Source organism: Nostoc sp. KVJ20 (genome assembly GCF_001712795.1).
Taxonomy (GTDB): Bacteria; Cyanobacteriota; Cyanobacteriia; order Cyanobacteriales; family Nostocaceae; genus Nostoc.
Genome location: NZ_KV757564.1, coordinates 1 through 54,307 on the forward strand (window position 1 = coordinate 1; position 54,307 = coordinate 54,307).

Consider the following 54,307-nt stretch of genomic DNA (forward strand, 5'->3'; position numbering starts at 1 on the left):
ATTGGGGAATGGGGAATGGGGAATGGGGAATGGGGATTGGGATCGCTGCTGCTTTCCTTGACCTTTTTTATATGATACGCTACCGTATCGTATAGATGAAATGCCTAATTTTAGCTTTGCGATCGCTCTGATACTAATTATCGAAAAGAAAGTTGGATTTCATCTGGGCTTCTTAATTACAAATTAATATTATTGATGGCTACCAACATTAAACGTTCTAGTTTTGACCAATTTGGTTATGTCCACGGGCCATTGAAGTGGGCGATCGCTTTTACGGCTTCCCTTGGTGCGATCTTAGAAGTAATTGATACCAGTATTGTTAACGTTGCCCTGACAGATATACAGGCTAGTTTGGGTGCAACTGTCAGTGAGGTTGGCTGGGTGGTAACTGGATATGCGATCGCAAATGTCGTCTTAATTCCCTTATCTGCATGGCTGGGAGATTACTTTGGACGCAAAACCTACTTTATCTTCTCGTTGATTGGCTTCACCCTGGCCTCGGTTTTATGCGGGTTGGCATTTAATCTCCCGATGCTAGTTTTTTCTCGAATTCTTCAAGGTTTATGTGGTGGCGGGTTGCTAGCTAAAGCCCAAGCGATTTTGTTCGAGACTTTTCCACCTGCTGAACAAGGTTTAGCACAGGCAGTTTTTGGGGTAGGTGTAATTGCTGGCCCAGCCATCGGCCCGACTTTAGGGGGATTTTTGGTAGATGGTTTGGGCTGGCGGTGGATTTTCTTTGTTAATATTCCCTTCGGGATCGTTGCAGTGGCGATGTCATTGGTATTTTTGCCCAAAGATAAAGACAAAAGCGAGACACAAAGCCAAGCCGTCGATTGGTTCGGGATTGGGTTTTTGGTGATTGCTATTGGTTGTATGCAAACTTTGTTAGAGGAAGGAGAGAAAGAGGACTGGTTTTCCTCCGGTTTTATCACCATATTAGCGATCGCCAGTATTATCGGATTGGGACTATTTATTTGGTACGAGTTGAAAATAGACCATCCTGCCGTTGACTTGAGAGTTTTACGTCACCGTTCTTTAGCTGCTGGAAGTGTGTTATCTGCCGTGGTAGGAATGGGGCTTTATGGCACACTCTTTGCTGTGCCGATATTTGCTCAGAGTGTGCTGCACTTTACAGCAACGCAGACAGGACTATTGTTAGCACCTGGGGCTTTAGCATCTGCGATCGTCATGGTTGTATTGGGCAAGCTGTCCACCAAAATCGATGCCCGATTTTTAATTGCAATGGGTGCTGTGGGATCATCTGGAGTCATGTTTCAACTAGCAGCAATTACCCCACAAACTGGCATCGATGATTTATTTTGGCCATTGGTATGGCGTGGTGCTTTTACTGTGTTGATGTTTCTCCCTTTGAGTTTGGCAGTTTTAGGCCCGCTACCCAAACAGGATATTTCTGCCGGCTCTGGTTTCTACAATCTCACCCGACAACTGGGTGGTAGCATTGGCATTGCTCTACTCACCACTTTGCTTGACCGACGAGAAGCTTTTCATCGAGCCATCCTATTAGCAAAACTTAGTCCTTATGATCCAGAAACCAGTATGCGCCTCGATGCACTTAATGGGGCACTGCAAGGTCAAGGTATGGATGCGACAACGGCTCAACAACAAGCACTAGCTTTATTAAGTCAAACAGTAAATACCCAAGCTGCGGTTTTGTCTTACGCAGATTGCTTTCGGGTGGTAGGGGTAGGCTTCCTTTGCTCATTACCTCTGTTGCTATTTCTGGGTAAAGGCGGTGCAGGAGTGAAAGCGCCAGTTGGTCACTAGGAGTCAGGTGAATAGCGATCGCATCCCTATTCTAAATTCTCTGATTGCAAAGCTACGTAAAAACACGGTTTCAGAATTATTCTCTGCCGAAAGGCACAGCAGAAAGTTAATACACACGGATTTGTCTGCATAAAAAAGTAAAAGTCCCACTCAGTTTTGAACGGGACTATGTGAAGTCTTATTACTAAAATTAGAAATTTTGATCTAGAAAAAGTTCATGATTGTGATGATGCCAACGCTTGTTAACATCATCAAAGCGCCCATAATTATAGATTGTCCTAATGGATTGCTGAATTTTGCATTGTTCATTTAAGTAAAATCCCTTTTATTAATAGTCCCTTAACCATATCAAAATCAGTATATATATCTATAAAACCATTGTAAAACTTAAATTACCGTAAAATTTCTTAGTAAATACTTATTTTTGGACTTAAGTATCAATTTTTACTTTTAATGATTTGTTCTTCTGGTCTGCCGACTTCCCATTCTCCAGTTCCAAAACGTAGTAATTTCCGAACAGAATAAATACCTGAACTCCGAGCGGAATACGTGCCTTGATGGGATAAAATAAATCTTAATCAAGGTAAAAATATTTTGAATAGAAGATTATCATGACAGCATCCACGGAATCTAGAAACCAAGCGATCGCTTTTGACCTAGAAAAATTAAATGAGCAATTTGAAACTGCCACTCCCAAAGAGATACTGGCATGGTCTATAGAAAATATCCCAACGGGACTGGTGCAAACAAGCGCCTTTAACGTGGATGACATGATAATTACCCATATTCTTTACAGTGAACTGAAGCATCCCGTTCCTGTGATCTTCCTCGACACCTTGCACCACTTCCCTGAAAGCCTAGAATTAGTAGCCAAAGCTATACAAATCTACAACCTGGATTTGCAAACTTTCAAAACTCCAGATGTAGACACCCGCGAAGCCTTTGAAGCCAAATACGGCGACAAACTCTGGGACAAGGATATTGCCAAATTCCACCACATTACAAAAATTGAACCACTGCTACGGGGTCTAGACGAACTCAATAGCGTCGCTTGGATTACCGGACGCCGCCGTGACCAAGCAGTAACCCGTGCGAATATGCCCATATTTGAATTCGACGGTAAAGGTAGGCTGAAAGTAAATCCCATAGCTACCTGGACACGCAAAGAAAGCTGGCTTTACGTGGCTGAACACGGAGTTGTCTACAACCCCCTCCACGACCAAGGTTATCCCAGCATTGGCGACCAACCCATCACCACCAAAGTAGCCGAAGGCGAAGACGAACGCGCCGGACGCTGGCGGGGAAGCGATAAAACAGAATGTGGAATTCATATTTAGTCATTGGTCATTTGTCATTAGTATTTAGACAAAGGACTAAGGACTTATACCAATTTGAAAAAAGAATGCGACAAATAGACCATTTGTAGAGACGCGATTCATCGCGTCTTTATCCAAGCATGTGTTGCAATCATTAATTGAATTGGTATTATTTATAGCGGTTCTCAATTGCATGGAATACAAACCGAACCCCCAGCCCCTTCCCTTCTAGCGTTGGGGAGTAAAGTAAATTCAAAGCCTCTCTCCTTTTAGGAGAGAGGTTTGGAGAGAGGTCAAAATGTATTGCATACAAACGAGAACCGCTATAGTCATTTGTTATTAGTATTAGACAAAGGACAAATGACTAAGAACAAAGGACAAATATGATTAAAATCCTCCATCTCTCCGATATCCACATGGGAAGCGGCTTCTCCCACGGACGAATTAATCCGACAACTGGATTAAACACACGATTGGAAGATTTTGTCAATACTCTCTCTATATGTATTGACCGAGCGCTGACAGATGCGGTCGATATGGTGATATTTGGTGGCGATGCTTTCCCGGATGCGACACCACCACCTTATGTACAACATGCTTTTGCCAACCAGTTTCGCCGTCTTATGGATGCCAATATTCCCACAGTCCTATTGGTAGGCAACCATGACCAACATTCCCAAGGACAGGGAGGGGCGAGTTTAAATATTTATCGCACTTTGGGAGTGCCAGGGTTTGTTGTTGGTGATACATTAACTACTCACTGTATTGAAACCCGTAATGGCAAAGTGCAAGTAATTACTCTGCCTTGGCTGACTCGTTCCACACTGATGACTCGCCAAGAGACTGAAGGTTTATCTTTAGCGGAAGTAAACCAACTATTAACGGAACGTCTGCGAGTTGTTTTAGAAGGGGAAGTTCGCCGTCTTGACCCCGATGTGCCTACTATTCTTTTGGCTCACTTGATGGCTGACAATGCAACCTTGGGCGCAGAACGATTTTTGGCAGTTGGTAAAGGCTTTACTCTACCCCTATCTTTGCTGACACGACCTTGTTTTGATTATGTAGCGTTAGGACACGTCCACCGCCATCAAAATCTGAATAAATCCAACAATCCGCCGGTGATTTATCCAGGGAGTATTGAACGGGTAGATTTTAGCGAAGAAAAAGAAGACAAAGGCTATGTGATGCTGGAACTGGAGCGGGGCAGCGCTGAATGGGAATTTTGTCCCTTAACAGTTCGGACTTTCCAAACCATTGAGGTGGATATCTCGAAAGCAGATGATCCGCAAGCGGTGTTAATGAAAGCGATCGCCAAGTATGATATTCAAGATGCTGTAGTGCGGCTAATTTACAAACTCCGCTCTGAACAGATGGATTTAATTGACAGTTCCTCTCTACATACTGCTTTAAGTCCCGCTCACACCTACACCATTCAAGCAGAATTAGTCAGTCAATTAGCCAGACCCCGAATTCCTGAATTGAGTGCGAGTAGCAGCATCGACCCAATGGAAGCGTTAAAAACTTACTTGAACAACCGCGAAGACCTCAAAGATATTGCAACATCAATGATGGATGCAGCGCAGAAGTTACTAGCAGATGAAGTGGAAGTTTGGCTGGAAGCAGCAAATAATTCGTAATTCGTAATTCGCAATTCGCAATTAACAATTCTTATGGAATTGCCACGGTAAGCGAGTTTATTTTCGTCAAATTAGTGACAGGAAATCCACCGCGTTATGCTTTATCAAAGGTTTTTTTGATACTAAACCCTGGAAATGAATTGTACCACGTGCTACGTATATTGAAGGGTCTGACTCAGTTGGTGAGTACTTAAATCTTATCGCCTGATTATTTGTTCTACCAGGAGAGTCAATATCTGACAACCAGCCGCTACATCAGTTAGCATTAATTGATGAGAAAATGTCTGAGATTTGAATAGTAGTGATTACAGGAGTAAGTATAAAATGAAGATTAGGGGAATAAAACGCGGTCAAACTATTGAATTATTAGAGCAAATTCACAGTATTCCTGATGGAGCAGAAATAATCGTTAATCTAGAGCTTATTTCTACTGAACCTGTCGTAGCAAAACTAGACTTGACAGATGAAGAAAGGCTTGCAAAATTGAATAAATTATTTGGAGTTTGACAAGACTAACCATAGTTGATAGATATATTTGCTGAACTTGACCAGCAACGTCATCCTTACCAAGGAAGGGTGATAGACTCAATAGATAAAAATAGATAAATAGAAGAAAGGCTAAAACTTTAGATGAGTTAGTGGAACGCATTAAAGAAGCAATTGAACTTTGTTTAGAATTTGAGGAAGAACAGCAGGATTCACTCGACTTTGTTGGTATTCAACGAGTTGCAGTTGAGATATGAGTCAATTCCCAAGTGTCACAGGAAGGGAAGTTATTGCAATGAGTGCGATCGCAAAATATGATACTCAAGATGTTGTAGTGCAGCTACTTTGTTTTAAAAAAAGCTTTATTGGCTAAAAAAATTCGAGTTTATATTATTATTTTGTATTATTTATTACATCTTTTTGGCAAATTTCATGTATGTGTGCAATCAGAGTGTCTCCCTTTCCAGCAGAAAAAACCCGTTTCTTGAAATTCCTTGCTAAATCAGACTTTTGATGACAAATTGCTCACCTAGTAAAAAAAAATTAATCCAGATGATGAATATTATTCTATATACCCTATAATTCTTTTAATTACGGTATACATCTAGAAATACCGTAGATTTAGGGGTAAATTCTGATGAGCAAGTCGCAACAACCAACACAATTAAGTAAATTCCTAAGTGAAGGGATACAGGCTTATGCCATAAAAGCCTTGCGGACTATAAAATTCTGCTATCAACACACAATTAGAAGTTGGTTGAATAGACACACTGTGCAAAGCTTTGTAAGTCTATTTCTAATAGGTACTTTTTTGAGTATGGCTGTTGCCTCCTGTTCTGGAAGTAGTTCAGCTAGCAAAAATGATGTTAATATCAAACTTGCTTCTTTCTCCGTTACCAAAGCTGCACATGACCAGATAATTCCCAAATTTGTCGAAAGCTGGAAGAAAGAACACAACCAAAACGTCACGATTGAGGCGACTTATGGAGGTTCTGGCGCTCAAGCGGCTACAGTCATTGACGGTTCGCAAGAAGCAGATATAGTACATTTGGCACTTCCCCTAGATGTGATCAAAATTCAGCAAGCAGGTTTGATTAAGTCAGGTTGGGAAACCAGATATCCGAGAAATGGTATTGTCAGTAAATCTGTAGCTGCGATCGTTACTCGTGAAGGTAATCCCAAAAACATTCAGACTTGGGCAGACTTGGCAAAAGATGGCGTGAAAATAATTGCAGCTAACCCAAAAACTTCTGGTATTGCTATCTGGGAATTCTTAGCTTTTTGGAGTTCTGTGAGTTTAACAGGTGGTGACGAAACCGCAGCATTAGATTATGTCACCAAAGTTTATAAGAACATCCCGGTATTGACGAAAGATGCCCGTGAAGCTAGTGATTCATTCTTCCAAAAAGGTGAGGGAGATGTCTTAATTAACTACGAAAATGAGGTAATTTTGGCGCAAATAGGTGGATTGAAACTGCCTTATGTTGTGCCTCAAGTTAATATTTCCATCGATAATCCTGTGGCTCTAGTTGATAAAAACGTTGATAAACACGGTACAAGAGAAGTTGCACAAGCATTTGTCAATTTTCTTTACTCAACAGAAGCTCAACGGGAATTTGCCAAATTACAGTATCGTCCTGTTAACCCCACTGTCACTCAAGAAGTAGCGTCAAAACAGCCGCCAATTAAAACTTTATTTACCTCTCAAGATTTAGGTGGTTGGGAGCTTATCCAGAAAAAGTTTTTTGAAAATGGGGCAATTTTTGACAAAGTTCAAGCTGCTAGCAAAGCATAAACTTTACTTTTTTAAGCAGCATTATTTGTATAGTCACTTTATCTCAATTGATAATTTATGAGCTTTCATCGCAGATTTAAAGATAGCTTTTTCTTCACATCTTTAATGGTTCTTGCCAGTAGCATCACTGCTTGTAACGGTGGACAAGAATTGAAAAGTCAAGTGAGTATTGATGGTGCAGCCGTGGGTTTTCCTATTTCTTTAGCAGTTGCAGAAGAATACCAGAAGGTGAAATCTGACGCAAAAGTTAGTGTTGCTTCCAGTGGTACTGGTGGCGGTTTCAGTAAATTTTGTAATGGCGATATTGATGTTGTTGGTGCTTCTCGTACCATCAGAAATGAAGAAATTAAAAAATGTAAAAGTAAGAACATTGAGTTTGTGGAGTTACCGATAGGTTTAGACGGCGTAGCTGTAATTGCAAATCGTAAAAACGATTTTGCTAAATGTCTAACTATTAAGGAAATGAACACAATTTGGAGTGCTAAATCAGACGGCAAAATCTTGACTTGGGATCAAGTTAATCCTAAATTTCCTAAGCTACCACTGAAGCTTTATGCTCCGGCTTCTGATACGGGAACTTTTGATTATTTAACTCAAGCCGTTACTGGTAAAGCCAAGAATGGCCGCACCGACTACACTCCTAGCCATAATCAAAACCTGCTAGTGCAAGGTGTTTCTGGAGATGAATCAGCATTGGCTTATGTAGGGATATCTTACTACATTCAAAACCAGGAAAAGCTCAATTTAGTTGCTATCGAAAATCTCAAAGGAGAATGCAAAAAACCAGTTCCGTTGGATAATGTCCTCAAAAATACCTACACACCTTTATCTCGTCCCCTGTTTATATATGTCAGTAAGATATCTTTAGATAACAAACCAGCAGTCAAAGAATTTGTAGATTTTTATCTAGAAAATTCTTGGAAGTGGGTAGATGGTGCTGGATATGTAGCACTACCTGATGAAGCTTACGTCAAGGTAAAACAAAAATTTGCTGCTGGTGAAACTGGGACAAAATTTCAAAAAGCCAAACCAGGTGAACCAATTACAAATTTTCTTTAGACAAATACCCAGTCAAAAAATTTTAGATTTTAGATTTTGGATTTTGGATTGATGCCGCAGATAAATTTGGGGGAATCTGGAGGGTTGTAGCATCAAATAATTATTGACCATTTGTAACTTGATTTGTAGTCACAACTTCACTGTTTATGCAAAATTCAACTTCTCAAGACGATCCTTATTTACTACCCAGACAATCACTAGACAAAGATATATCTGAAGATATATCAGAAAGGATTGTGGGAACGATTTTATTTGCTTGTGCTTTAGTTTCTGTTTTGACTACCTTTGGTATTGTCATAATTATTTTTCAGGAGACATTTGGTTTTTTCCAAGAAGTTTCCTTTGCTCAATTCTTTCTTGATACTAAATGGACACCTCTATTTGCAGAGAGGCATTTTGGCATTTGGCCTTTAATTAATGGCACTTTCTTGACTACAGCTATTGCTATGTCAGTGGCGATTCCTTTGGGTTTATGTTCTGCCATTTATTTGAGTGAATATGCTCAACCCAAAGTAGCAGCAGTTTTACGCCCAGCCGTGGAACTTTTAGCAGGAATTCCAACTGTAGTATATGGTTACTTTGCACTATTGTTTCTGACACCATTGCTGCGGCATATTATCCCTTTAGAAATATTCAATTCCTTAAGTGCGGGGGTAATGATGGGAATTATGATTACTCCCACCGTTGGTTCTATTAGCTTAGATGCTATTAAATCAGTTCCGCGTTCTTTGCGCGAAGGAGCTTATGCTTTAGGTATCACTAAACTAGAAACTATTTTTAAAGTAGTTTTACCAGCCGCACTTTCGGGAATTATCGCTTCGATTATTTTAGGTATTTCTCGCGCTGTGGGTGAAACAATGACTGTCCTCATCGCCGCCGGACTACAGCCAAAGCTGACTATTAGCTTTGCAGAATCAATCGCAACGATGACTGCTTATATGGCACAAATTTCTGGTGGAGATAGTCCGCGTGGAAGTCTCAATTTCAAGACTTTATATGCTGTAGGTGCGGTTTTGTTTTTGATTACCCTATCTTTGAATATTGTTAGTTACTGGATTGCTAATCGTTATAAGGAAAAATACGAGTAATAAAATATGGCTACTAGTTATCAAGAAAATGATTCCTTTGCATCTGGGGCAGAATTTACTGATAATGTTGACAAAAGGGAGAGTTTAGGAAAAGTATTTGAAGTAATTTTTTTATTCGGTTTGATGATTGGGATATTTGTCCTAGCTTTGCTCCTTTTCGATATTTTGGGAGACGGATTAGGTAGATTTTTGTCCCCAGGATTTCTCACAGATACCCCTTCTCGTTTTCCTGACCAAGGTGGTATTCGTCCTGCTATTGTTAGCAGCATTTTGTTGGGACTTGTTGTGATTTTTGTAACTGTCCCAATTGGTGTAGGGGCAGCTTTATATCTCGAAGAGTATGCACCCAAAGCTTGGTGGACAGCGATTATTGAGATTAATATCAGTAATCTGGCGGGTGTACCTTCTATCGTCTATGGGTTGCTGGGTTTAGGAGTTTTTAATTATTTGCTTGGGTTTGGCCCTGCTTTGATTTCTGGTGCATTGACTTTATCTTTGCTGTCTTTACCAGTCATTATTGTCACCTCTAGAGAAGCAATTCGCGCTGTCCCGGATTCTTTGAGAAATGCTTCTTACGGCTTAGGTGTCACCAAATGGAAAACTATTAGCAGTCATGTCATACCTTATGCTGTTCCTGGTATTTTGACAGGGGTGATTATCTCTGTATCTCGTGCTATTGGTGATGCAGCATCTCTAATTGTTGTCGGTGCTGTGGGTTTTCTCACCTTTGACCCTGGTTTGTTCCAGAGATTTATGGCATTACCCATTCAAATTTACAGTTATATCACTCGTCCTGAACCGGGTTTTGCTAGTGCAGCAGCAGCAACAATTATTGCGTTGTTACTCTTGATTTTAGCTTTAAATGGTGTAGCAATTTATATCCGACAACGCTTCTCAATCCGTTAGATAATTAAATATCTAATTTAATACATTCACAGATATTAGGAGATACGAAAAATGACTTATAGCAATAGTAGAAGTCAATCAGATAGTGCCACAATAGACAAAGATAATTCTGTATTTAATGTTGAAGGTGTGAAAGTCTATTATGGAGGATTTCTAGCACTTATAGATGTCTACCTAAAAATTCCTGATAAACAAATTATTGCTTTTATTGGCCCTTCAGGATGTGGTAAAAGTACCTTATTGCGTTGCTTCAACCGGATGAATGATTTAATCCCTGGTGCTAAGGTTGAAGGTAGACTGAATTATCGCGATCGCAACATTTATGATCCTAAGATAAATTCGGTCAAATTACGCCGCCAAATCGGAATGGTTTTTCAAAGACCGAATCCTTTCCCCAAGTCAATATACGAAAATATTGCCTTTGCACCGCTTGCTAACGGTTACAAAGGTAACGTTGATGAATTGGTGGAAGATTCCCTCAGACGCGCTGCTATTTGGGATGAAGTCAAAGACAAACTCAAAGAGAAGGGAACTGCATTATCTGGCGGACAACAGCAACGACTTTGCATTGCGCGTGCGATCGCTATGAAGCCAGATGTATTATTGATGGATGAACCATGTTCTGCTCTCGACCCGATTTCTAGCCGCCAAGTAGAAGAACTCTGCTTAGAACTTAAGGAGCAATACACCATCATCATGGTGACACACAATATGCAGCAAGCTTCTAGAGTCGCAGATTTCACGGCTTTCTTCAATACAGAAATTGATGAGCATGGTAAACGTCGCGGAAAATTAGTTGAGTTTAATCCGACAGCGCAGATGTTCAGTTCACCTCAAACCAAAGAAGCTGAAGATTATATCAGTGGACGCTTCGGTTAAAGAGATATCACAGGAGAAAGGGAAAAGCCAAGTTCAGTTAGTTAGTTAGTGACTATTATTTCTTTGGCTTTTAATCTTTTTCCTTTGATTTGAATTTAGTCAACTCAATCTCCCCTTAAAAAATCCTTCTACCTTCTCTATAAATCAATACGCTTGGGTTAAGGTTACTGGTGTAGATAATTTGTCTTTGAAGACGCGATGAATCGCCGTCTCTACAAGTGTTTTGTTGCTCATTCTGAACTGTATTGCTCTATAAATAAATTCGCTCCTCTCAACCTTTTGGGTGAGTGGAAACCTTCACTTGGAAAAATGTCATAGTTGTCAAGCGATCGCCTCACTATCTTTACCCAATTTAATGAGATAATTTCTTAATTAGGGGATAAATTTAGACTTGAGCAGAATATGACTATCACCATTTCCCAACAAGCTTACAACGAATTGTGGAACGAGATGCGGACTAATGGAACTAGTCACTATCCTGACCCCAAGGACAAGTTTGATGTGATACACAAGTTCCCGCAGCCATTGGGAAGGGGTTACTGGCGAGAAATTCAACTCAGGGAAGGTTTTAATTTGACCATTGCTGACTATAGAGTGTGCGATCGCCTGATGATAGAATTCTCCGATCTGGATACAACCGGCATAGAGTATCACTTTCATCTGTCTGGACAAACTCAGTGTCGGCAAACTTTTCTGGAAGGTGGAAGATATGGTGTCTACGGTAGAGGTATAGAAAAAGAATCACTAGGTGATATTTCCACCAAACAGCCTTTCTTGGAAGTGATTATCGAAATGTTGCCTGAAACACTGCACTCTATGGCTGGTTATCCAGATGGGGAAATACCAAGAGAATTACAGCATTTGGTCGGAACATCTGCACAACCATGCTACTGTCGTGATGGTATTGCAACACCAGCTATGCAAACTGTCGCCAAGCAAATTATCCACTGTCCTTATCGGGGAATCGCCAAGCGGGTTTATCTGGAAGGTAAAGCTTTAGAGTTGATGGGAATGTTGTTAGCTGTGGAAATGGAAATTCAAGAGAGTAATAGCAATCCTCATCCATTAACAGGCGATTTAGTAGACAGAATTTATTATGCTAGGGATATTTTGCAGCAAAGATTAGAGAATCCACCTAGTCTCAGAGAGTTGGCAAGGCTGGTAGGGTTAAATGAATGTACTCTCAAACAGGGTTTTCGTGAGGTGTTTGGTACAACAGTATTTGGTTTTCTCCACGGTTATTGCATGGAACAAGCATGGCAAATGCTGCAAACTGGGACATGGAAAGTTGGAGAAGTTGCCAATATGGTCGGTTACAATGATTTGACTGCCTTTGGGAGAGCCTTTCGGAAAAAGTTTGGCATCCGTCCACGGGATTGTATGAAAAAATTTTCCGTTTGAGCCTTCATGGTTTTCCCAGAGAATTTACGAGTGATCTGCAATCGCTTCTAACCAAACTAGTAAATCTGCCATACTAGTAAAATCAAGCAACGCTTCACCGAGATTTTCCAGTTGTTCTAGAGACAAAGATTCCACACGCTGACTTACCTTTTGAGGTAATTTGCCCACCCTACGGGTTAATAGACGCAAAATCAGTGTGCGGGCTTCTACTGAGCGTCCTTCTTCTCGTCCTTCTTCTTTAATTTCTCTATAAACCCGTGTTTCTTGGAGTGTAATTCCTAACATTTCCTCTACCTCCCGTTGACTCTTACCTTCAAGCGACTCTCCTAGAGTATCGCTTCTAAACTAACAGAGCAAATCTGGGAGAGCCTTTCGGAAAAAGTTTAGCATCCGTCCACAGGATTGTTTAAAAACAATTTCCGTTTGAGCCGAATAAAAATTCCGTTTAAGCAGAATTATCACTATCTTCACCTTGATAGTTTTCCCTAAGCTAATCAGGAAAAGTTTTTATTAAGCTTTAAGGTGTGGGAGTGATGGTGAATTTTTTACAACTGCGGCTGTCGCTATTGCTGACAGGTGTATTTTTTCTTCTAGGAATGCAAGCAACATGGGCAAAAGATGCTAATTCTTTTGGCAACTCTCAAATTTTGGTACAGTCACCAACACCTACATCAGAAATTATCGCGATCGCGGGAGTAAAAGCAACTCCCACCCAAAATGGTGTGGAGGTAATTTTAGAGACACCCCTTGGAGAACAACTACAAATTACAAATCGCAGTACTGGTAATAATTTCATTGCAGACATTCCTAATGCTCAATTGCGTTTACCTAACGGCAATGCTTTCAACTTCCGTTCAGAAAAACCAAATGCGGGAATTATTGAAATAACAGTTATCAATATTGACACTAATACTGTGCGGGTGACAGTAGTAGGTGAAACAAGTTTACCAACAGTTGAATTATTTGATGACAATACAGGGCTGGTTTTTGGGATAAATTCTAGTGCAACCGCGATGCAGCCACCACAGCAGTCGGAAACGCCTCCAGTAGAAGAAATACCAGAAACTCAGACACCGCAAAAAGAACCAGCAGCGCAGCAAGATGATGCAATTGAGTTGGTAGTGACAGGAGAACAAGATGGATATCGTGTACCAGATGCTAACACTGGAAGTAGGCTGGATATTCCACTACTAGAAACACCTGCATCAATTGGCGTAATTACAGAGGAATTCATTGAGGATAAAGCACCCCGACGAGTAGAAGACTTAGCCCCTTACATTAGTGGAGTCACGGCCGGAAACGTTGGACAGGGTGGACTGTTCACTGACTTTCAAATTCGTGGATTTAGTACAGGGAGCCAAGTTTATGTCAATGGGTTACGAGATAATTACCGCTCTTTAATCAGAGACTTTGCTAATATTGAACGTCTAGAAATTTTGAAAGGTTTCTCTTCGTTACTTTATGGCACAGGTTCACCTGGTGGAGTAGTTAACTATATTACAAAGAAGCCCCAAGCTACGCCCAGTTATAAATTTTCAGCCGATATAGGCAGCTTTAATTTTTATCGCAGTGAGGTGGATTTAACAGGGCCGTTAACTGACGACAAAAATGTACTTTATCGCTTGATTCTGGCCTTTCAAGATTCAGATTATTTTGTAGACAATGTTGAAGATAATCGCATTTTTGTGGCTCCCTCAGTAACGTTATCAACGGGCGAAGGCGGTTCTTTAACAATTGAAGGGGAGTATTACCGACAAGATAAAGACTTTAATACTGGAGCAAAATTTTTTAATGGTGAGTTTTTCTATGACCGCAGTTATACAGATCCCCGCAATAGCCAAATCTACAATCACTATCGGATTGCAGCCTACTTAGATCAGCCAATTAGTAAGGATTGGTCGCTTAACCTCAGTGGTCAGTACTTTAATACACAAAGAGAAGCTAATCCGATCTTTGTCGCACTTGGTTTTGAGGGTGATACTCTAACACGTTTCTACCGAACAATTTTTGATGACTATAATCAATACAATCTTCGAGGTGAAATCAGAGGTAACTTCAATATTGGAGAGACAGAACATAAGTTATTAGCAGGCGTTGAATACAATAAATACAGTTCAAGGTTCAATGGTGTTAATGCTGGTTTTTTTGGTAGTATTGACGTTGCTAACCCTACTTTTGATGTTCCTATCCCCACCGGACTTACTAATAGCACAGTTGATTTTAGTGACAGCAATTGGGGCGTTTACATTCAAGATTTCATAAAACTTGGGCAATTTCGTTTACTGGCAGGTTTGCGCTACGGCGGATTTGAGTATATAAGTGGTGGCGTACCTGCACAAGATGACAATTACATTTCTCCAAGCATCGGGTTAGTTTATAGTCTGACAGATTCAGCTTCAATTTATGCTAGCTTTAGTCAATCGACAGAGCCACAATTTGGTTTACTTTCAGACGGTGGTTTTCCTGAGGCTAGAAAAGCTACTCAATATGAAGTTGGTACTAAAGTAAATCTGTTAAATGATAGAGTGAGTATCACGGCTGCACTGTTTCAGTTGGAACAAACAAACATTGCAGAAACAGATCCCAGCAACCCTGATTTCAGCATCCTTGTAGGCGATATTCGTAGCCGTGGATTTGAATTGGACGTTACAGGAAAAGTAACCGAGAATTTTAGCTTGATTGCAGCTTACACCTACCTAGATTCAGAAGTTACCAAAAGTGTTGTCCCTGGACAAGAAGGTAACCGCCCGATTAATACTCCAGAACACAGCGTGGGGCTTTATGGTAAGTACGACTTTACTGGAGGTTCGCTCAGAGGGTTGAGTTTAGGTACTGGTTTAGTTTATGTGGGTGAAAGAGAAGGAGATAACGAAAATAGTTTTGAGCTTCCTGGCTACGTGCGAGTAGATTTAGGTGCTGCTTACAAAGTTAATAACCTGACTTTTCGGTTAGGTATTGAAAACCTCTTTGATATTCGTTATGCTTCCGGTTCAAACAATTCAGCAAACATTTCTCAAGGTTCACCTTTTGCCGTGACTGGTTCAGTTTCAGTGCAGTTTTAATTTAGGTTTTATCTAAGAGATAATTTTGCGGACATCTTGAGAAGTTGACTGAAGCATGAAAAGAGTGACAATACGCTATTGGATACGTTGTTTAGTATTAATGCTTTTGATTATTGGGCTGATTACAGCTTGTAGTCATCACACAGTTAAAAACACAGTTTCTCCTACTAATTTGGCAAGTAAAGATTGCCGCGTTGTTCAACACACAATGGGAGAAACCTGTGTTCCTATAAACCCACAGCGTATTGTCACTTTTTCTTTACCGACTTTAGGTAATGCAATTGCCTTGGGAGTTAAGCCCCTGGGAAGTACCTATGTTGATATGCTGGATGAACATACATATCTAGAAGGTAAAGTTGAAGGTATCAATTCATTAGGAATTTCTTCACCTAATTTAGAAAAGATTTTACTGATTAAGCCCGATATTATTATAGGTTGGAATGCGGAAAAACAATTTTATCCTCTCCTTTCGCAAATTGCTCCTACTGTACTATTTAATTGGCAAAATAAAACTTGGCGAGAGTTATTTGATTTTGTGACTCAGGTTTTAGGAAAACAAGAGGCTGCACAGCAAGCTTGGGAACATTATCATCAACGAGTTGAAAAACTCAAAGCAGCTTTGGGCGATCGCTATAAAAACAAAGAAATTTCTCTCGTATTTTTAGCTCCTGGTGTGATATTTAGTGAAACTAAAAACTCCTTTCCTGATTTTATTCTTCAAGATGTCGGGCTACAACGTCCCCAAGCCCAAAATGCGATCGCACCTTCTGCACAGCTTTACATTTCTATAGAAGAATTAGAGAAAGCTGATGGTGATGTGATGTTTGTGGGAACTTTGACTGATGATAGCCAAAATTTTCTTGAGGAACTCAAAGAAAAACCACTCTGGAAACATCTTCGAGCAGTTCAACAAAATCATGTTTACCCTATCAATTACTTGACTTGGAGAGGAGGAAATTTACTTGCGGCTGATGCTGTAATTGATGACCTTTTTAAATACCTCGTCAACAAACCCTAAACCAATGTCTAGAGACATTCGATATTGACTTCAAAGAGATCGAAATTTACGCTATTAGTGCGAGAGAAGATGTTTATAAAAAATAATTTGTAATCAGTAATTTAATAACTGGGAATTACCAAAGTAATTTTGGAAAATATACTGAGGTTTAACGGGGTTTATTAAAGTAGTATTTCAGTACAGTGTTTGTACTATGTATTATGTTTAGACCTCTATCATTTGCTTTAGTCGCAGCTACCATTGTAGTTACACACAATAATCCCAGCAATACTTTAGCTGGAACTTGTGCTTCTAAGTGTGGTTCTCGCCCAATTCAGTTTACACCGGGGCAACACATCCGAGTTGAAGTTGTAAATAGCACACCCAACCTGATTAAAATCCAAAAGCCCTCCGGGACTGGTGCAATTTCTTTGAGTCCAGGACAGAAATTAAATTTAGAACAAATAGAGGGTACAGAACCAAATACATCTCTGATATTTTGGAGCGAAACGGGTTTATCACTACAAGCAATTGTCTCGAAACCTAACTTTGGTACATTGCGGCTAGAACTCCGTCCGACTTGGCGCTCTCCAGGCGATCGCTCGTTGTATATTATGGATGATGGTAAGATAAACGTGTTTTAGATAGCAAATTAATGTTATTAGTTATGAGTTAAGAAACAACTTTAAATTCAACACTCCTAACTAATAACTCCTGACTTGTATTGTGCTAGACCGACCTGTATCTGAATTCTCAAAACCTACCAGGCGCTTACCTGATCAGCGCTGGCAAGTTTATCCGCAAAAACCAGAATTTGCCCAAAAGCTGGCGGTTTTGACAAATATTTCACCAATTGTCAGCCAGTTGTTGATTAATCGGGGTATGGAAACACCAGAACAGGTACAAGCATTTTTAAATCCAGAATCTTTAGTTTTGCCTTCGCCGTTAGAAGATTTCCCAGATTTGGCGATTAGTTTGGAGTTGTTGCAAAATGCGATCGCTTCTCAAACAAAAATTGCGATTTGTGGTGACTACGATGCTGATGGAATGACCAGCACTGCTCTACTTTTGCGTAGTCTCCGCACTTTAGGCGCACAGGTAGATTATGCTATTCCCAGCCGGATGCATGAAGGCTACGGTATTAATAAACGCATAGTTGAAGAATTCCACAGCGAAGGTGTGGGGCTAATTCTGACTGTAGATAATGGCATCTCTGCGTTTGAACCAGTTGCTAGAGCTAGAGAACTTGGTGTTGCAGTAATTATCACCGATCATCATGATATCCCCCAAAAATTACCGCCAGCTAACGCTATCCTCAACCCTAAACTAATAGCTGAATCCTCACCTTATCGGGGTGTTGCTGGTGTTGGTGTTGCTTACATTTTGGCAGTGTCTTTAGCACAACAGCTAGGGGCGACTAAGGGCTTGATCCAACCGATGTTAGCACTGTTTACACTGGGAACGATCGCAGATTTAGCTCCCTTAACTGGTGTGAATCGCCGTTGGGTGAAACGCGGTTTACAGCATTTACCCAAATCCAACTTAGCTGGGATACAGGCGTTGATTCAGGTAGGTGGAGTGCAGGCGAGGGATGAGGGAGCAGGGGGAGCAGGGGAGCAGGGGAGCAGGGGAGCAGAGGAGAAAATCTCCAATCTAAAATCCAAAATCCAAAATCCAAAATCGCTCAAGCCTGAAGATATCGGGTTTCGCCTGGGGCCACGAATTAATGCTATTGGTCGAATTGGTAATCCCCAGACTGTGATTGAATTGCTGACTACAGATGACATGGGGGTGGCGCTGGAAAGAGCAATGCAGTGCGAACAAATAAATGCTTCTCGCCAGGAAATGTGTCAGCAAATTGAACAAGAAGCGATCGCTTATGTAGAAGCAGAATATGTTACATCTCTACAGCAAAACCGTGTATTAGTTGTTGTTCAACCCAATTGGCATCATGGTGTTATTGGTATCGTCGCCTCCCGCTTAGTGGAACGCTATGGTGTTCCTGTGTTTATCGGTACTTATGAGGATGAGGGACATATACGCGGTTCAGCACGCTCAATTCCAGAGTTTCATGTATTTGAAGCTTTGGAATATTGTCACGATTTACTAGGGAAATTTGGTGGACATAAAGCAGCCGGGGGATTCTCTCTACCAGCAGAGAATTTAGAGATGGTGCGATCGCGTTTAATTGAGTTTGCTAACCAGTGTCTTGAACCCCAACATCTCAAGCCTCTGCTAAAAATTGATGCCGAAGTCAACCTCAACCATCTCAATCAGCAGCTTTATCAACAGCTTAATGCTCTACATCCCTGCGGTATGGACAACCCCGATCCAGTTTTCTGGACACCTAATGTCCAGGTGGTTGAGCAGAAAATCGTTGGTAAGGGTCATATCAAACTGACAATTGCCCAAACTATCGATAATCAAGAGTACAGAATTAAAGCGATCGCTTGGCGTTGGGGCGACTACTTCCGTTTACCATCGCGAGTGGATATCGCTTACAAACTGCGAGAAAATTACTTTAACGGCAACACCACCATCGAGCTAGAGCTAATCGGTGTCAGACTGCCAATTCAGATTCAACAATTTTTTGTTTCGCCACCAACCACATCAAGCACAACCTTTGAGTACAATCAACGACAGTATACTTGTGGTTTCTATAAAAACGGTATTGAAGCAGAATTAAGAATTAAAAATTCTGAAGGTAAAGTTTTAGCCATGCAGCCAGGACATATAATAGGCTTGCTAGGAACTAATCGGCAAAACGCCAAAGAAGTTGATATTTCTCAACCACAGTATGACAATATTATCCAAGCTGCCCTTCAGGCGTTATCAGTATTGAGTGCTGGTTCATGAGTTATCAGTTTTAAATTCCAAAATTTTCTTCTACTCAGCACTCAGCACTCACTACTCAGCACTCTTATAGGTTGCCGTTGCGAAATGCCAGCACAAAGATTACTGCTGGGCCAGCAATCACAATTAGCGCTACGGATAGCAATTGGAAAATAACTTCCCAATTGATACTGGTAAAAGCGTTAAACAAGTCAGACACAGCGTCAAACATTTTTCCTTTTCTCCTCTCAATTGCTTTAAAAAATTCAATAACTTAATTAGAAAACCCGAAATCGATCATATCTGGCTATGGCCTGTTAGATTTAATTTACTTAACAAAATTATAAGAAAAGACATAAAAACGTAAAATAGGGGGATTGGGGACTGGGGACTGGGGGACTAGTTCGGTTAAGGCAAGAGACGCGATGAATCGCCGTCTCTACAATAATCAGTCTTTCGTTTTGATGGCGATTTATCTATCGTGTTTTTGTGATCTCGAATTTTCATCAAAAAACCTTAACCGAACCGTATTGGTTCCCAATCCCCAATCCCCAGTCCCCAATCCCTAATCCCTAATCCCTAATCAAAAATGTCAACTTGGCAATGTGTAAAGCAATGTGGGGCCTGCTGTAATCTTGACCCAGCAGAGCGTCCAGATTTGGAAGAATATCTCTCACCACCAGAACTAGAACTTTACCTCAGCATGGTAGGCGAAGGGGGATGGTGCGTTAATTTCGACCATACCACGCGAGAATGTCGCATCTACTCAAATCGTCCTCGCTTCTGCCGCGTTGAAACAGAAGTGTTTCAAGATATGTATGGAGTTGAACCAGAAGAAGTTAACGATTTTGCCATTGACTGCTGTCGCCAGCAAATAGAAGGGGTTTATGGCGATCGCAGTTTAGAAATACTACGTTTCGACAAAGCTGTTGGCCTTTGACACTTCCACCCTCCTTTTTTTTGTATGTAGTTGCAATTTATTACAACAATCTGAGAATATGATAGAAATATGAAAGCAACCTAGAAACAAAACTACTGCCTGTGAAACTTGACTCTGCATCTTTGGAGATTTCTGGCATATCTCAGACTGAGATCGAGCTAGAACTGAAAGACAGCAATGATTTGAACTTAACTCCTGCGATCGTTCAGCCTGTAGTTGCCAATAGTCCTCAAAAGCAGCAATCAGTACTAGTAGTTTTTGTTACAACTTTTGTAACCATTTTTCTAGCAGAAATTGGAGATAAAACTCAGCTATCCACTCTATTAATGAGTGCAGAATCTCATTCGCCGTGGGTGGTATTTATCGGATCTGCGGCGGCGCTGATAACCACCAGCTTATTAGGTGTGCTTTTAGGTGGTTGGATAGCCAGCCGACTCAGCCCAAAAACTGTAGAAAAATCAGCAGGCGTGATGTTATTGATGATTTCGCTAATGCTGTTTTGGGATGTATTGGTTGGTCATTAGTCATTTGTCATTGGGTATTACAAAACTCTTCCCCATTCCCCATTCCCCATTCCCCATTCCCCATTCCCCATTCCCCATTCCCCCTAAATAATATGGATTGGCATCTTTTAGGACTTAGCTTTATTACAGTTTTTTTATCAGAATTGGGTGACAAAAGTCAGCTAGCGGCGATCGCACTTTCAGGACGTTCTAATTCTCCCCGTGCAGTATTTTTTGGTGCAGCAGGCGCATTGCTGTTGACAAGTCTGTTGGGATCTTTGGCTGGAGGTGCAGTAGCCGAATTATTACCTACACGCGTCCTAAAAGCGATCGCAGCTGTAGGATTTGCCATTCTCGCTGCACGTCTGCTGTTATTTAACAATGAACCAGAACCATCAGCAGATTTTGAACAAACACCTTAAAAAGAATCCAGAATCCAAAATCCAGGAATCAGAATTCCCCCTTGTGGGGGATTGAAAGCCGACAAGGTTTGAAACCACTCGAATTCCTACTGAATTCTGAATTCTGAGTTCTGAATTCTTCTTTACAAACGTTCCCAAGCGGTTCCTTTGTAGCCGTATTGAAAAATTTCTGGATGCAAAATTTCTGCCAAAATTTCTAGAGAATCTACCAGTCGCGGCCCTGGACGATTGAAGTAAGAATTGCCGTCAGTAATATAGACCCTACCAGCTTTGATAGCGTGTAATTTTTCCCACTCGGAACCTTGAGTTAACAAATTGGCTTCTTGGCGAGTGCGATTTAAATCAAACCCACAAGGCATAAAAATAATTACATCTGGATTAGTTGTTAATAGTGTTTCCCACGGCAAAATAGGAGAAGGCTGACCTGTAGCACAAAATAGTGACTGTCCTCCTGCTAAGTTAACTAATTCAGGAATCCAATTAGCGGCAGCCATCAAAGGATCAGTCCACTCGACACAGGCGACAGTAGGCAGTTCATCTAAAGAAAGTCCTTGGAGTCTTTGCTGACAAATTTTAACGCGAGCTTCTAAATTTTCTAAAACTTTTACCGAGTCTACGTCAAAGGTGTTGCCGACTCGCTCAATGTCAGTCCAAATATCTTTGAGAATATTGGGTTGTAAAGAAATAATCTGAGGTTTACTGTCAATGAGTGTGGCAACTGCTTTTTCCACTTCGTGTAAACTGACAGCACAAACATCACACTGGTCTTGAGTAAGAATGTGGGTAGGCTGCAATTTCTCTAAAACATCTGTTTTGATTTCATAAATACTGAGAGCCGATTCCAATAAATTGTTCACGTCATTGTGAATTTGGCTGCTGGAGGCATTGGAATTTAAGCGTGCTTGGGTACAAATGGGACGATTGAGGATTTCTGGAGGGTAATCGCATTCGTGCGATCGCCCCACAATAGCATTAACCAAACCTAGTGCCGCTAAAATCTCCGTTCCACCGGGAATCAGGGAAACAATTCTCACATTACTATCCGTCATCGCTCCACCTCCACAAAAGCTGCCATTGCCTCAATTCTTGCAAAATTTAAGTCTTTAGGCATCTTTCTCTAGGAGAATCAAGGGTGCTTTGATAGTAAGCACTAAGCAAGAAATTGAACTGGGGATTGGGACTAGGGATAGGAAAGAGTTTTTCTAAAATCCAATCCCTATAACCCAATACAGTTCAGATCAGCCCAAAACCCTCATCTAGAGACGCGATTTATCGCGTCTTCAAAGACCAATTATCTACACCAATAACCCTTAAACCAAGCGTATTGGCCTATAACCCAGTCCTAAATTCACAACCTCCCACTAATTATACCGAATGATAGTAGAATTACTTAATGCCGTAATCCTTAAAAATGTTAATTACCACCTAGCAAAAGCCACTGATATGAAGTAATAGAAGTGACTAGCAAAATCTAGTTTGTAACTCATTATCCACAATCATAAAATTTGATTAGAAAAATTATACTTTCCGGTTATGAAAAACCATATCAAGTAATTGTAGTTATACAAAGAAAGTTCTAGTTTCCCGTAGAACTGCAAGGCAAAATTATTTCTTCTTGAGGGCAACTAATGCAGGTGGTGTCAGCTAGAAATATTACAGAGCACAACCAGGCCCAAGAGGCTTTCCAAATCAGAGAAAATAGTCGGCGAAAACAAAGCCAGTCTCTGGTGGAACTGGCAAGAAGCAAGACATTTCAGCAAGGTAATCTCAATGCGGTTTTGAGGGAAATCACCGAAACTGCTGCTCGGACACTCTTGGTGGAGCGAGTTGGGGTATGGTTATATAATGAGGAACGTTCAAAAATTGAATGCATTAATTTGTATGATGTAAGGACTAAAGAGCATACCTTTGGTAACTGGCTTTTAAAAACAAATTGTCCTACTTATTTCCAGGCTTTAGAAGAGGAACGTACCATTGCCGCACATGATGCCAGAAACGATACAAGAACCCAAGAATTATCCGAGTCTTATCTTTCCGTTTTGGGCATCACATCCTTACTGGATGCACCGATTTGGCTAGAGGGTCGTTTGGTAGGCGTAGTGTGTCACGAACACATAGGCGAAAGTCGCCAATGGACTTTGGAGGAAGAGACTTTTGCTGGCTCGATTGCAGATTTCGTGACGATGGCTATAGAAGCGAGTGAGCGAAACTTCGTGCAGGAAGCACTACGACAGAGTGAGGCGCAATTTCGGGCGATTTTTGAGCGTTCCTCTATTGGCATTGGACTTATAGATATGAAAGCGCAGATAGTCGATACTAATCTGGCGCTGTGCGAGATTTTAGGATACAGCCGAGAAGATTTATACGGCAAGCGGTTTACAGATTACATTTCCACAGAAAGGGGGGATTTAAAACTTTACAAGCAACTGATGTCAGGAATTCGCACAGACTTAAAGACAACTTCGAGACATAACTTACAACCCTCCAAACATCAGGAACAACTTGTTGAAAGACATCGGATTGAGTTGGAAAGACGCTGCCGACATCAAAATGGTAGCTTAGTTTGGACTCATATCTCAGTTTCTGTTATACCAGGCAGCAATGGTGAACCTGAGTTTTTTTTAGCTATGATTGAGGACATTACTGAACGTAAGCAAACAGAGATAAAACTGCGTGCCTCCCAAGAAGCAGCAGAAGCCGCCAGTAGGGCAAAAAGTGAATTTTTAGCAACCATGAGCCATGAGTTGCGGACGCCTCTAAACGCGATTATGGGTTTGTCACAGTTACTCCAACAAGAAATAGTTGGCTCTCTCAATGAAAAGCAGAACGAATATGTAAACTGTATATATAGTAGTGGTGAACATCTGCTGGCACTAATTAACGATATTCTTGACTTATCTAAGGTAGAAGCAGGCAAAGAGGAACTGTTGCTGTCACCTTTGCCAGTGTCAGATTTGTGTAATTATGCCATCTGGACAGTGCGCGATCGCGCCTTAGAAAAAGGATTGCAACTCACCTGTAAAATTGATCTAGAAGAGGATATTTGTATTGCTGATGAGCGGCGCATCAAGCAAATGCTACTCAACCTGCTCACCAATGCCATTAAATTCACCCCAGCCGGTCAGGTATCACTGGTAGTCAAAAAAGTACCGCAAGGTATAACATTTACAGTTTCAGATACTGGAATTGGTATAGACTCAAATAATTTTCAATTTCTATTTGAACCGTTTAAACAGCTTGACAGTCAGCTAAATCGGCAATACGAAGGCACTGGACTGGGTTTAGCTTTAACGCGCAAATTAGCGCGTTTGCATGGCGGAGATGTCACCGTAAAATCGACTTTGGGAAAAGGTAGTCAGTTCACTCTGTTTCTACCAAATCCAGTGCATCCGAGAGATCACGGAGATGAAGGAGATGAGGGGGCAAATTTTACCTTGTCCTCCTTGTCTTCCTCTTCCTCAATCATCCCCACAAATAAAACCATTTTGCTTGTGGAAGAAGAAGAAAATACTGCCACAACACTGCAAGATTATCTCCACACAATTGGCTACCAAGTCAAGTGGATAGATAATGGGAACGACTTTTTGAAACAGGTGCAAAATCTTCAACCAGATTTAGTTTTTTTTGATTTCCAGTTAGTAGAGGATGTTCGCATATTGAATTTTCTGAATATCCTTAGACAAGAGCCTTATTGGGAAGATTTACCGATTGTAATGATGACTGTTAGCGAACCTTTAGAAGAGGAAATTAGCAAGCTACCAGGAAATGCAAATGATTACCTTGTTAAGCCCATTCGGATAGTCCAACTAGAGTCAATACTGATTAGATATTTGAGCTAATTAGTCATAAAAAAATGTATTTTTATGACCAATTAATGAGAAAACATATAATATACTTTTACTCTGACTATGAAAATTTTTATCATTGTCACGTGGAGAATAATAGCTGATTAACATCAAGTATTTATGAGTCGATTAGAGCTAATTATTCTGATGAAAAAGTCGATTTTTTTAGCAAATATTCTACATACTACTTTCATCATTTCATTTTTGAAATCTCTCAGAGTAATACAAGCATCAATTATATATTCAGTAATTAATAGCACCTTAGTCTACGTGTCTGTGATTAGTGTTGGCACAGCCTCTCGCAGAGAAGCGGCATGAAGTCCGGGGATGAAGTTTCCCAGCGCTTTCAATAAAATTTATTTTACTCTTTGCATAAATCAATAGAAATGGGGTGAAAAGTGATCAAGGCTCTCGTGGAAGATAAGCACTCCACAAAACAAAAAATTTAGAAACCCCATCATGATTATGGGGTAAGGGGTAATTAAGTATGATTAATCACATATCAATTTCTGTTCAAAATCCCCTGCACGTTGCCCAAGTTCTGGCTGAAGTCTTAAATGGGCAGGCTTTTCCCTTTTTCCCGCACCCAGGTAGCTATATGGTTTTTCCCGTTGACGAACATGGAACAGGAATTGAAGTTTATCCATTAGAAACTCAGCTAATACCTGGTGAAGGAGATAAGCAGTGTACATTTGCAGAAAATGTTACTCCTTCGGGTTTCACAGCTACTCATGCAGCAGTCTTGGTTTCTTCTAGTCAGGAAAAAATTGAGTTGATTGGCGAACGGGAAGGTTGGAAAGTATTACGTTGTAACCGCGACTCTTTTTTTGATGTTATTGAGTTCTGGTTAGAAAACAAAGTCATGATAGAACTAATCACACCGGAAATGTCGGCTCAATATTTGGCGGTAACACAGCCGGAAAATTTGAAGAAAGTTTTTAGTTGATAACTCTGCTGCTCCTAATTTAACAACATCATTCAGGAGGAAAGAGGCAGGAGTAAGCCACCTTCAAAAGCGTCAGACTTAGGCTGTAGACAACGCCCGATCCTCCGTTTGGGCATCGCACGGAAATCTCACTCAAGCGAGAACCGCTATATAACTAAATTAAAAAATTAATAAAGAGAAATCCTAGTATTGTGTATTTTTGATCAGTGCTAGGATTTGGTCTTAGGAATTGACCCTTCAATTCCCTCAACATACCAATCCATCGCCAGTTGTCCCCGATCATCCAACACCTTACCCTTTGGCACTCGCACCATCCCTTTTTGATCTTTCACCGGGCCATCAAAAGGATGTGCAGTACCCTGAATAAACTCATCACGCTTCGCATTCACCAGTTGTTGCACATCAGATGGAATTGCCTGATTCATCGGGGAAATATCCACCATCCCTTCACTAATACCATCCCAAACATCTTGAGGCTTCCAAGTGTTACTCATTACAGCCAAGGCTTTATCTGTATAGAATTTGCCCCATTTGTTAATAGGTGATGTCAGGTGAGCTTTTTGACCAAACTTACTCATATCAGTGTTGTAGCCAAAAGCATAAATATCTTTTTCCTCAGCAAATTGGACAACTGCACCAGAGTCGGTATGCTGTGTTAGTACATCCGCACCTAAATTGACCAAAGCTTGAGCAGCTTCTCTTTCTTTAGTTGGATCGTACCAACTTTGTACCCACAGTACCTTAACTTTTGCTTGGGGATTTGTTAACCGCACTCCTTGAGTGAATGCACTGATTCCCCGAATTACTTCTGGAATTGGGTATGCGCCAATAAAACCAACTACATTTGATTTTGTCATCTTGCCAGCAATCATACCGGTTAAATAACGCGGTTCTTCAAAGCGTCCCAAATAAGTACCAACATTAGCAGCACGCTTGTATCCTGTACAGTGTTCAAAGATAACATCAGCAAAGTCCTTGGCAACTTTAATTGTTGGGTTCATGTAGCCAAAGGAAGTTGTAAAAATCAATTTATTACCATCTAATGCTAGTTGGCGAATCACCCTTTCAGCGTCAGCGCCTTCGTTGACATTTTCGACAAAGGTAGTTTTTACCTTATCTTGGAGATTGGCTTCCATGTCTCTGCGACCTAAATCATGGGCATAAGTCCAACCAAAATCTCCTACAGTACCCATATAAACAAATCCCACCTTCAGAGGTTCATTTACCGCCATAGGTGACGCTGAGAGGGACACATCCGGCTGTGAATTGGAATTTCTACCTTGAAAACAACTAGTTAAGGCAAAGCTAGATCCTGCTAAAGTGACATACTTTAGAAAATTCCGACGATCCATATTCTATTGATTGGATTTACCTGTATAAAGGGGTAAAAAGGTTTTTTTGACCGCTATTAGCACCAGAAACAGCTTAAATTGGCTACTTATTTAAGTTTAGTTTAATTTTAGCTTTTACTTTTGCTATCAATTTACTTAAGAAATAAGACAAATAATGCTTAAATTTATACAAAAAAACCGAAACATACGACGCTAGATAATGAAGCCTTAGCGACGCGATCAGTTGATTTTAGAAAAAATGGTTCTTCAGCAATATGCCAAAAATTTAATGAAATAGGAAAATAAAACTATGATATTTATTTTTAAGTATTTATATTATTAGCCTACTAACATATAGGACTCATATTTGATTTGGTGAAAAAACTCAGTACAACTAAGAAGCCTTCTTGACTGTTGCCTATTGCCTATTGCCTATTGCCTATTGCCTATTGCCTGTTGCCTATTGTCTATTGCCTATTGCCTGTCTACGCAAATTCGTTCAGAAATCAAAGCGGATTCCTATAGCATTTCAGGTATGAATTTAGCTTAGTTAATACTGAAGAAGCGAAAAATTTACTCAGAGGATGTTTTAAAAGTCTTCTGGTTGATAGGAAAACGTTTTATAAGAAGAATTCAGAACTCAGAATGGGCTAAACCTTAGCTATCCGCTAACAGAATTGAATTGGAGTCCGACTAGGTAATGAATATTGGTTTAAAATCTTGCCCGTAAGTGGCGCGAAAAAATTAAATTAAAATATTCTCGCCTTAAAACTCTATCCCTTTATGGATGGAGTATTCACCAATTCTGACTCCTGTTTTATGGCTCCCTAAATTCCCCTTAAAAAAGGGGAATTTAGGAAGATATCAACAAGTGCCTAAATTACAGCCGAACACTTTTAAAACATCCTCTCAGCGATTTGTGAGCATTCCTTGAGTAATTCGCTGTTTAAGTACACGATAAAAAAATAATGGAATACCTACAACATAACGATCCCATAGACGAGTAGGTTCAGTAATTAAGCGTGTTAACCACTCAAGACCATTATCAGTCAGCCAACGTGGGCCACGATATATAGAGTCAGTATAAAAATCTAGACAAGCACCTAAAGGTAAAAAGACAGTAGTTTCAATTTTATTGAAGTTATCTAAAATCCAGCGTTCCTGTAACGGCATCCCAAAACCAATATATAAAATATCTGGTTTAAATTTATTAATTTTGTCTATTACCAAATCATTCTCTTTTCCTGATTTATCAAAATAACCATGATGTCCGTGTATACGCAAATTAGGCGCAATTGCTAGTAACTTAGTAATTGCTTTATCGACTACGCCGGGTTTTCCAGCTAACAAAAATAAAGAAAGGTTTTCTCTCTCACATTTTAATGCTAAATCTTCTATGTAATCTGGCGCTGTCATGCGATGTACAGATTGCACTGAATAACCATTGAATCTAGCTCCTATCAATACACCAAATCCGTCACAAAATACTAAATCAGCCTTATTCAAGAAATCTCGATACCAATACTTTTCGTAGGCTAAATTCATAGCTTTGATATTGACATTTCCTACAATTGTCTTTTTTTTGCTTTTGGCTGCTTCTATTAAATAATCTATTAATTCTTCTACTTTAACTTTATGAAATCTTGTATCAAGCAACTTTACTTCAGGAAAAGTTTTCATTTTTTTACCTCATTTATTAAAGAGAGAACACACTAAATCTAAAAAGATATGAGCAATAATACTAATGAATTGAGCATTCCCTTGATTGTTAATAATATCAATCTCATATTTTTTAATGCCTGCTATCCTTCTACAGTATGAATTGTGTATTTTTTTAAGTTCAGTATATTTATGTAGATTGCATAAATCGCTTAAGCACAAGGGTTGCAATATAACTAAAATAACTGCCCATCTTAAATCAAGAACGCTCTTAATTTGCAACTGTTGCATAAATATATTTCAAAGATACAAAATAATCTTTTATATCCAAGTGTTTAACTCTGACTCGTGCATTGTTTCCCAGAGTTATTCTCAGATTTTCATCTGTAATTAAGGATTGCATTGTTTCTGATAATTGTTGAATATCCCCCGGATTAACTAATAAACCATTCTGGTCTTGAGTAACTATCTCAGGTATTCCTCCTACTGCGGTAGTGATAACTGCCAAACCCCAACTCATTGCTTCTAGTAGTGCCATAGGAAGACCTTCATTGTAGGAAGGTAATACAAATACATCAGCTTTATTTAAAAGCTCGTCGCGTTTTTCTTGGTCTACCCAGTCAAGAATAGTGATGTAGTTAATAAGATTTAGAGTTAGAATCAAACTGCGAGCTTGTTCTACATCTCCATCCCCTGCCATAACTAACTTTGCTCGGCTTTGTTGATCAGCAGGTATAGAAGCAAATGCCTTAATTAAATCAAATGCACCTTTGCGCTCACCAATGCGCCCTAAAAATAAGAAAAATATCTGCTTGGAATCTATCCTCTGTGGGATTTGTGCAGGAATTTTTACTGGATTAGGGAGAATAATAACTTTCTCTGATTTCAAACCAAGATTTTCAATATAAAATTTTTTCCAGCTATCTGATAAAACAATAAAATTGGTAGATTTACGAAATGACCAACTGAGCCACTGCTTAAGCAATTGAGGAAGTTTAGAGTAAAATAAATGAAAATCAGCACTATGAGTATGAATAATTACTGGTTTTTGAAATAGCCAACCAATAATAGTAGTAATCGAGTGACGAAAAGCACTACCTCTATCTGAAACATGAATGTGAATTAGGTCAGTTTTTTGGTTTAATAAGTTCCAAAATAACTTAGTTATTGCTTGCAAAAACACTAACGCCTTATGGACAGTAGAGCCATTCGGTAAAGTAGTAATATGTGTAATTTGAATATCAGATGTAGTTTCTTCAAGAATGAGTTTTTCCACAGAAACTATTCCACCTTGGCGCTCTAAGCTTTCGCCTAACATAGTAATTTTCATGGGACTCATAATTGCTATTAATCTATTTTTTAAATTCAGTATGCTGCATTGGGCGCGATCGCGGCTCCAAAGATTCCCTAAATATGCACTTCTGAGATTCTACACTATTACTTACCTCCATAACAAAAACTTGCCTGTAATAGTACGTTTTTGACGTGCCTTAAAAAGTATAGCTGGTAACCAGTGAAGTGCTGGGGGTTTTAAAGCCTTTCAGGAGTGGGGGAGAGGTTTCAAGCAGCTATCTTGCTAATTTTTAAACATTTAAAACGTTTACTTAAGTAATTTTAAGTTTTTAATCCTGTAGAGTATATCATGTATCATGTCGATAGCCAAGACAATATAAAAAAAACTGAACTTTACTTATTTTTGACAGTGGTTTGGGCTTAAGTTGTCTACCAATAAAACCAAAGTAGAGACGTGAAATTTCGCGTCTCTAATTTTCTGCGTAGGAACCCTTACGCCTTAAACGTCAACACCGGACTCAACCGTGCCACAACATCAATCATTTCTGCCTGAACCTGCACATCAATCACAGACTGAATTGGTTTGTAAGCAGCGGGTGCTTCTTCAATGCGGCGTTCTTGACGCAGGGTGATGCAGTCTACCCCAGTTAATCCCAGTTCTGCCTCACTTTCAGATGCACCTCTGCGATTGAGGTCGAAGCGAGAATGAATTCTTCCCGCCCCGTGTGAGGCCGAATTACAAAATGCTGGATTGCCTCTACCCACCATGAGATAAGAATAAGCACCCATTGAACCTGGGATAATCACTGGTTGCCCTAGATGGGCGGGACAAGCGCCCTTGCGTGTTATCCACTTCTCAATTTTGGATTTTGGATTCTGGATTTTAGATTGGAGAGATTTTGTATACAACGTCTCTACATCTTCAAGTTGTGGCAAGGTGATGTTATGCGGCAAGTCATAAACTAGAGGTGCTTCAACATCTTTGTATACTTCTCGTAAACGCATACGTAGTAATTCCGCTAACAGCAGGCGATTGACAAAGGCATAGTTAGCAGCAGTGGCTTCAGCTTGTAGGTAACTGGCGACTAATTCGGGGTGAGAATAAGTAGAGAGAGGAAAAATCTGAGACTCAGGGTATTTCAGACCTTTTTGCCAAGTCGCCTTAGCTTTATCTCGCCACATTCCCCCAATATATTTACCCACGTTTCGAGAACCAGAGTGAATCATAAAAGCTAGCTGTCCTTCGCGCACTCCCCAAGCGTGGGCAAGTGTGCGATTTTCGACTTTATCAACCCGTTGCACTTCTACAAAATGATTACCACCGCCAATAGTTGCCAGTCCGCCATCGCGTACTAGTCCAGCATCGGGAACTAATTCTTCAGGCGCCAGTTTCCAGTTACCATCCATTGAACCACCTAAGAAGATGCGTTCGCTCTCTTGGGCAAGTTGTTGCAAATCAGATTTAACTACACTCCCCGTAGGCTTATCTAGCATGACATCCAACCAAGCGGGGACTCCATACTGAAATAGCGATCGCATTGCGTGAGCAGTCATCGTCACGTCACGCGTACCGAAGAAGTAATCCCCCTTCATGCGTTCTACAAATTGGTCGCGCTTTGCCAGAAATTCGTCGATTGTCAAATCAGCAACATGCAAGCGCATCCCACAATTGATGTCAGAACCGACAGCACCAGGGATGACCTGACCCACAGTTTCTACGACTGAACCAATGGCAACACCCGCATCACCTGGGTGAAAGTCAGGCGTGGCACAGGCACGACAAACACATCCACCTGACGGGTGGCGGACGCTTGCCAAATTCGCTAACTGCTTCAGTGCCTTAGCTTCTACGGGAAAATCTTCCGGTAGTAATACTTCTGCTACAGGGGCATCAGGAGAATTAACTAGACGAACTGAATAAGTGGAATTGTTATAAGTTACATCTAAACCTTGCCGCTCTAAAGCACGCAAGAGACGTTTCAGATTTTTTGGCTGCATGAAAACTCCAAATAGAGTCTTAAAAAAGACCCTTTTTTGTGAAGAAATGAGGAGACTTGGGTTCAGCAGCCGCGTCTCAAGTGGTGCGGAGGGTTGTTTTCTCTATAATTCTGAGAAAACAACAGGTTAATTCTGACTAATGTGGTTATATAGCCTTAATAACACACACTTTCAGCAGATGACAAGTGTTTTGTAGTACGTTGTATTTTTGATGGGCAACGGTTACTCGGCTAAACCAAACTTGTAAAGAGATTTGAAGTTTAGAGAAAAACTTTTAAAAATCTCTAGACTCTCTAGCCGGCTAGAGAGTCTAGGATAAATTCAAGGCGACTCTCTTTCCAGTTATTTCTGACTGTTGACAGATGTCCCTCAGTCATCCAGCTTGGTTTGGCAAGGTTGTTCATTTTATCCCGTAAATCTATGACTCTCCAACTCACAGTTCCCAGCATGTCTTGTTCTGTTTGTGCAAGCAAGATCACCAAAGCACTTCAGGCAGTCGATGCTAATGCTAGTGTTCAAGCTGATCCAACAACCAAGCTTGTCAGTGTAGAAACTCAAGCATCAGAAACAACAATTAAGGAAGCATTGGCTGCTGCTGGCTATCCAGTTGCTTAAGGGGACTGGGGACTGGGTACTGGTAGAATTACCAATTCCTAATCCCCAATCCCTAATCCCCAACCCCTAATCCCCAATCCCCAATATGGATACTCTCACACTCAAACTTCGAGGCATGAGTTGCGCCGCTTGCGCCAACAACATCGAAAAGGCAATTCGCTCTGTTCCTGGAGTAAGGGATTGCAACGTTAACTTTGGAGCAGAACAAGCTACCATCAAGTACGATCGCTCTTTAGCCAGTTTAGAGAAAATCCAAAGTGCGATCGCATCTGCGGGATACTCTTCTTACTCACTCCAGGAAGAATTGCTCTCTGAAGAAGATGATGCTGAAAAAGCAAGTAGGGAAGCATTACAGCACCAACTCTTCCTCAAGGTAATGGTGGGAGGTGTAATCAGCATTTTCCTACTTTTGGGGTCGTTGCCGATGATGACTGGGCTGAACTTACCCTTAATTCCAAGTTTTCTTGAGAATCCTTGGGTGCAATTAGTGCTGACAACACCCATTGTCTTTTGGTGTGGTGGATCTTTTTATCGGAATGGCTGGAAATCCCTCAAACGCCATACAGCGACGATGGACACGCTGATTGCTTTGGGTACAAGTGCAGCCTATCTATATTCTTTGCTTGTCACTGTTTTCCCGAAATTTTTTATTGCTCAAGGCTTGATACCTCATATTTATTATGAAGTTGCTGCCATTGTCATTACCTTAATTTTGCTGGGGCGGTTGTTGGAAAATCGCGCTAGGGGACAAACTTCTGAAGCCATCCGCAAACTCATCGGACTGCAAGCCAAAGATGCCAGAGTTATCCGTGATGGTGTGGAAATTGATGTTCCCATCGCCGAAGTCAAAATTAACGATGTAATTTTGGTGCGTCCCGGTGAAAAGATTCCCCTAGATGGCGAAGTGATTGCAGGTGCTTCGACGGTAGATGAAGCGATGGTGACTGGTGAAAGTTTGCCAGTTAAAAAGCAGCCAGGAGATGAGGTGATTGGGGCGACGATTAACGGTGCGGGTGCTTTTCAGTTTCGGGTGACACGAGTCGGAAATGATACGTTTTTGGCTCAAATCGTTAAATTAGTGCAACAAGCACAAGGTTCTAAAGCACCTATTCAGCGCTTGGCAGATCAAGTTACAGGATGGTTTGTACCAGCTGTGATTGCCGTTGCGATCGCTACTTTTGTCATTTGGTTTAACTTCACTGGCAACCTCACTCTAGCCACAATGACAACGGTGGGTGTACTGATTATCGCTTGTCCCTGTGCTTTAGGTTTAGCTACCCCCACTTCTGTCATGGTGGGGACAGGTAAAGGTGCAGAAAATGGCATTTTGATTAAGGGTGCTGACAGCTTAGAATTAGCACACAAAATTCAAACGATCGTTCTAGATAAAACTGGCACTTTGACTCAGGGGAAACCGACAGTTACAGACTTTGTAACTGTTAACGGCACAGCTAATGGTAATGAAATCAAGCTTTTACAGTTAGCAGCAACAGTGGAACGAAATTCTGAGCATCCTTTAGCTGAAGCGGTTGTGAAATATGCTCAGTCTCAAGAAGTGAGTTTAACAGAGCCAGAGAACTTCCTAGCTAATGCAGGTAGTGGAGTCCAAGCAGTTGTTGCAAATCAGCTTGTACAAATTGGTACACAACGCTGGTTAACAGAACTTGGAATTAACAGCATGAGTCTCCAGCAGTATCAAGATGCGTGGGAAGCGGCTGGTAAAACAGTCATTTTGATTGCTGTAGATGGCGAACTACAAGGAATAATGGGTATTGCCGATGCCCTTAAACCTTCATCAACAGCAGTGGTGAAAGCATTACAGAAGTTAGGTTTAGAAGTAGTAATGCTCACCGGAGATAATCGAAAAACTGCTGATGCGATCGCTCTGCAAGTTGGCATTGAGCGAATCTTTGCCGAAGTCCGTCCAGATCAGAAAGCGGCGATTATTCAATCCCTTCAAAAAGGGGGACTGGGGACTAGGGACTGGGGACTAGGGAAATTTCTTCCCAATACCCAATCCCCAGTACCCAATCCCCAATCCCTTGTCGCAATGGTAGGTGATGGCATAAATGATGCGCCAGCCCTAGCCCAAGCTGATGTGGGAATTGCCATTGGTACGGGAACAGATGTTGCGATCGCAGCTAGCGATATCACCCTAATTTCTGGAGATTTGCAAGGAATTGTCACAGCAATTCAACTCAGCCGTGCCACCATCAACAATATCAGGCAAAATCTCTTCTTTGCCTTTATTTACAACGTCATTGGTATTCCCATTGCGGCGGGAATTCTGTTTCCCATCTTTGGTTGGTTACTCAATCCAATTATCGCCGGGGCTGCGATGGCTCTTTCTTCGCTCTCTGTCGTTAGTAATGCCCTCAGATTGCGTAACTTTCAACCAAAAACTATCTCATAATTTCAGGGTAATTTAGCAAATGTTCAGTAAAAAAATGCTTTGGGGAAGCCTGATAGCTTTAGTGCTTCTCACTGGAACATCAGGTGTAACATTAGCAGAAATGCCAGCCCACTCGTCAGAGCAAACCAGCCAATTCCAGCGCATAGAGCAACCTTTGGGCTTGAAAGTCGGTGTTGCGATCGCTGGTTTAGCTTTTATCGGACTAGAGTTGTGGTGGTTTCTTCTCTATAAAAGTCCTGATTCCTAATTGGTGTCAGCACTGAGAGGTGTTTTGAATAATCGGACAAATTGTCTTCTCATGGTGATCGCTGATATTCTTCCAGCCTGAAAGTAATCCCTTTATTTCAGAGCGTAAAGTTAACAGTTGATCAATTTGCTGATCAATCTGCAATACCTTCTCTTCAAGCTTTTCTTTAATTTCACCACAGGGAGTTTGTCCTTGATCATAAACCTGAAGAATATTTCCAATCTCTTCTAGGCTAAGACCAAGATTTTGTGCCCTTTTAATAAATGCTAGACGAGTTATCACATCCAATGAAAACTGGCGAAAGCCTCCCTCTGTTCGTCTTGATGAATTGATTAAGCCTAAACTCTCGTAATAACGAATTGTTCTGATGGGGATTCCAGTTAAATCTGTTACTTGACCAATTAAAAGCAGTTTTTTATCTTGAGTTAACACGGTAGATTTTCCCAAATTCTGTAATTATTATTACATATCTTACTAAGGATTAAGTTCTCTGAGAATTTAACAAAATATTTACATCAGTAGTTAAAATTTTTATCTAATTAGAGATTCTACTAAGTTTTAATTTTTCTAATCTCCATTCTAAACGGATATTTGCTTATTTAAGATGATATTTAATTGGCATAATTTTGTCATTCTTAATCAGAAATACTCAAAATCATACCTTTCTTATTTTATCTATTCCTTAGGTAACTGTTTGTCATGGTACTGAAAGTAACTGTTTTGTTTTAGTTCTCATGTTACTTCTAGATCAACTGCTTCACTTCAAGTGAAACCATAAAAATGAATCTCAACTCGCAGACTTCTAGCTCAATCCGTAAACCTAAAATTTTCAATAATCCAGAGCGTTTTATTGAGGGATGGTATTGGGTAATACCCTCTCAAAATCTGCGGGTGGGTGAAGTAAAACCTATCACGATTTTGGGCAGAGAACTAGTTATTTACCGTGGTAAAGATAAAAGAGTAGTTACCCTTGATGCCTATTGTCCACACATGGGCGCTCACCTTGCTGAAGGCAAAGTTGAGGGTAATGCACTACGTTGTTTTTTCCACCACTGGAAGTTTGATGCTGAAGGGATGTGTATTGATATCCCATGTTTAGATATACCACCTTCTCCAAAATTACAAACTTGGCCCACTGCTGAAAAGTACGGGATGATTTGGGTTTGGACTGGAGAAATACCACAACAACCTCTACCTTTTGTTCCAGAGTTGGAACAAAAAGAGTGTGATGTCGCCATCCATTCTCATTTTGTGATGAACTGTCACCCCAATGTGGTGATGATTAATGCCATTGATGCTCAACACCTCAATACAGTTCACAAACTGCCAATAGAAGTTGTTTTTGAAAGACACGAACTAAATGAGAATGCGATTATTTTCACTAACACTACACCCATCAAAGACAATTCATTTTTCATTAAGCTCGTCCGTATTTTCTACAAAAATGCCATAACTTACAGTATTTGCTATTGGTACGGTAGCATTGGCATAGTGACACTTGGCCCCGATTTCTTCCATGTCCAGATGATGGTTGCAGTTCGCCTCTACGAAGGGGGAAAAACTGAAGGTCAAGTTCTGTTGATGACTAAAAAACGTAAAGGAATTTTTGGTTTGTTATGCAATCGAGTTGTGCTATGGCTGACTAAGATTGTAGCTAAGTACTTTCTCATGGGTGACATTAAGATTCTCCAAACAATTAAGTTTGATTTGAAAACTCCCATCAAAGCAGATCACTCGATTATGCAGTTTATTAACCATGTTGAAAAACAGCAATCCCTAATGTGGGGAACTTGGAAAGAAGGGCGATCGCGCGATGTGGAGAGTAAGCCCAAGCGGGAAAGATGGCAAGATACAATGAGTAATGACTAAGTAAGTCGGCGCAATTAAAGCTAGCTGGTGGGGGCTGTCCTTTGTCATTGCTCATCAGTCATTGATAAGGGTTTTAAGCCTATTTAAGTTTCGTAACATAATTTGGTTTGTTCCCACCGACTTACTTAACATCATGTCTAGATGACCAGAATTCCGTCAGATTGCTTGGTCAATTAAACAGGCACTATATCATACCATTGTCAAAAATCTTTGCAATAAATTAATCGTTTGTAGGGACTTACAGATATACGTCCCTACAATGTATGGATAGCAGATATTTGATGAAAAAGTATAATTAATAAAGTTTAAAAGTTCAATGAAGTTACTTTTAACTTTTAACTTATTTTTTACTGTGCCACAATATTAATAAAAAGAAGTGGCAAAGCCACTTCCTAATTCCCAGGTAGAACCTAAGTTATGAGTATAACGACTACAAAAATTTGAAATAGTATAAACAAACACCAATTAACTGAATATCTCTATTTTCCTTGTTTTCTGGGTGAGGAAATCCTGATTTCCATCTGCCAAATAACTGTATATTTACATAAGTTTCATGATTGCAATGCAAACTCAATTTTATCTAGTTCATCGCTAATATGGCGCTTGTCCCATTCTGGCTGAAGTGTATCTAGTTTTTGGTGCGATCGCCGCTGCTTTCCATTGCAAGGCTTCCAACAAGCAATTTGTGAAAGTACATCATTCCTGACTAGGATTCAATACAACGATAATTTCTCCTAGCCTAATTCCCAAACGTTTCCAGTGGGGATTGCTAGAGGAAAAAGTACTATCCCCTAACACTGCTTGGTAGTCATTGGGGAACTTTTCATAAGCATTGGGAGCAGCGTTTACTCGTAAAATGAGTTTGCCTTGATAACGGGATAATTTACTACTATCCAACAAGATAGTACCGCCGTAATCCCACTCCAATCCATAGAGTCTAAAGTTACCTAACTTCTTGCGTAATTCGCTTAATGGGGTTCCAACACCAATACCTTCGCGGGTTTTCCAAGCCCAACCCAGGTTACGCACATCTAGAGGTTTGGTACGAGTATTATCACTCCAGACTACCAAAAGCGATCGCCCCTGATTTAGATTTAGCTGAGTAGCTGCAAAACTACCTATTCCTTCGGGTCCTGAAATGGTTTTATCAACGAGACGGGATTTACCAAACAGCTTTACTAAATCTTGCTTGGTGGTTGTACGTGTTATCGGCCCCACTCGTTCCCCAGGAACAATTAAGATATCTTTTGACGCTTGCGTAGCAACAGTACTTGGATGATTGATTTTCTGCGGTAGTGCAAAGGCTGGATTTGCTGAATAGTTTAGCAGTAAAACTAAAGTAGCCGTAGCAATACCTTTGATTGATGAATGCATGGGTTCTATTTTGGGTAGCAGAATATGAGTTGTGAGTACTCATCGTTTAACTACTACAATTTCCCAATTACAGATTCCCGATTTCCCAAAAATTTTATAAGAAGAATTCAGAACTCAGGAGTCATAATTCAGTATGAATTCTGTACGAGTGGATGATAGCGTTATGGGTAGAGCATTCTGAATTCTGTTAGCGGATAGCTAAGGTTTAGCCCATTCTGAATTCTGACTCATGTTTTATTTCATCGCTCTAGTTGCATTTAAAATTGCCAGCAAGGCTACTCCAACATCAGCAAAGACAGCTTCCCACATTGTTGCTATACCAAAAATACCCAATCCAATAAATACAGCTTTAATTGCTAAAGCAAAGCCAATATTTTGCCAAACAATTGTGCGGGTTTTTCTGGCGATTTGTATGGCTTCTGCCACTTTTGATGGTGCATCTGTCATGATCACAATATCGGCAGTTTCTATCGCTGCATCTGAACCTAACCCGCCCATCGCTATCCCAACATCTGCTCTAGCGATTACTGGCGCATCATTAATACCATCCCCAACAAAGGCAACTTTACCATGCTTGCCGGCGGTGCTGAGTAACTTCTCAATGACATTAACTTTTTCTTCGGGTAATAACTCTGCTTCGTAGGTATCTATGCCAATCTGTTGAGCAATTCGAGAAGCGATCGCTTGATTATCTCCTGTCAACATGACTGTTCTCTCTACACCCATTCGCTTGAGTGCTTGAATAGCAAATCTTGCATCTTCTTTGAGCTCATCAGCAATGACAATATACCCAGCGTAAATATCATCCACTGCTAGATGAATAACTGTTCCCTCTAACTGGCAATTATCGTGATAAATATTCTCTCTATGTAATAAGCGATCGCTTCCTGCTATCACTACCCTATTTTCAACCTTGGCTCTAATTCCATAGCCTGCTATCTCTTCATAATCTCTCACCTCAAATTCATCAATTTTTTCACCATAAGCCTTGCGGATAGATTGAGCAATGGGATGATTTGAGTGTGATTCTACTTTGGCAGCTAATTGCAGTAATTTTTCATCATTCCAGCCATTTAATGGTATTATTTCTACTACTTTAAATACCCCTTGAGTTAACGTTCCAGTTTTATCAAAAACAACTGTATTCACTGCATTTAAAGTATCTAAAAAAGTAGAGCCTTTGACTAAAATACCACGTCTGGCTGCACCTCCCACACCTCCAAAGTAACCTAATGGAATACTGATAACGAGTCCACAGGGACAGGAAATAACTAGTAAAATTAGGGCGCGATAAATCCACTCTGAAGAAGTTGCACCAGAAATGAATAAAGGAGGTAATATTGCAACTGCTAAAGATGTAAAAACTACTATTGGTGTATAATATCGTGCGAATTTAGTAATAAACTTTTCTGTTTCTGCTTTTTTACTTTTGGCATTTTGCACCAAGTCTAAAATCTTAGCAATGGAAGATTCATCAAAGAGTTTTGTGACTCTAATGCTGAGAACACCCATTTTATTGATCATCCCAGCCAAAACTGTTTCTCCCAGCCTCACTGTTCGCGGCACAGATTCTCCAGTTAATGCAGATGTATCAACTTGCGAATTACCATCTATAATTTCGCCATCTAAGGGAATCTTTTCTCCGGGTTTCACGACGATAATATCCCCAACATTTACTGTTTCTGGCGATACTTTTTTGAGTTCTCCCTCTATTTGAATATTGGCATAGTCTGGGCGGACTTCCAATAATGCTTTGATAGAATTACGGGAACGACTGACGGCAATATCTTGGAACAATTCTCCAATTTTATAAAATAACATTACTCCGACAGCTTCGGGTAATTTATGAATTGCGATCGCTCCTAATGTCGCCACTGTCATTAAAAATGTTTCATCAAATACTTTACCTCTGAGGATATTACGTCCAGCAGTTTTTAAAACACTCCATCCACTTAATAAATAGGCAGGGATGAAAAGCAGATATTCACCTATTGAATAGAATGTATTGTGTAATTGATCTTCAAAAATTATACCAGGCACATATAAACTTAGAATCACTATTAAAGGCAATACCTCATTTTTCAGATTTAATTCTCCACTGTGATCGTGATTATGGTCATGGTTATGATTCTCATCATGATTGTGATTATGAACATGGTTATGATTCTCGTGATGATCATGTCCACAGTTAGAACAACCTGAAGATTCTAAATGTATTTTCCGCTTCATTTTTTCTGTTGAGGCTAGTAAATTACCTAAGACCTAAGCCTTTTTACAAATGTAATTAAAAAAAGAAATTTTTACAAGTTGATAATTTAAGAACGAGAATCTATATCATTTTTATTGCTAAATATTGATATTATCTTTTGGTTTAAATTAAGATTTATAATCTTGTAAATACAGTAATAGTAGTTGTCAACTGTATAAAATAATCCAAGATAGAACTTTTGTTCGTAGTGAGCGATTCAAAACGAGACATCAACCCTGTTTGATATCTGAGTTCTCCTGTAGCAAATAATGTGTGATCAAACTGAGTAGACATGGAACTTTCTTGAGCAACAAGTGTCAAGCCAGCTATTCTCAGGAAAAATTAACTTGAAGTTTAAAAATTAATCGAATACCCTAAGCTAGTAGACAATTTTCTCAAGGAAATCTATGAACAAAAAAATTATCCTGAATTTGCTTTCTAGTTCCTCAATTTTTGTGTCGCTGATGTCTACCCTGGCGGTATTGAATCCTGCCCATGCTAGTATTACTCAGCGATTAATGCACACACAAGACGGTCGTACCTGTATCACTAACCCACATGGTGGAAAAGATTTTGTGTGTATTCGAGATTCAGAGAGAAAGCAACCGTATACCTCTACACGTTCTTCAACGATTGTCACATCAGTATCAGATGAGAATATTGCTATGTTGAACTTTACTGAGGAGGAAAGTGATGCTGCAATTCAGACATTTGGCTGTGACTGTCCATACTGTCTAAATTCTTTGCGGCAGTTGCGCGGCACTGGAAACTTGGTGTACTAAGCTTGAATAGCGCTGATAGCGACTATAACTTCTGTTAGATACACGTGATTAATTACGTATATAAGTATACGAAACCAAAAAAGCATTTTTAACTATTTACCATTACTTTTATTCGGTCAAATGTAAATTCATTAGTAGGGGCAATTCATGAATTGCCCTACATCGTCTCTCTAACCGTCAAATTCATTTTGACGGTTAGAGAGACGCGATAAATCGCCGTCTCTACAGGGAATTATCCGTCAATTAATTCTTGACAGACTACTAGTGGTCTATCGCATTAATTTTGCTGAGTTTGTAGTAAGCACTTCAGTGCTTAAAAATCCAGGACTTTAGTCCTTACTACGAACTGATTTACCCCTCATAACTAATGAGACAGACTACTAGTTTTGCGTCAGAGCGCCCTGTTTATTCAACCACCTCATTCACAGGGAATCTATCAATCAACTGCATCGCCCGATAGGCATTTCGTTGGAAAGAGTCTGGCAAGTGGGGAACGTGGGGTATCTGCGATAATAAATCCAACGTGCGGCGTAGAATTCTCACCACATCGCCTTCATCTAAGGTGGTGTTCTCGCAGAGTTCTGTCCACTCGATTCCCAGCGCCCATTGTTCCACGATCGCAATTAACTCAAATTCCAACCATATCGGTAGTGCTACGTTATACCGCCGTTGTGCTTGGAACATTTGGCGGCGAATTCCCCGCAATTTTGCCAAGGCTTCTGCGACTTCATTACTTAGGTCAAAGTTAACCTTACTATCTGGACGGGGAGTTTCCATCACCAAAGCGGCGGCGGCGGCGGCTAAATGGTGCGGATCTAAGTTGTCCAATTCACCACTAGCGAATACTAAACCCAGCCACAATTCATTTTCGCCTCGAATTGCTGCCGCAATTCGCCCTAATACTGTGGGGACTAAGTTATCCAAACCGCCAAAATGTTGCAGAATTGCGATTAAATTTAGAAACTCTTCCCAATGACGTTGTGACTGTTGCTCTACTTGCCCTTGCAACTGTTCAAGTTCGGCTTCTAGTTCAACATAGCGGGCGCGTCGCTTGAAAAGCGTGGCAGCATTGCCTGATTGATGTAGGGGATGAGCTTCTAATTGCTCTTGGACGGCGGTAGTGCGACTGAGTTGTTCTGCTACTTCTGGTGCTAGATGCAAAGATTCTATCGGATCAGGAATACGCACAGCGATCGCAAAGCTTTCTTCGTTACCACGGCGTGACTGTCCTGGCTTCAAAGGCATCTCTGGCGGTGGTAGTATATGAGGCGGCACCTCAATTCGCGGCAGTTCAGCGTACAAATCAACTACATCCCCTGTAGTTGCCACATACCAGCGGTTATCGTGCCCCAAGCATACCAAGTAAGGAGCTTGACCAGAACCAGGCGATTTTCCTACTAACACTGCGGTTACTGGTGAAGACACTGTGATATTTTTGCCTTTGAGACTCAACAGAGTTCCTGACACTGCAAAGCCCAGCATCATCACCAATTCTTCTTGGCGATCTTCCTGTGCTTGCTCTTGCAAGGTCTTTAATATCTGTCGTTCCACTTTCAGGCGTTGCCGCAATTTCTCATAAATCGCCAGTTCATTTTCATCAACTGCGGCAATTTGCTCATGAAGTTGAGCTAATTGTCTTTCAAGTTCGGCAATCTCGTCATATTCTGGTCTTAAATGCAAGGTCGCCATGTACTGCCCAAAACTGCGTTCTATCAGTTCCCTGGTTTGCTCTAGGGTGTGGGTTTGCAGCAAGTTGAGTACCATGCCATAACTGGGCGTAAACTGGCTTACAAGGGGGTCTGGCTTGGATGTTCCCAAATACGCGGCTTCTTTGGCTCCTTCAAAGGGAGTTTGGACTGTCACCACATGACCTTGTTTATCCATTCCTCGGCGGCCTGCGCGTCCTGCCATTTGCAAGAATTCGGAAGCATTCAACAGGCGGTGTCCGGTGTCGGTACGCTTGGAAAGGGTAGAAATTACCGTTGTCCGGGCGGGCATATTAATTCCCGCTGCTAATGTTTCGGTGGCGAATACCACTTTAATCAGCCCTTGCTGAAATAGTTCTTCTACCAGTGCTTTCCAAGCAGGCAAAATTCCGGCGTGGTGGGCAGCAATTCCCCGATACAGGGGTGCAATTTGTCCAGAACGCCCTGCTTCAGGATTGCGGGCTAAAAAGTCATCAATCTGTTGCCGCAAAATCTGGGACTCTTCATTATTTACCAGCCATAAATCACCCACTTCCGCCACTGCTTTATCACATCCCCGGCGGCTGAAGATGAAGTAAATCGCTGGGAGCATATCCCGTTGCTCTAACTGGCTCAAGGTATAAATGATACCAGGAGCTTCAGGTCTGCCACTTCTCCCCCTCTCCCTTTCTCCCCCTCTACCCTTCTTCTTCTGAAGTCTGGGGTTAATTTTAGTTTTGCTATCATTCAACAGGGGAAATAACCCTTTAGGGTTGCAAAAGTGAAATTCTAAGGGGACTGGGCGAAAATCGGAGTAAATCAGGTCTGTTGGCCCGTGAACGCGATTTAGCCAGTCGGTGAGTTGATCGCTATTGGCAACCGTTGCTGAGAGGGCTGCTAGTTGGACTTCACGGGGACAATAGATGATTGATTCTTCCCAAACTGTCCCACGTTGGCGATCGTTCATGTAGTGGCACTCATCAAGTATCACCGCTTCAACGTCTACCAATGAGATGCCGACTTGCCCAATGGGTGTACCATAGAGCATATTTCGGAAAATTTCTGTGGTCATCACTAAAATCGGTGCATCTCTGTGAATGGAAGCATCTCCAGTTAACAGTCCGACTTGATCAAACCCGAATTTTTCTCGAAAGTCACGTAATTTTTGATTCGACAGCGCCTTTAGGGGAGTCGTGTAAAATACACGTTTTCCTCGTGCCAGGGCGCGATAAATGGCGTATTCCCCGACTAATGTTTTGCCCGAACCGGTGGGGGCACATACGACTACTGAGCGTCCGGCGTTCAGGGACGCGATCGCTTCTTTTTGAAACTGATCCAGTTCAAAGGGAAATATAGACCCTAAGTCAAGTTCTGGAGACGGTGCAGGATAATTCACTCAATCACATTTGCAACCAGATTGTTTACTATATTAACGAGTCTTTTGTCAACTTCGTTAGGGATTGGGTATTGGGGATTGGGGATTGGGTATTAGGTATTTAAGAAGAATTTCAGCGCCTAGTCCCCAGTCCCTAGTCCCCAATCCCCAGTCTCTCATTTTCCCAGCTCTTGCGATCGCTCTGTGGCAGCTTTGACTGCTTCAATTAAAGCTGAACGAAATCCTGCCTGTTCTAGCTTGGCAATTCCCGCAATGGTTGTACCGCCAGGGCTAGTAACACGATCTTTGAGTTCTGCTGGGTGCATTTTGGTTTCCTGCAACAGTTTCGCTGTTCCCAGTACGGTTTGCAAGGCTAGTTGATTAGCAATTGCTCTAGGTAAACCTGCGGCGACTCCGCCATCTGCAAGTGCTTCTACTAATAGTGCCACGTAAGCCGGGCCACTACCAGATAGCCCTGTAACTGCATCCATCAGCCCTTCTGACACTTCCACCACTTCGCCCACAGTAGAAAAAACTTGCTGTGCTATTTGGTGATGCAAGGCATTGGTATATGCACCCGAACAAATCGCGGTAACTCCTGCTCCCACAGTTGCAGGGGTGTTGGGCATTGCTCTAATCACTGGCAATTGCACAAATGCAGCTTCTAGCTGATTTAAAGGCACACCCGCTAATATGGAAATGATCAGCGGTGATTGTTCTCTATTAAGAATATCAATATCTGCTAATTCTTGAGCGATCGCACTAAATACCTGCGGCTTCACTGCCAAAAAGACAACTTCTTTTGCTTCACTGAAAACCTGGCTATTATCTGTAGTCACAGCAACACCGTATTGCTGTTTTAAGAAATCTAGGCGTGAAGATAGCGGTTCGCTAACTATGACTTCTGATGCTTGATAAATTCCACGCGCGAGCAGGCGGGATAAGAGTGCTTCTCCCATTACCCCACCACCAATTAAGCCAAATTTTATAGTCATTGATCATTAGTCATTAGGCATTAATCATCAGTCGTTTGTCATTTGTCACTATGATCAAAACCCAGGACAAATGACAAAGGACAAAGGACTAATAACTAATTTAACTTTATTGTGCCATCCGATTAGTTTCGTTGCCCCAACTTTGATTTGAAGGGCCTGTTGTAGGACGAGAGGGACGCGCTGGTGGTTGTGGTACTTCATGAAGAACGCCACCTTGGGTGCTAACTTGGACACAACTTGGTGTAAACAAAAAGATGCTCTCACCGATGCGCTCTTGATGTCCATCTAGTGCGTAAGTACCACCCGCAACAAAATCTACTGCTCGTTGAGCTTGATCTGGATCCATGATTGTCAGATTTAATACTACTGACTTGCGTTCTCGCAGCGCTTGAATTGCCTGGGGCATTTCTTCAAAGGTGCGTGGTTCGAGTACCAAAACTTCCGAAATTCCGTTAATTGCTCCTGGCATACCAATCACATTCCCCATTGGCTTTTGACCTGTTGCTATATCATCTCCCATTGTAGGCACTGGTTCCCGCCAGCGTCGATTTTGAGCGGCTGGATTCTCTTGTGGTGCTGGTTGGGGATTTTCTTGCTGATACAGATTTTGGTAATTGTTATCTGTTTCTGGTTCTTCTTCGTAATACTCGTATTCCACTTGCTCATTTAGACCCACAAAGTCTCTGAGTTTGGAAAAAATGTTGTTCATTGTGTGTGTACTCTCCTGGTGCGAATAGTCTGTATTGACTTGGCTAAGGATTAGTTGAGCTAGGAGCGCTCGCTACATCGGTGGATACTTCAGCAAGTGTATTGCTATTTGTAGCCCATACTACGGGTTTTGGCGATGAACTGACACTTATTGGAAAGGTCTGTGCATCGCCTAAACATAATAATGAGTCAAGATTATATCCTAAGGTTTATCCGAAGGAAACTTCTTTATACCCTATTTTGACTTGGCGATTGCTCTTGTCAATACTATATCCTTTGTTTCCAATTGCACCAGTCTGTTACAAAATTCTTGTCAACAAATCCTGATCTCTATTAATACCGTCCTCAAAGGCTGATGATTAATCGGCTAAGAGCGATCGCCAAACAATATGGTTATTAATCACACCCTCATTGCGCCTGCTTGCACTTGATACTCAAGCGAAAGAGGGATGTGAAATACGCTTAAGAGCGATCGCCAAACAATATGGTTCCTAATCGTACCATCGTTGCACCTGCTTGCACTGCCAGTTCGTAGTCGCCTGACATACCCATAGATAGGTGCTGCATTTTTATGTGCGACCAATTTTGCTCCTGGATTTCTTTTGCTAACTCACGATTACGATTAAACACATTAAGAATTTCGGAATCATTTAATCCGGAAGGCGGAATTGTCATCAAACCTTGAATTTGTAAACTTTTGTATTGATTGAGTGTGGGTAAATCAGCCAAAAGTTCTGGCACACTCCAACCAGACTTGTTGGGATCGGGGAGAATTTTCACTTGTAGGCAAACCTGGGGAGTCACTCCTAGCTGTTGCGCCAATTGGTCTAAGCGCTGTGCCAGCTTCAAATTATCCACGGAGTGAATCCAAGGGAAATGCTCGATGGCTTTTTTGGCTTTATTGCTTTGCAAATGTCCAATAAAGTGCCAGGTAATATCCGGTAAGTCTTGCAACTCGGCTTGTTTACTGGCAGCTTCTTGGATACGACTTTCCCCGAAATCACGAATTCCTGCGTTGTATGCAGACCGAATGGCCTGGGCAGAAACTTGTTTGCTAACAGCAATCAATTTGACTGAAGTTGGCAGTGAGGAGCGAATGGAAACGATACGTTCGGAAATCGAACTGTTCATTGGAAGGTGCGCTGGAAAACACTCTGAAGCTGATCGTACTCCTGAGAATGCCCACTGCGCCGCAGAGTACGCAAGCGATTTTCCAACATCATTCTCGCCTCAGTACGTCCTAGAGACTGGAATTTGACACCTTTAACGTCATTTGCCACCAAAAAAAATAAGCGCTGGGCATAAAGTGTGGTGAACAAATCCTGGTTTTCATCAACCATACAGATTTTGTAGAGTAAACCCCAAGTTGGATGGTTTATGTAAGTTTCTGCGTTTTCTGGATTCATTTAAGAGTCAAGGTGTTGTCAAGGTGGGAGTATATATATCTTTTCGCAGTTAATTCCAAACATTCAGACGATAATACCAACATTCGCCAGAATATTTGCTTAAAATGCGAAACTGCGGTTACGAAGACCTTGATCTAGTTTCTAATGGGCAGATGAAGCTAGTGGTAGTGAAGCGGAATGGTACAACAGAAGCCGCGAAGCGTAGATTCAGAGAGTAGAGGCTGGTTGATAAACATCACCATCTGCTTTGGTGATTTCAATTTACCAATCTGTAGGGACAAGGCACAAAATAGTCCTGATCTTCTGGTTGAAAGTTCGGCTTGGCAAGGAAAAACATCCTTTGAAGTTTCCAAAGGCAATGGCGAATTTTTCAACTTCTTTCCATACTGCCACAACTGTCGCCCAATGGCACAAAATTGGGATTGGGGATTGGGTACTGGGGACTGGAAAGAAAACTATCATTTATGCAAAAGGTCTATTGATTATCCAGTATTTTTAGCGGTGGAATTGATGCCTGAGCGTTGTGCAGAGATTCATAAGGGTACTCGGTCAAAAATATTGAGATTAGTTTGTAGTGTTCGAGTAAGGCTGGTTAATACCTAAAATCTACAGGAAATGCTAGGGGATCAATTTTGTGAGGTTAAGGCAAGAGACGCGATGAATCGCCGTCTCTACAATAATCAGTCTTTGGTAGAGACGGCAATTTAATGTTTTACTTCTAACTCCTGAATTCTGACTCCTGAATTCTGAATTCTGTTGTATTACCTCTTACCATTTTTCGGGGCAAAATTAGACTTGAGTTCCTATAGTTACCCGTATTCCCCAGAATAAGATTAAAGTTGCGATCGCAAGCCAATCACGCCCTTTTAATCGTAAGTCGTGCCACTGCACTCGATGCTCATTGGGACTGGTAAAACCCCGTACCATCATTGCATTCGCCATTTGATCGGCTCGTAAGAGCAGATTTTCCAAAAGTCTTTCTGCAACTGTCATCCAAACCTTGAATGCTCCTTTTAATCCCAGTTTTTTCCAATTAATTGCTCTTGTCATCACGGAGCGGAATAAATTTTGCACTTCTTCTAGAACTAGGGGAATAAAGCGCAAGGACAAAGTTAAAGTTAAAGCAATTTCTGTGACGGGCAACTTGAAGCGTCGCAAGGGTTGCATTAGGCTTTCGATGCCAGATGTGATTTCTTCTGGTGCGGTTGTTAACAGATACAGGTTGGTGCTGTAAATTACGGTAAATATAAGTGTACTCAGGCGTACCGCCAAACTCAACGAGTAGCGAGTGACTTTAACCGGGCCTTTGTGAAATAGCACGTAGCTGTATGCTTTTTTCTCGGCTACTGGCTCTTTAATATTATTAGAGAATGCTTGCTGGGTTAATATTTGTTCATTAGCTGGTAAGCGTGGCTGATGATTTACACCCATTCCATCAGGACTGATGGCTCCGATCGCTAAGATAAAAAACGATAGCATTAACAGCCAGCCCATTTGCTGTTGCCATACACGTCGGGGAATTCTCGCAATCAAGGTGGCAATAATCAATACTACCACTAGCAGCACACGCCAAAGGTTGTTGGCCAAAACATAGCTTGTTAAAAAGCTCATCAACCAGGCGAACTTGACTCGCGGATCAATTTTATGCAGCCAAGTTTGGGGTTGTTCTAGATAAAGTCCAAGTGGCAGCGATCGCAATAAATCCATTTTAGAGTTAGGAGTGAAGAATGACGAGTTAGGAGTTTTGACTTTAACTCATAACTCTTGTACAGACGCGATTCATCACGTCTCTCTTGTACAGACGCAATTAATCGCATCTCTCTTGTACAGACGCGATTCATCGCGTCTCCTAACTTATTTTGACGCGAGTTGCTCTATTAACATTACCACTTTCGGCATCACGGACTTTTTTGCTCCGCCACAGCAAAATAATTGGTGTGCCTTTAAATCCTAGCTGTTGACGAAATTGCCGTTCAATGTAGCGGCGGTAGTTGTCGTTGAAGCGTTTAGAATCATTGACAAATAGTGCGATCGTTGGTGGTTGGCTACTTACTTGTGTACCATAATAAATCTTGCCCTGACGCCCACCACGAGATGCTGGCGGTGAATGCCAACTAACGGCATCTGTTAAAACTTCATTAATTACTGATGTGCTGACACGGCGTTTGTGTGATTCAGCCGCCGTTTTCACCAATTCGAGAATCTTTTCTACCCGTTGTCCTGACAAGGCACTCACAAAGATTGTTTCTGCCCATTCGGTAAAATGTAGCCGTGATTGCAGAGTTTTTTCGTAGTCGTAGATTGTGTAAGAGTCTTTTTCGACGGCATCCCACTTATTAACGACGATGATGCAAGCTCGACCTTCCTCGATAATCCGCCCAGCTAATTTTTGGTCTTGCTCAGTAACTCCATCTACGGCATCTATTACTAATAAAACCACATCAGCGCGGCGAATCGCTTTGAAAGCACGGTTAATACTAAAGAATTCCGTGCCGTATTCTATGTGTTTCTTTTTGCGAATGCCGGCGGTGTCAATCAAGCGGTAAGTTTGTCCATCCCGTTCAATGACGGTATCAATAGCATCGCGGGTTGTGCCGGAAATTGGGCTGACAATTGCCCTCTCTTCCCCGACAAAAGAATTGAGTAAGCTCGATTTGCCCACATTGGGGCGACCCACAATTGCTACTTTGATTTCATTCGTGTCTGGGATATCCTCAATAGCAGGGATGTGATTAACTAACTCGTCGAGTAATTCTCCTGTACCACTGCCATGAATTGCGGAGATAGGGTAAGGTTCGCCCAATCCCAATTCCCAAAATTCGGCAGCTTGCATTAAGCCTTGGTCTGGAGATTCACATTTATTTACAGCTAGTAGTACAGGTACGCGTTGTTGGCGCATCCATTCGGCGATTTCTAAATCTGCCGATGTGGGGCCTGTTTGACCATCGACTACAAAAATAGCGCCACATGCTTCTGCAAGGGCTGTCATTGCCTGTTGGCGAATCAGTGGTAAAAATTCGGTATCATCATTAAAAACTAAACCACCAGTGTCTACCACTAAAAATTCGCGGCCATTCCAGAAAGCTGGCATGTAAGTGCGATCGCGTGTCACTCCCGGTTCATCATGGACAATCGCCGTTTGTTCCCCGGCGAGTCGATTAACCAGGGTGGATTTGCCCACATTTGGGCGTCCGATAATTGCAACAATTGGCAGTGCCATAAAACCAGGGTAAGTGAGAGACGTAGTATATCATGTACCTACATTTTACTCACTTTAAACTTGAAGTTTTAATAATTTCCCAATCATCTGAGGCGATTTCTGTGTTGGGCTGTTTGTAACGTCATACTTTTATGGCAGGAGGCAGGAGGCAGAAGGCAGGAGGCAGGAGGCAAAAGTATTACTATTCCTAGCCTTGGGGTTTTCAAAATGTCCTAACCTATGTGGCTACGGCTATAAAAATAAAAAAAGGTAGGATTTCCTACCTTTTACCCAAAAAAAGCATTTTGTAACCAAATACCAAATTAAATATCACACACACTTTTGACGTATCTATTGCAAACCTATGACAAAGTTGTGACGTTTAATTTGTAGCTGATTTCGCCATTACTCCCAGTTGCAACCCCGGTGGATAATTCCCTTCTTCCTTGATACGCTTAATTTCAGCATCGGTTATCCGTAAATTTAACTTTTGTGCCAGCGATCGCACAATATCTCCCCGGTCAATTACACCAGCTACAGCACCAGCGGGAGAAAGCACGGTAATTCTAGGTAACTGCTCATTTTCTAGCTTGTTAATCACCTCAGCTATCGATGTTGATTCTGCAACAGTGGGTATTTCTGTCAATGGGCGCACTATGCTGTGTAAGGTTTCGGTTTCCCATTCACTCCTTTGGGTTAAACGGAAATCGTCAATGGAAACTAGACCCCGGTAACGTCCATCAGAAGCAGCAAAATAAACCTGTGAGGGAGCGGTTTCCAAGAGATATAAATCGGCAAAGGAGCGCAATGTCTGATCAGCATCAATAACTCGAAAATCACGGGTCATTGCATCGGACGCCACCACCTTGAGTAGGCTTTCTTGCAGTGTAGTCATGTTGTCATAGTTGTTGGCGTTGCGGACAGCAAACCAACCTAACAGCGCAATCCACAAACCAGCTACTAACTCCCTGGTCACGAAATCTACAACAAATCCTAAAGCGATCGCAGCATAACCCAATATTTGCCCCGCCTTTGCAGCCCAGTGTACGGCTTGAAAGCGATTACCTGTTATTTGCCATAGTGCTGCTTTTAACACTTGCCCCCCATCTAGAGGTAAGCCGGGAATCAGGTTAAATAGAGCCACCACCAAGTTAATTCTCGCCAAATCTCCAACCATTACACTGAGAGGATTAGTCTCAGGTATCACAATAGTTAATAGCTCGAGCAAGAAAAATAGTATGATACTGACCAAGGGCCCAGCGATCGCTACTTGAAACGCTTTGAGAGGAGTTTTAGATTCTTCTTCAATAGCAGCAATCCCGCCAAACATAAATAGAGTAATTGAATTAACTCTAATGCCTTGCGATCGGGCTACTAAGCTATGACCCAACTCATGTAACAATACCGAACCAAATAGCAGCAGTGCCATAACTATTCCAGCACTCCAAGCTATAAGATTCCCCCATTCCTGATAAGCTACCCCAAAATTGAGGGTTGCCAACCCTAAAATCACAAACCATAATGGGTCTAAAAATAGGGGAATTCCAAATAAAGACCCAATTCTCCAATTTGTTTGCATTACATTTCCCTAAAACTAAATATCGCCAGTAGTTTTTATACTGAAATACTACGCATATTCGTATACAAATTGATATTGAGCATCAATTCAGTAGTTGAGAGTGACGCAATGCTCTTATTTCTAGAATAGACAATTAATGGCTGTTAGGTGTGGGGATGGGGGACTGGGGATTGGGGATTGGGCATAGAAAATTGTAGGTTGGGTTAAACAAAGCGCAACCCAACAAAGCCCCGAAAATGTTGGGTTTCGTTCCTCAACCCAACCTACACATTTCAAGGTTTTTGGCGCTAACCCAAGCGTATTGCAATGAAAAGAGGCAGAGGGGTAGGAAGCAGGGAGCAGAGCCAATACGGCTCGGTTAAGGCAAGAGACACGATAAATCGCCGTTTCTACAAAGGACTGATTCTTGTAAAGACGGCGATTTATCGCGTCTTTGGGATCTAAAGTGTGTCATCAACAAACCTTGTCCGAACTGTATTGGGAGCATAGGAGAAAGAGTTAATTTTCTCCCCCTGTGCCCCGGCCAAAATTGTTTTTAGGAGTTTTGTATTGACTGCGGCGTTACTTGTAACGCCGCAGTCATCAAAAAACTACAGACGACCGATGTTAGTCAGCCCTAAAACGATGCCAATGCCGATAATATGACCAAAAGCCATCGCCCCAACGAATGTTGGAATACTAATTGGCAAAATAGGGAACTTGGGGCCAACTAGGGGTTTTTCAATCCTGGTACTTAATAAAACCATTACTAAGCTGCTGACACTGATGATGATCGCTACTGTAGGATTCCACGCAGGTGTTGCGGGAACAGATGCAGCTAGTGCTAGAAAAATAGAGGAAATCAAGCTTTTGTCTCCTAAAGTGAAAAGTTAATCTTAGACCAACAAGATTATAAAATTACAAGGCCCAAAAGTTTTTTAGATAGTTTAGACTTTTCAAGTGATTATTTAAATTTGTTCAGATATTCATGCGCGTTAAGATTTGCGGCATTACTCAACCAGAGCAGTCTATAGCGATCGCCTCTCTTGGCGCAACGGCACTAGGATTTATTTGTGTACCAAGTTCGCCCCGCTACGTTACCACGTTGCAAATTCGGGCAGCAGTGGCAGAACTCCCAGCAAACATTGACAGAATTGGTGTTTTCGCCAATGCCAGCATCCCTGAAATCTGCCAGATAGTTGTTGATTCTGGGCTGACTGGCGTCCAGTTACACGGAGATGAATCACCAGATTTTTGCTACCAATTGCGTCAATCTTTACGCCAGGTCGAAATTATCAGAGCTTTGAGAATTAGGAGTCTTGAGCATCTTGACACAACTGCTGATTACACAAAATATGTGGATACTTTGCTACTTGACGCCTACCATCCGCAACAACTGGGTGGTACAGGCAAAACTTTAGATTGGACAATGCTAGAACAATTTAGCCCTAGTTGTCCTTGGTTTTTAGCAGGAGGATTGACAGCCGATAATATTGTGGAAGCCCTAAATCAGGTTAATCCTAGCGGCATAGATTTATCTAGTGGTGTGGAACGAACACCTGGAGATAAGGATTTAGATAAAGTAGCCAAGTTGTTTGAGAAATTAGGGAGTAGGGAGTAGGGAGTAGGGAGAGATGAGGGAGATGGGGGAGA

General features: G+C 41.2%; 44 protein-coding genes and 1 pseudogene. 26 read left to right on the forward strand and 19 right to left on the reverse strand.

Annotated features, from left to right (window positions below):
- The first annotated feature begins 195 nt into the window (after window positions 1-195).
- The 10 genes from A4S05_RS04705 to A4S05_RS04750 all read left to right on the forward strand — a co-directional run bounded on the left by A4S05_RS04705 (window position 196) and on the right by A4S05_RS04750 (window position 12,352).
- Entirely contained in the window at window positions 196-1,785 is a 1,590-nt protein-coding gene (locus A4S05_RS04705) for a DHA2 family efflux MFS transporter permease subunit (RefSeq protein ID WP_069068673.1), read from the forward strand.
- A 611-nt stretch (window positions 1,786-2,396) separates the two neighbouring features.
- Window positions 2,397-3,122 carry a phosphoadenosine phosphosulfate reductase gene (gene cysH / locus A4S05_RS04710; RefSeq protein ID WP_069068674.1) on the forward strand — a complete coding sequence of 242 codons (726 nt, stop codon included), beginning with the start codon at window positions 2,397-2,399 and terminating at the stop codon, window positions 3,120-3,122.
- A gap of 362 nt (window positions 3,123-3,484) precedes the next feature.
- A complete protein-coding gene (gene sbcD, locus A4S05_RS04715; RefSeq protein ID WP_069068675.1) occupies window positions 3,485-4,738 on the forward strand; it encodes an exonuclease subunit SbcD in 1,254 nt (417 codons plus the stop codon).
- A gap of 324 nt (window positions 4,739-5,062) precedes the next feature.
- On the forward strand, window positions 5,063-5,245 hold the full coding sequence (locus A4S05_RS44135; protein WP_069068676.1) for an SH3 domain-containing protein: 183 nt from the start codon (window positions 5,063-5,065) through the stop codon (window positions 5,243-5,245).
- 616 nt (window positions 5,246-5,861) lie between these two features.
- On the forward strand, window positions 5,862-7,019 hold the full coding sequence (locus A4S05_RS04725; RefSeq protein WP_069068677.1) for a sulfate ABC transporter substrate-binding protein: 1,158 nt from the start codon (window positions 5,862-5,864) through the stop codon (window positions 7,017-7,019).
- A 57-nt stretch (window positions 7,020-7,076) separates the two neighbouring features.
- Window positions 7,077-8,078 carry a PstS family phosphate ABC transporter substrate-binding protein gene (locus A4S05_RS04730; RefSeq protein WP_069068678.1) on the forward strand — a complete coding sequence of 334 codons (1,002 nt, stop codon included), beginning with the start codon at window positions 7,077-7,079 and terminating at the stop codon, window positions 8,076-8,078.
- A gap of 146 nt (window positions 8,079-8,224) precedes the next feature.
- Window positions 8,225-9,166, forward strand: a complete 942-nt coding sequence (pstC, locus tag A4S05_RS04735) for a phosphate ABC transporter permease subunit PstC (protein ID WP_069068679.1) — start codon at window positions 8,225-8,227, stop codon at window positions 9,164-9,166.
- Between the two features lie 6 nt (window positions 9,167-9,172).
- Window positions 9,173-10,072, forward strand: coding sequence for a phosphate ABC transporter permease PstA (pstA, locus tag A4S05_RS04740; RefSeq protein ID WP_069068680.1), 900 nt, complete (start codon window positions 9,173-9,175; stop codon window positions 10,070-10,072).
- A gap of 51 nt (window positions 10,073-10,123) precedes the next feature.
- The gene (pstB, locus tag A4S05_RS04745; RefSeq protein ID WP_069068681.1) at window positions 10,124-10,951 is read left to right on the forward strand and encodes a phosphate ABC transporter ATP-binding protein PstB; all 828 of its coding nucleotides are present in this window, start codon (window positions 10,124-10,126) and stop codon (window positions 10,949-10,951) included.
- Window positions 10,952-11,353: 402 nt separating this feature from the next.
- On the forward strand, window positions 11,354-12,352 hold the full coding sequence (locus A4S05_RS04750) for a helix-turn-helix domain-containing protein (RefSeq protein WP_069068682.1): 999 nt from the start codon (window positions 11,354-11,356) through the stop codon (window positions 12,350-12,352).
- A 24-nt stretch (window positions 12,353-12,376) separates the two neighbouring features.
- On the opposite strand, the pseudogene A4S05_RS04755 reads toward A4S05_RS04750, so the two are convergent.
- Window positions 12,377-12,667 (reverse strand): annotated as a pseudogene (locus A4S05_RS04755) (DUF4351 domain-containing protein); the annotation flags it as partial.
- A 218-nt stretch (window positions 12,668-12,885) separates the two neighbouring features.
- Between A4S05_RS04755 and A4S05_RS04760 the strand changes: the two are divergent.
- The 4 genes from A4S05_RS04760 (at window position 12,886) to A4S05_RS04775 (ending at window position 19,267) form a co-directional block, all read left to right on the forward strand.
- On the forward strand, window positions 12,886-15,414 hold the full coding sequence (locus tag A4S05_RS04760; protein ID WP_069068683.1) for a TonB-dependent siderophore receptor: 2,529 nt from the start codon (window positions 12,886-12,888) through the stop codon (window positions 15,412-15,414).
- Window positions 15,415-15,469: 55 nt separating this feature from the next.
- Entirely contained in the window at window positions 15,470-16,432 is a 963-nt protein-coding gene (locus tag A4S05_RS04765; RefSeq protein ID WP_176726918.1) for an ABC transporter substrate-binding protein, read from the forward strand.
- Window positions 16,433-16,632: 200 nt separating this feature from the next.
- A complete protein-coding gene (locus tag A4S05_RS04770; RefSeq protein WP_069068684.1) occupies window positions 16,633-17,055 on the forward strand; it encodes a hypothetical protein in 423 nt (140 codons plus the stop codon).
- Window positions 17,056-17,137: 82 nt separating this feature from the next.
- Window positions 17,138-19,267, forward strand: coding sequence for a single-stranded-DNA-specific exonuclease RecJ (locus A4S05_RS04775; RefSeq protein WP_069068685.1), 2,130 nt, complete (start codon window positions 17,138-17,140; stop codon window positions 19,265-19,267).
- 64 nt (window positions 19,268-19,331) lie between these two features.
- On the opposite strand, the gene psb30 is transcribed toward A4S05_RS04775, so the two are convergent.
- Complete coding sequence (psb30, locus tag A4S05_RS04780) at window positions 19,332-19,475, reverse strand: photosystem II reaction center protein Ycf12/Psb30 (RefSeq protein ID WP_069068686.1); 144 nt, start codon at window positions 19,473-19,475, stop codon at window positions 19,332-19,334.
- Window positions 19,476-19,832: 357 nt separating this feature from the next.
- Here psb30 and A4S05_RS04785 point away from each other — a divergent pair, with 357 nt between their 5' ends.
- From A4S05_RS04785 to A4S05_RS04795, 3 genes are all read left to right on the forward strand, one after another.
- Window positions 19,833-20,183, forward strand: coding sequence for a YkgJ family cysteine cluster protein (locus tag A4S05_RS04785; RefSeq protein WP_069068687.1), 351 nt, complete (start codon window positions 19,833-19,835; stop codon window positions 20,181-20,183).
- A 101-nt stretch (window positions 20,184-20,284) separates the two neighbouring features.
- Complete coding sequence (locus A4S05_RS04790; RefSeq protein WP_069068688.1) at window positions 20,285-20,707, forward strand: TMEM165/GDT1 family protein; 423 nt, start codon at window positions 20,285-20,287, stop codon at window positions 20,705-20,707.
- Window positions 20,708-20,799: 92 nt separating this feature from the next.
- Window positions 20,800-21,108 (forward strand): TMEM165/GDT1 family protein, encoded by a 309-nt coding sequence (locus A4S05_RS04795; protein ID WP_069068689.1) that lies wholly within the window; start codon window positions 20,800-20,802, stop codon window positions 21,106-21,108.
- Window positions 21,109-21,230: 122 nt separating this feature from the next.
- On the opposite strand, the gene A4S05_RS04800 is transcribed toward A4S05_RS04795, so the two are convergent.
- Complete coding sequence (locus A4S05_RS04800; protein ID WP_069068690.1) at window positions 21,231-22,157, reverse strand: cobalamin-binding protein; 927 nt, start codon at window positions 22,155-22,157, stop codon at window positions 21,231-21,233.
- A gap of 579 nt (window positions 22,158-22,736) precedes the next feature.
- On the opposite strand from A4S05_RS04800, the gene A4S05_RS04805 reads away from it, so the two are divergent.
- Together A4S05_RS04805 and A4S05_RS04815 are read left to right on the forward strand one after the other, a co-directional pair.
- Window positions 22,737-24,947, forward strand: coding sequence for a hybrid sensor histidine kinase/response regulator (locus A4S05_RS04805; protein ID WP_069068691.1), 2,211 nt, complete (start codon window positions 22,737-22,739; stop codon window positions 24,945-24,947).
- 493 nt (window positions 24,948-25,440) lie between these two features.
- Window positions 25,441-25,899, forward strand: a complete 459-nt coding sequence (locus tag A4S05_RS04815; protein ID WP_069068693.1) for a hypothetical protein — start codon at window positions 25,441-25,443, stop codon at window positions 25,897-25,899.
- 209 nt (window positions 25,900-26,108) lie between these two features.
- Here A4S05_RS04815 and A4S05_RS04820 read toward each other — a convergent pair whose 3' ends face one another.
- The 4 genes from A4S05_RS04820 to A4S05_RS04840 form a co-directional block, all read right to left on the reverse strand.
- On the reverse strand, window positions 26,109-27,251 hold the full coding sequence (locus A4S05_RS04820) for a BMP family ABC transporter substrate-binding protein (RefSeq protein WP_069068694.1): 1,143 nt from the start codon (window positions 27,249-27,251) through the stop codon (window positions 26,109-26,111).
- 888 nt (window positions 27,252-28,139) lie between these two features.
- Window positions 28,140-28,910, reverse strand: a complete 771-nt coding sequence (locus tag A4S05_RS04825; RefSeq protein ID WP_084226981.1) for a WecB/TagA/CpsF family glycosyltransferase — start codon at window positions 28,908-28,910, stop codon at window positions 28,140-28,142.
- Between the two features lie 250 nt (window positions 28,911-29,160).
- Window positions 29,161-30,228 (reverse strand): glycosyltransferase family 4 protein, encoded by a 1,068-nt coding sequence (locus A4S05_RS04835; RefSeq protein WP_069068696.1) that lies wholly within the window; start codon window positions 30,226-30,228, stop codon window positions 29,161-29,163.
- 446 nt (window positions 30,229-30,674) lie between these two features.
- The gene (locus A4S05_RS04840; RefSeq protein ID WP_069068697.1) at window positions 30,675-32,180 is read right to left on the reverse strand and encodes an RtcB family protein; all 1,506 of its coding nucleotides are present in this window, start codon (window positions 32,178-32,180) and stop codon (window positions 30,675-30,677) included.
- Window positions 32,181-32,600: 420 nt separating this feature from the next.
- Between A4S05_RS04840 and A4S05_RS04845 the strand changes: the two genes are divergently transcribed.
- From A4S05_RS04845 to A4S05_RS04855, 3 genes are all read left to right on the forward strand, one after another.
- Window positions 32,601-32,795 carry a heavy-metal-associated domain-containing protein gene (locus A4S05_RS04845; RefSeq protein WP_069068698.1) on the forward strand — a complete coding sequence of 65 codons (195 nt, stop codon included), beginning with the start codon at window positions 32,601-32,603 and terminating at the stop codon, window positions 32,793-32,795.
- An 85-nt stretch (window positions 32,796-32,880) separates the two neighbouring features.
- Complete coding sequence (locus A4S05_RS04850; protein WP_084226982.1) at window positions 32,881-35,208, forward strand: heavy metal translocating P-type ATPase; 2,328 nt, start codon at window positions 32,881-32,883, stop codon at window positions 35,206-35,208.
- Window positions 35,209-35,227: 19 nt separating this feature from the next.
- On the forward strand, window positions 35,228-35,455 hold the full coding sequence (locus A4S05_RS04855; protein ID WP_069068700.1) for a hypothetical protein: 228 nt from the start codon (window positions 35,228-35,230) through the stop codon (window positions 35,453-35,455).
- A gap of 6 nt (window positions 35,456-35,461) precedes the next feature.
- On the opposite strand, the gene A4S05_RS04860 is transcribed toward A4S05_RS04855, so the two are convergent.
- Window positions 35,462-35,887 (reverse strand): heavy metal-responsive transcriptional regulator, encoded by a 426-nt coding sequence (locus tag A4S05_RS04860; protein ID WP_069068701.1) that lies wholly within the window; start codon window positions 35,885-35,887, stop codon window positions 35,462-35,464.
- Between the two features lie 348 nt (window positions 35,888-36,235).
- Here A4S05_RS04860 and A4S05_RS04865 point away from each other — a divergent pair, with 348 nt between their 5' ends.
- Window positions 36,236-37,324, forward strand: coding sequence for an aromatic ring-hydroxylating dioxygenase subunit alpha (locus A4S05_RS04865; protein ID WP_069068702.1), 1,089 nt, complete (start codon window positions 36,236-36,238; stop codon window positions 37,322-37,324).
- A 696-nt stretch (window positions 37,325-38,020) separates the two neighbouring features.
- On the opposite strand, the gene A4S05_RS04870 is transcribed toward A4S05_RS04865, so the two are convergent.
- On the reverse strand, window positions 38,021-38,698 hold the full coding sequence (locus tag A4S05_RS04870; RefSeq protein ID WP_069068703.1) for a hypothetical protein: 678 nt from the start codon (window positions 38,696-38,698) through the stop codon (window positions 38,021-38,023).
- Between the two features lie 234 nt (window positions 38,699-38,932).
- Window positions 38,933-40,927 (reverse strand): heavy metal translocating P-type ATPase, encoded by a 1,995-nt coding sequence (locus tag A4S05_RS04875; protein WP_069068704.1) that lies wholly within the window; start codon window positions 40,925-40,927, stop codon window positions 38,933-38,935.
- Window positions 40,928-41,353: 426 nt separating this feature from the next.
- Here A4S05_RS04875 and A4S05_RS04880 point away from each other — a divergent pair, with 426 nt between their 5' ends.
- Complete coding sequence (locus A4S05_RS04880) at window positions 41,354-41,728, forward strand: hypothetical protein (RefSeq protein ID WP_069068705.1); 375 nt, start codon at window positions 41,354-41,356, stop codon at window positions 41,726-41,728.
- 405 nt (window positions 41,729-42,133) lie between these two features.
- On the opposite strand, the gene A4S05_RS04885 is transcribed toward A4S05_RS04880, so the two are convergent.
- The 5 genes from A4S05_RS04885 to pipX all read right to left on the reverse strand — a co-directional run bounded on the left by A4S05_RS04885 (window position 42,134) and on the right by pipX (window position 47,897).
- Window positions 42,134-44,809 (reverse strand): DEAD/DEAH box helicase, encoded by a 2,676-nt coding sequence (locus A4S05_RS04885; RefSeq protein WP_069068706.1) that lies wholly within the window; start codon window positions 44,807-44,809, stop codon window positions 42,134-42,136.
- A gap of 155 nt (window positions 44,810-44,964) precedes the next feature.
- Complete coding sequence (gene proC, locus A4S05_RS04890) at window positions 44,965-45,783, reverse strand: pyrroline-5-carboxylate reductase (RefSeq protein WP_069068707.1); 819 nt, start codon at window positions 45,781-45,783, stop codon at window positions 44,965-44,967.
- A gap of 106 nt (window positions 45,784-45,889) precedes the next feature.
- The gene (locus A4S05_RS04895; protein ID WP_069068708.1) at window positions 45,890-46,492 is read right to left on the reverse strand and encodes a cell division protein SepF; all 603 of its coding nucleotides are present in this window, start codon (window positions 46,490-46,492) and stop codon (window positions 45,890-45,892) included.
- Window positions 46,493-46,953: 461 nt separating this feature from the next.
- Window positions 46,954-47,622, reverse strand: coding sequence for a YggS family pyridoxal phosphate-dependent enzyme (locus A4S05_RS04900; RefSeq protein ID WP_069068709.1), 669 nt, complete (start codon window positions 47,620-47,622; stop codon window positions 46,954-46,956).
- Window positions 47,619-47,897 (reverse strand): transcriptional coactivator PipX, encoded by a 279-nt coding sequence (gene pipX / locus A4S05_RS04905; RefSeq protein WP_069068710.1) that lies wholly within the window; start codon window positions 47,895-47,897, stop codon window positions 47,619-47,621. Before pipX ends, A4S05_RS04900 begins: the two co-directional genes overlap by 4 nt.
- A 177-nt stretch (window positions 47,898-48,074) precedes the next feature.
- Between pipX and A4S05_RS04910 the strand changes: the two genes are divergently transcribed.
- Complete coding sequence (locus A4S05_RS04910; RefSeq protein ID WP_069068711.1) at window positions 48,075-48,500, forward strand: hypothetical protein; 426 nt, start codon at window positions 48,075-48,077, stop codon at window positions 48,498-48,500.
- A gap of 186 nt (window positions 48,501-48,686) precedes the next feature.
- On the opposite strand, the gene A4S05_RS04915 is transcribed toward A4S05_RS04910, so the two are convergent.
- From A4S05_RS04915 to psaK, 4 genes are all read right to left on the reverse strand, one after another.
- Entirely contained in the window at window positions 48,687-49,604 is a 918-nt protein-coding gene (locus A4S05_RS04915) for an energy-coupling factor transporter transmembrane component T family protein (protein ID WP_069068712.1), read from the reverse strand.
- A gap of 142 nt (window positions 49,605-49,746) precedes the next feature.
- Entirely contained in the window at window positions 49,747-51,117 is a 1,371-nt protein-coding gene (gene der / locus A4S05_RS04920) for a ribosome biogenesis GTPase Der (RefSeq protein WP_069068713.1), read from the reverse strand.
- Between the two features lie 361 nt (window positions 51,118-51,478).
- Window positions 51,479-52,675 carry a site-2 protease family protein gene (locus tag A4S05_RS04925; RefSeq protein WP_069068714.1) on the reverse strand — a complete coding sequence of 399 codons (1,197 nt, stop codon included), beginning with the start codon at window positions 52,673-52,675 and terminating at the stop codon, window positions 51,479-51,481.
- A gap of 590 nt (window positions 52,676-53,265) precedes the next feature.
- Window positions 53,266-53,520 carry a photosystem I reaction center subunit PsaK gene (gene psaK / locus A4S05_RS04930; protein ID WP_069068715.1) on the reverse strand — a complete coding sequence of 85 codons (255 nt, stop codon included), beginning with the start codon at window positions 53,518-53,520 and terminating at the stop codon, window positions 53,266-53,268.
- 122 nt (window positions 53,521-53,642) lie between these two features.
- On the opposite strand from psaK, the gene A4S05_RS04935 reads away from it, so the two are divergent.
- On the forward strand, window positions 53,643-54,275 hold the full coding sequence (locus tag A4S05_RS04935) for a phosphoribosylanthranilate isomerase (protein WP_069068716.1): 633 nt from the start codon (window positions 53,643-53,645) through the stop codon (window positions 54,273-54,275).
- Window positions 54,276-54,307 lie beyond the last annotated feature (32 nt).

What these genes read in the sequence shown, in the direction of transcription:
- A4S05_RS04730 (WP_069068678.1), top strand. Translation starts at nt 7,077, where the DNA reads ATGAGCTTTCATCGCAGATTTAAAGATAGCTTTTTCTTCACATCTTTA.
- A4S05_RS04705 (WP_069068673.1), top strand. Translation starts at nt 196, where the DNA reads ATGGCTACCAACATTAAACGTTCTAGTTTTGACCAATTTGGTTATGTC.
- A4S05_RS04825 (WP_084226981.1), bottom strand. Translation starts at nt 28,910, where the DNA reads ATGAAAACTTTTCCTGAAGTAAAGTTGCTTGATACAAGATTTCATAAA.
- A4S05_RS04725 (WP_069068677.1), top strand. Translation starts at nt 5,862, where the DNA reads ATGAGCAAGTCGCAACAACCAACACAATTAAGTAAATTCCTAAGTGAA.
- A4S05_RS04770 (WP_069068684.1), top strand. Translation starts at nt 16,633, where the DNA reads ATGTTTAGACCTCTATCATTTGCTTTAGTCGCAGCTACCATTGTAGTT.
- der (WP_069068713.1), bottom strand. Translation starts at nt 51,117, where the DNA reads ATGGCACTGCCAATTGTTGCAATTATCGGACGCCCAAATGTGGGCAAA.
- A4S05_RS04880 (WP_069068705.1), top strand. Translation starts at nt 41,354, where the DNA reads ATGAACAAAAAAATTATCCTGAATTTGCTTTCTAGTTCCTCAATTTTT.
- pstC (WP_069068679.1), top strand. Translation starts at nt 8,225, where the DNA reads ATGCAAAATTCAACTTCTCAAGACGATCCTTATTTACTACCCAGACAA.
- A4S05_RS04915 (WP_069068712.1), bottom strand. Translation starts at nt 49,604, where the DNA reads ATGGATTTATTGCGATCGCTGCCACTTGGACTTTATCTAGAACAACCC.
- A4S05_RS04855 (WP_069068700.1), top strand. Translation starts at nt 35,228, where the DNA reads ATGTTCAGTAAAAAAATGCTTTGGGGAAGCCTGATAGCTTTAGTGCTT.
- A4S05_RS04835 (WP_069068696.1), bottom strand. Translation starts at nt 30,228, where the DNA reads ATGAGTCCCATGAAAATTACTATGTTAGGCGAAAGCTTAGAGCGCCAA.
- A4S05_RS04910 (WP_069068711.1), top strand. Translation starts at nt 48,075, where the DNA reads ATGGTACAACAGAAGCCGCGAAGCGTAGATTCAGAGAGTAGAGGCTGG.
- A4S05_RS04895 (WP_069068708.1), bottom strand. Translation starts at nt 46,492, where the DNA reads ATGAACAACATTTTTTCCAAACTCAGAGACTTTGTGGGTCTAAATGAG.
- A4S05_RS04785 (WP_069068687.1), top strand. Translation starts at nt 19,833, where the DNA reads ATGTCAACTTGGCAATGTGTAAAGCAATGTGGGGCCTGCTGTAATCTT.
- cysH (WP_069068674.1), top strand. Translation starts at nt 2,397, where the DNA reads ATGACAGCATCCACGGAATCTAGAAACCAAGCGATCGCTTTTGACCTA.
- A4S05_RS04870 (WP_069068703.1), bottom strand. Translation starts at nt 38,698, where the DNA reads ATGCATTCATCAATCAAAGGTATTGCTACGGCTACTTTAGTTTTACTG.
- A4S05_RS04795 (WP_069068689.1), top strand. Translation starts at nt 20,800, where the DNA reads ATGGATTGGCATCTTTTAGGACTTAGCTTTATTACAGTTTTTTTATCA.
- pipX (WP_069068710.1), bottom strand. Translation starts at nt 47,897, where the DNA reads ATGAATCCAGAAAACGCAGAAACTTACATAAACCATCCAACTTGGGGT.
- A4S05_RS04750 (WP_069068682.1), top strand. Translation starts at nt 11,354, where the DNA reads ATGACTATCACCATTTCCCAACAAGCTTACAACGAATTGTGGAACGAG.
- proC (WP_069068707.1), bottom strand. Translation starts at nt 45,783, where the DNA reads ATGACTATAAAATTTGGCTTAATTGGTGGTGGGGTAATGGGAGAAGCA.
- A4S05_RS04765 (WP_176726918.1), top strand. Translation starts at nt 15,470, where the DNA reads ATGAAAAGAGTGACAATACGCTATTGGATACGTTGTTTAGTATTAATG.
- sbcD (WP_069068675.1), top strand. Translation starts at nt 3,485, where the DNA reads ATGATTAAAATCCTCCATCTCTCCGATATCCACATGGGAAGCGGCTTC.
- A4S05_RS04935 (WP_069068716.1), top strand. Translation starts at nt 53,643, where the DNA reads ATGCGCGTTAAGATTTGCGGCATTACTCAACCAGAGCAGTCTATAGCG.
- A4S05_RS04865 (WP_069068702.1), top strand. Translation starts at nt 36,236, where the DNA reads ATGAATCTCAACTCGCAGACTTCTAGCTCAATCCGTAAACCTAAAATT.
- pstA (WP_069068680.1), top strand. Translation starts at nt 9,173, where the DNA reads ATGGCTACTAGTTATCAAGAAAATGATTCCTTTGCATCTGGGGCAGAA.
- pstB (WP_069068681.1), top strand. Translation starts at nt 10,124, where the DNA reads ATGACTTATAGCAATAGTAGAAGTCAATCAGATAGTGCCACAATAGAC.
- A4S05_RS04805 (WP_069068691.1), top strand. Translation starts at nt 22,737, where the DNA reads ATGCAGGTGGTGTCAGCTAGAAATATTACAGAGCACAACCAGGCCCAA.
- A4S05_RS04760 (WP_069068683.1), top strand. Translation starts at nt 12,886, where the DNA reads ATGGTGAATTTTTTACAACTGCGGCTGTCGCTATTGCTGACAGGTGTA.
- A4S05_RS44135 (WP_069068676.1), top strand. Translation starts at nt 5,063, where the DNA reads ATGAAGATTAGGGGAATAAAACGCGGTCAAACTATTGAATTATTAGAG.
- A4S05_RS04840 (WP_069068697.1), bottom strand. Translation starts at nt 32,180, where the DNA reads ATGCAGCCAAAAAATCTGAAACGTCTCTTGCGTGCTTTAGAGCGGCAA.
- psb30 (WP_069068686.1), bottom strand. Translation starts at nt 19,475, where the DNA reads ATGTTTGACGCTGTGTCTGACTTGTTTAACGCTTTTACCAGTATCAAT.
- A4S05_RS04850 (WP_084226982.1), top strand. Translation starts at nt 32,881, where the DNA reads ATGGATACTCTCACACTCAAACTTCGAGGCATGAGTTGCGCCGCTTGC.
- A4S05_RS04820 (WP_069068694.1), bottom strand. Translation starts at nt 27,251, where the DNA reads ATGGATCGTCGGAATTTTCTAAAGTATGTCACTTTAGCAGGATCTAGC.
- A4S05_RS04845 (WP_069068698.1), top strand. Translation starts at nt 32,601, where the DNA reads ATGACTCTCCAACTCACAGTTCCCAGCATGTCTTGTTCTGTTTGTGCA.
- A4S05_RS04815 (WP_069068693.1), top strand. Translation starts at nt 25,441, where the DNA reads ATGATTAATCACATATCAATTTCTGTTCAAAATCCCCTGCACGTTGCC.
- A4S05_RS04900 (WP_069068709.1), bottom strand. Translation starts at nt 47,622, where the DNA reads ATGAACAGTTCGATTTCCGAACGTATCGTTTCCATTCGCTCCTCACTG.
- A4S05_RS04800 (WP_069068690.1), bottom strand. Translation starts at nt 22,157, where the DNA reads ATGACGGATAGTAATGTGAGAATTGTTTCCCTGATTCCCGGTGGAACG.
- A4S05_RS04925 (WP_069068714.1), bottom strand. Translation starts at nt 52,675, where the DNA reads ATGCAAACAAATTGGAGAATTGGGTCTTTATTTGGAATTCCCCTATTT.
- A4S05_RS04875 (WP_069068704.1), bottom strand. Translation starts at nt 40,927, where the DNA reads ATGAAGCGGAAAATACATTTAGAATCTTCAGGTTGTTCTAACTGTGGA.